Annotated in this window: 49 protein-coding genes and 1 pseudogene (1 of these 50 cut by a window edge); 21 read left to right on the plus strand and 29 right to left on the minus strand. The window is 71.2% G+C overall.

Annotated features, from left to right (window positions below; all coding sequences use genetic code 11):
- Positions 1–722, plus strand: partial view of a hypothetical protein gene (locus H9645_RS10800; RefSeq protein ID WP_191729713.1) — the 3' portion only. Its footprint begins 1,135 nt before the window's first position; only the last 722 of its 1,857 coding nucleotides appear in the window; its start codon lies beyond the left edge, outside the window; it ends in the stop codon at positions 720–722.
- Here H9645_RS10800 and H9645_RS10805 read toward each other — a convergent pair.
- Genes H9645_RS10805 through H9645_RS10815 form a run of 3 tightly spaced genes read right to left on the minus strand, consistent with a single transcriptional unit; the run spans position 679 to position 4,083 of the window.
- Entirely contained in the window at positions 679–1,128 is a 450-nt protein-coding gene (locus tag H9645_RS10805) for a hypothetical protein (RefSeq protein ID WP_191729714.1), read from the minus strand. The genes H9645_RS10800 and H9645_RS10805 overlap by 44 nt on opposite strands.
- Entirely contained in the window at positions 1,125–3,089 is a 1,965-nt protein-coding gene (locus tag H9645_RS10810; RefSeq protein WP_191729715.1) for a hypothetical protein, read from the minus strand. The genes H9645_RS10805 and H9645_RS10810 overlap by 4 nt, the downstream gene beginning before the upstream one ends.
- A gap of 19 nt (positions 3,090–3,108) precedes the next feature.
- Complete coding sequence (locus H9645_RS10815) at positions 3,109–4,083, minus strand: glycosyltransferase family 2 protein (RefSeq protein WP_191729716.1); 975 nt, start codon at positions 4,081–4,083, stop codon at positions 3,109–3,111.
- A gap of 189 nt (positions 4,084–4,272) precedes the next feature.
- On the opposite strand from H9645_RS10815, the gene H9645_RS10820 reads away from it, so the two are divergent.
- From H9645_RS10820 to H9645_RS10830, 3 genes are all read left to right on the plus strand, one after another.
- Positions 4,273–5,001, plus strand: coding sequence for a CoA transferase subunit A (locus H9645_RS10820; protein WP_191729717.1), 729 nt, complete (start codon positions 4,273–4,275; stop codon positions 4,999–5,001).
- Positions 5,001–5,633 (plus strand): CoA transferase subunit B, encoded by a 633-nt coding sequence (locus H9645_RS10825; protein ID WP_191729718.1) that lies wholly within the window; start codon positions 5,001–5,003, stop codon positions 5,631–5,633. Before H9645_RS10820 ends, H9645_RS10825 begins: the two co-directional genes overlap by 1 nt.
- Positions 5,634–5,792: 159 nt before the next feature.
- The gene (locus H9645_RS10830) at positions 5,793–8,132 is read left to right on the plus strand and encodes a reprolysin-like metallopeptidase (protein WP_191729719.1); all 2,340 of its coding nucleotides are present in this window, start codon (positions 5,793–5,795) and stop codon (positions 8,130–8,132) included.
- Between the two features lie 9 nt (positions 8,133–8,141).
- Here the strand turns inward: H9645_RS10830 and H9645_RS10835 are convergent, their stop codons facing one another.
- The 10 genes from H9645_RS10835 to H9645_RS10880 all read right to left on the minus strand — a co-directional run bounded on the left by H9645_RS10835 (position 8,142) and on the right by H9645_RS10880 (position 18,225).
- A complete protein-coding gene (locus H9645_RS10835; RefSeq protein ID WP_191729720.1) occupies positions 8,142–9,119 on the minus strand; it encodes a lysylphosphatidylglycerol synthase domain-containing protein in 978 nt (325 codons plus the stop codon).
- The gene (locus tag H9645_RS10840; RefSeq protein ID WP_191729721.1) at positions 9,116–9,913 is read right to left on the minus strand and encodes a class I SAM-dependent methyltransferase; all 798 of its coding nucleotides are present in this window, start codon (positions 9,911–9,913) and stop codon (positions 9,116–9,118) included. The genes H9645_RS10835 and H9645_RS10840 overlap by 4 nt, the downstream gene beginning before the upstream one ends.
- Positions 9,914–9,949: 36 nt before the next feature.
- A complete protein-coding gene (locus H9645_RS10845) occupies positions 9,950–11,116 on the minus strand; it encodes a glycosyltransferase (protein WP_189497330.1) in 1,167 nt (388 codons plus the stop codon).
- Entirely contained in the window at positions 11,113–12,051 is a 939-nt protein-coding gene (locus H9645_RS10850; RefSeq protein WP_191729722.1) for an electron transfer flavoprotein subunit alpha/FixB family protein, read from the minus strand. The genes H9645_RS10845 and H9645_RS10850 overlap by 4 nt, the downstream gene beginning before the upstream one ends.
- A complete protein-coding gene (locus H9645_RS10855) occupies positions 12,051–12,803 on the minus strand; it encodes an electron transfer flavoprotein subunit beta/FixA family protein (RefSeq protein WP_191729723.1) in 753 nt (250 codons plus the stop codon). The genes H9645_RS10850 and H9645_RS10855 overlap by 1 nt, the downstream gene beginning before the upstream one ends.
- A gap of 119 nt (positions 12,804–12,922) precedes the next feature.
- Entirely contained in the window at positions 12,923–14,584 is a 1,662-nt protein-coding gene (locus H9645_RS10860) for an electron transfer flavoprotein-ubiquinone oxidoreductase (RefSeq protein ID WP_191729724.1), read from the minus strand.
- 165 nt (positions 14,585–14,749) lie between these two features.
- Complete coding sequence (locus H9645_RS10865) at positions 14,750–15,394, minus strand: ABC-type transport auxiliary lipoprotein family protein (RefSeq protein ID WP_191729725.1); 645 nt, start codon at positions 15,392–15,394, stop codon at positions 14,750–14,752.
- Positions 15,391–16,317: an MlaD family protein gene (locus tag H9645_RS10870; protein ID WP_191729726.1), complete on the minus strand. Its 927-nt coding sequence runs from the start codon at positions 16,315–16,317 to the stop codon at positions 15,391–15,393. Before H9645_RS10870 ends, H9645_RS10865 begins: the two co-directional genes overlap by 4 nt.
- Before the next feature lie 4 nt (positions 16,318–16,321).
- The gene (locus tag H9645_RS10875) at positions 16,322–17,119 is read right to left on the minus strand and encodes an ABC transporter ATP-binding protein (protein WP_425490242.1); all 798 of its coding nucleotides are present in this window, start codon (positions 17,117–17,119) and stop codon (positions 16,322–16,324) included.
- Positions 17,116–18,225, minus strand: coding sequence for an MlaE family ABC transporter permease (locus H9645_RS10880; RefSeq protein WP_191729727.1), 1,110 nt, complete (start codon positions 18,223–18,225; stop codon positions 17,116–17,118). Before H9645_RS10880 ends, H9645_RS10875 begins: the two co-directional genes overlap by 4 nt.
- A gap of 50 nt (positions 18,226–18,275) precedes the next feature.
- Here H9645_RS10880 and H9645_RS10885 point away from each other — a divergent pair, with 50 nt between their 5' ends.
- A complete protein-coding gene (locus H9645_RS10885) occupies positions 18,276–19,520 on the plus strand; it encodes a threonine/serine exporter family protein (RefSeq protein ID WP_191729728.1) in 1,245 nt (414 codons plus the stop codon).
- A gap of 1,065 nt (positions 19,521–20,585) precedes the next feature.
- Here the strand turns inward: H9645_RS10885 and H9645_RS10890 are convergent.
- The 4 genes and pseudogenes from H9645_RS10890 to H9645_RS10905 form a co-directional block, all read right to left on the minus strand.
- A pseudogene (locus H9645_RS10890) lies at positions 20,586–20,951 on the minus strand (H-NS histone family protein); the annotation flags it as partial.
- A 123-nt stretch (positions 20,952–21,074) separates the two neighbouring features.
- On the minus strand, positions 21,075–22,799 hold the full coding sequence (locus H9645_RS10895; protein ID WP_191729845.1) for a proline--tRNA ligase: 1,725 nt from the start codon (positions 22,797–22,799) through the stop codon (positions 21,075–21,077).
- A gap of 70 nt (positions 22,800–22,869) precedes the next feature.
- The gene (locus tag H9645_RS10900; RefSeq protein ID WP_191729730.1) at positions 22,870–23,148 is read right to left on the minus strand and encodes a DUF4124 domain-containing protein; all 279 of its coding nucleotides are present in this window, start codon (positions 23,146–23,148) and stop codon (positions 22,870–22,872) included.
- Positions 23,149–23,171: 23 nt separating this feature from the next.
- Positions 23,172–23,558, minus strand: a complete 387-nt coding sequence (locus tag H9645_RS10905; protein ID WP_191729731.1) for a DUF4124 domain-containing protein — start codon at positions 23,556–23,558, stop codon at positions 23,172–23,174.
- A gap of 132 nt (positions 23,559–23,690) precedes the next feature.
- On the opposite strand from H9645_RS10905, the gene pssA reads away from it, so the two are divergent.
- The 3 genes from pssA to rimI are packed head-to-tail and all read left to right on the plus strand — an operon-like array spanning position 23,691 to position 25,212.
- On the plus strand, positions 23,691–24,461 hold the full coding sequence (gene pssA / locus H9645_RS10910) for a CDP-diacylglycerol--serine O-phosphatidyltransferase (protein ID WP_191729732.1): 771 nt from the start codon (positions 23,691–23,693) through the stop codon (positions 24,459–24,461).
- On the plus strand, positions 24,461–24,736 hold the full coding sequence (locus H9645_RS14415) for a hypothetical protein (RefSeq protein ID WP_425490243.1): 276 nt from the start codon (positions 24,461–24,463) through the stop codon (positions 24,734–24,736). Before pssA ends, H9645_RS14415 begins: the two co-directional genes overlap by 1 nt.
- Positions 24,737–24,768: 32 nt before the next feature.
- Positions 24,769–25,212 carry a ribosomal protein S18-alanine N-acetyltransferase gene (gene rimI / locus H9645_RS10920; protein WP_191729846.1) on the plus strand — a complete coding sequence of 148 codons (444 nt, stop codon included), beginning with the start codon at positions 24,769–24,771 and terminating at the stop codon, positions 25,210–25,212.
- Between the two features lie 231 nt (positions 25,213–25,443).
- Here the strand turns inward: rimI and H9645_RS10925 are convergent, their stop codons facing one another.
- The 3 genes from H9645_RS10925 to H9645_RS10935 all read right to left on the minus strand — a co-directional run bounded on the left by H9645_RS10925 (position 25,444) and on the right by H9645_RS10935 (position 30,332).
- The gene (locus H9645_RS10925) at positions 25,444–28,302 is read right to left on the minus strand and encodes a valine--tRNA ligase (protein WP_191729847.1); all 2,859 of its coding nucleotides are present in this window, start codon (positions 28,300–28,302) and stop codon (positions 25,444–25,446) included.
- A gap of 40 nt (positions 28,303–28,342) precedes the next feature.
- Positions 28,343–28,780: a DNA polymerase III subunit chi gene (locus H9645_RS10930; RefSeq protein ID WP_191729733.1), complete on the minus strand. Its 438-nt coding sequence runs from the start codon at positions 28,778–28,780 to the stop codon at positions 28,343–28,345.
- Positions 28,781–28,850: 70 nt separating this feature from the next.
- Entirely contained in the window at positions 28,851–30,332 is a 1,482-nt protein-coding gene (locus tag H9645_RS10935) for a leucyl aminopeptidase (RefSeq protein ID WP_191729734.1), read from the minus strand.
- A gap of 143 nt (positions 30,333–30,475) precedes the next feature.
- On the opposite strand from H9645_RS10935, the gene lptF reads away from it, so the two are divergent.
- The 6 genes from lptF to H9645_RS10965 all read left to right on the plus strand — a co-directional run bounded on the left by lptF (position 30,476) and on the right by H9645_RS10965 (position 37,817).
- Positions 30,476–31,573 carry an LPS export ABC transporter permease LptF gene (gene lptF / locus H9645_RS10940; RefSeq protein WP_191729735.1) on the plus strand — a complete coding sequence of 366 codons (1,098 nt, stop codon included), beginning with the start codon at positions 30,476–30,478 and terminating at the stop codon, positions 31,571–31,573.
- Positions 31,570–32,679 carry an LPS export ABC transporter permease LptG gene (gene lptG / locus H9645_RS10945; RefSeq protein WP_191729736.1) on the plus strand — a complete coding sequence of 370 codons (1,110 nt, stop codon included), beginning with the start codon at positions 31,570–31,572 and terminating at the stop codon, positions 32,677–32,679. Before lptF ends, lptG begins: the two co-directional genes overlap by 4 nt.
- 191 nt (positions 32,680–32,870) lie before the next feature.
- Positions 32,871–33,299 carry a hypothetical protein gene (locus H9645_RS10950; protein ID WP_191729848.1) on the plus strand — a complete coding sequence of 143 codons (429 nt, stop codon included), beginning with the start codon at positions 32,871–32,873 and terminating at the stop codon, positions 33,297–33,299.
- A gap of 651 nt (positions 33,300–33,950) precedes the next feature.
- Entirely contained in the window at positions 33,951–35,126 is a 1,176-nt protein-coding gene (locus H9645_RS10955) for a phosphoglycerate kinase (protein WP_191729737.1), read from the plus strand.
- 87 nt (positions 35,127–35,213) lie between these two features.
- Complete coding sequence (gene pyk / locus H9645_RS10960) at positions 35,214–36,680, plus strand: pyruvate kinase (protein WP_191729738.1); 1,467 nt, start codon at positions 35,214–35,216, stop codon at positions 36,678–36,680.
- 129 nt (positions 36,681–36,809) lie between these two features.
- Complete coding sequence (locus H9645_RS10965) at positions 36,810–37,817, plus strand: class I fructose-bisphosphate aldolase (protein WP_191729739.1); 1,008 nt, start codon at positions 36,810–36,812, stop codon at positions 37,815–37,817.
- A 192-nt stretch (positions 37,818–38,009) separates the two neighbouring features.
- Here H9645_RS10965 and cysK read toward each other — a convergent pair whose 3' ends face one another.
- Positions 38,010–38,966, minus strand: a complete 957-nt coding sequence (cysK, locus tag H9645_RS10970) for a cysteine synthase A (protein WP_191729740.1) — start codon at positions 38,964–38,966, stop codon at positions 38,010–38,012.
- Between the two features lie 172 nt (positions 38,967–39,138).
- Here cysK and H9645_RS10975 point away from each other — a divergent pair, with 172 nt between their 5' ends.
- From H9645_RS10975 to H9645_RS10995, 5 genes are all read left to right on the plus strand, one after another.
- The gene (locus H9645_RS10975) at positions 39,139–40,248 is read left to right on the plus strand and encodes an efflux RND transporter periplasmic adaptor subunit (protein ID WP_191729741.1); all 1,110 of its coding nucleotides are present in this window, start codon (positions 39,139–39,141) and stop codon (positions 40,246–40,248) included.
- A gap of 3 nt (positions 40,249–40,251) precedes the next feature.
- Entirely contained in the window at positions 40,252–43,395 is a 3,144-nt protein-coding gene (locus H9645_RS10980; RefSeq protein ID WP_191729742.1) for an efflux RND transporter permease subunit, read from the plus strand.
- Between the two features lie 121 nt (positions 43,396–43,516).
- Entirely contained in the window at positions 43,517–44,953 is a 1,437-nt protein-coding gene (locus H9645_RS10985) for an alanine/glycine:cation symporter family protein (RefSeq protein ID WP_191729743.1), read from the plus strand.
- Complete coding sequence (locus H9645_RS10990) at positions 44,922–45,695, plus strand: TrmH family RNA methyltransferase (protein WP_191729744.1); 774 nt, start codon at positions 44,922–44,924, stop codon at positions 45,693–45,695. The genes H9645_RS10985 and H9645_RS10990 overlap by 32 nt, the downstream gene beginning before the upstream one ends.
- Entirely contained in the window at positions 45,692–47,350 is a 1,659-nt protein-coding gene (locus tag H9645_RS10995) for a hypothetical protein (protein WP_191729745.1), read from the plus strand. Before H9645_RS10990 ends, H9645_RS10995 begins: the two co-directional genes overlap by 4 nt.
- 16 nt (positions 47,351–47,366) lie before the next feature.
- Here the strand turns inward: H9645_RS10995 and H9645_RS11000 are convergent, their stop codons facing one another.
- The 4 genes from H9645_RS11000 to H9645_RS11015 all read right to left on the minus strand — a co-directional run bounded on the left by H9645_RS11000 (position 47,367) and on the right by H9645_RS11015 (position 50,378).
- Positions 47,367–48,794: a M28 family peptidase gene (locus H9645_RS11000; RefSeq protein ID WP_191729746.1), complete on the minus strand. Its 1,428-nt coding sequence runs from the start codon at positions 48,792–48,794 to the stop codon at positions 47,367–47,369.
- A 100-nt stretch (positions 48,795–48,894) separates the two neighbouring features.
- The gene (mscL, locus tag H9645_RS11005; protein ID WP_191729747.1) at positions 48,895–49,308 is read right to left on the minus strand and encodes a large-conductance mechanosensitive channel protein MscL; all 414 of its coding nucleotides are present in this window, start codon (positions 49,306–49,308) and stop codon (positions 48,895–48,897) included.
- A gap of 30 nt (positions 49,309–49,338) precedes the next feature.
- Positions 49,339–50,055 carry a fumarylacetoacetate hydrolase family protein gene (locus H9645_RS11010; RefSeq protein ID WP_191729748.1) on the minus strand — a complete coding sequence of 239 codons (717 nt, stop codon included), beginning with the start codon at positions 50,053–50,055 and terminating at the stop codon, positions 49,339–49,341.
- A gap of 26 nt (positions 50,056–50,081) precedes the next feature.
- Entirely contained in the window at positions 50,082–50,378 is a 297-nt protein-coding gene (locus H9645_RS11015) for a hypothetical protein (protein WP_191729749.1), read from the minus strand.
- A gap of 49 nt (positions 50,379–50,427) precedes the next feature.
- On the opposite strand from H9645_RS11015, the gene H9645_RS11020 reads away from it, so the two are divergent.
- Positions 50,428–50,799, plus strand: a complete 372-nt coding sequence (locus tag H9645_RS11020; protein WP_191729750.1) for a Rieske (2Fe-2S) protein — start codon at positions 50,428–50,430, stop codon at positions 50,797–50,799.
- On the opposite strand, the gene H9645_RS11025 is transcribed toward H9645_RS11020, so the two are convergent.
- The 4 genes from H9645_RS11025 to thiS are packed head-to-tail and all read right to left on the minus strand — an operon-like array spanning position 50,800 to position 54,466.
- Positions 50,800–52,641: an SLC13 family permease gene (locus H9645_RS11025; RefSeq protein ID WP_191729751.1), complete on the minus strand. Its 1,842-nt coding sequence runs from the start codon at positions 52,639–52,641 to the stop codon at positions 50,800–50,802.
- A 9-nt stretch (positions 52,642–52,650) separates the two neighbouring features.
- Positions 52,651–53,421, minus strand: a complete 771-nt coding sequence (trmB, locus tag H9645_RS11030) for a tRNA (guanosine(46)-N7)-methyltransferase TrmB (RefSeq protein WP_191729752.1) — start codon at positions 53,419–53,421, stop codon at positions 52,651–52,653.
- A 16-nt stretch (positions 53,422–53,437) separates the two neighbouring features.
- A complete protein-coding gene (locus H9645_RS11035; protein ID WP_191729753.1) occupies positions 53,438–54,238 on the minus strand; it encodes a thiazole synthase in 801 nt (266 codons plus the stop codon).
- A gap of 27 nt (positions 54,239–54,265) precedes the next feature.
- Positions 54,266–54,466 (minus strand): sulfur carrier protein ThiS, encoded by a 201-nt coding sequence (gene thiS / locus H9645_RS11040; protein ID WP_189497258.1) that lies wholly within the window; start codon positions 54,464–54,466, stop codon positions 54,266–54,268.
- A gap of 150 nt (positions 54,467–54,616) precedes the next feature.
- Between thiS and H9645_RS11045 the strand changes: the two genes are divergently transcribed.
- A complete protein-coding gene (locus H9645_RS11045) occupies positions 54,617–56,452 on the plus strand; it encodes an autotransporter outer membrane beta-barrel domain-containing protein (RefSeq protein ID WP_191729754.1) in 1,836 nt (611 codons plus the stop codon).
- Positions 56,453–56,462 lie beyond the last annotated feature (10 nt).

Here is a 56,462-nt window from a genome sequence, read left to right on the forward strand (position 1 = left end):
GCTGGATCTACGAGAACGTGCCCGGCATCCGGAATGCGCGCGTACTGGGGCGCTGGCAGGTGCTGGCGAGGCTGGCGCTGGTGGCGGTCATGCTGCTCGCGCTCGCGGCGCTATGGCGGGGAGGGCATCGCTGGCCGGCGGTGGCACTGGCGGCGTTCGCGCTGCTCGAGGCGGTCCCCGACCCGCGCGTCGTGGCGGAAGAAAGCCGGGGCGCCACGGCCCGTGCCGACCTCGTGTACCGGATCCATGGCGGCGAGTTCGCGCGGTCGGTGCGTCCTGGCGAGCGGGTGCTGATGCTGCAGATGCACGACGGTGCCAACGACAACGAGTACGCCGCCGACACGCTGTGCGCGCTGGCGCGTGCGTACTGCTACAACGCGGGGGGCGACAAGGCGTCGGGTGCCGTCGCCTCGGCCTGGCCGCCCGTAATCCGGGCTGCGCGCGCGCGTCGCGACCGAGGTGCCAACGTGCGTGAAGCCTTCTCGCAGGACCTGCTGGACGTCGTGGTCGTTCCGCACTTTGACCTGCGCCTGGTGGTGTATCCATGGTCCACAGAGCGGGTCGACGTCGCCGCGGTTTCCCGTGCGGTCCAGACGACGTTCGGCGGGCCGGACCTGCACATCGAGGAGGGCCCGGGCTTCACCATCATCCGCCCACGCGCACCGCGGCCGCCTGTGGTCAGCCACCGCAGGGGACGTCGGCGAGCTTCACGCGGGCGATGACCAGATCCTTGGCGCCGTCGACCAGGTAGATGACGCTGGAGGTGGTGAGCCATACCCCCGTTTGCTTGGCGCCTTCGCGCTGGCTAGGCGCGACCCAGAGCTTGGGTTCGCCGCCGTTGGCCGAACCCAGCCAGATCTGCGGATGCGAGCCATGCGACGGCTGCAGGGTCCAGCGGACCTCGGCGGCGTAGAGCTCGGATGCGCAATCGCTGCGCGTCACCGCGAGGGCGTTGTCGGAAAGCAGCGTGGGGTCGAGCATCCAGGGAAGGCCTTCGCCTTCCGCGGTGGCATCGCCAACTGCCGCCGGGGCTGCCGCGGACGATGCCGGGTCGCTGCCACCGCACGCGGCGAGCAATCCGAAGCAAGATGCCAGGGTGGTGATCCGGAAGAACTGCGTACGGGTCACGGGTGTAGGTCCTTGAGTTCGAGGGATTTTGCGATGAAGGCCATGGCACGATCATCCTTGGTGAAGCTGCTTTCGACCAGTGTGTCGCTGCTGATGCGGATCGTTACCTCGCGGCCGGGTTCAGGGGCGCAGGCGTCGAGCGGGATGTCGATCACGCGCAGGCCCGACGTCGTTGGCAGCCCCGGCAGCTGGCAGTCATCCACGTGGATCGACAGCGACGGAGGCCGGTCCCGGTCATACGAGGCGGGTGGAAGAACGTAAGCCTCGAGGGCCAGCGTGTCCTCGCCCCGGTACGGCGTGCGAACCGCGATGTCGCCGCTGGCCCAGCGACCATCGCCTTCGGCCTTGTGGAAGCCCAAGGCCTGGGCGTCGTCAAGCGTGCCGAGCGCGACCCGCTGCGAAAGGTCCGCCACCTCCGGCGTTCCGGCGAGCACGCGTGCGTCGAAGCGGTAGATCTGCGGAAGCGTGTTGCCCTCGATCATCGCGATCGACGGGTACATCGTCAGGATGCGCCTGGAGGCGACGGAGTGGCCGCCTTCCTGGTCGACGACCAGGAACGCCGGCGAGGCCGCGGCGAGCGCGTCGTGCGGGATGTCGTTGATGTCGAGCAGGGGCCGGCCGGCCAGCAGGGAGATCTGCGGGGCCGAGCTCCATCCCGCGGCATACACGTGCGCGTCGCGAGGGAGCGCGCGCAGCATCGAGACTGCCCGGTGCACGTGGTCGACCTCCAACGGCCCGAGCGCGCCGTGCACGCGCGTCTGGCCAAGGAATGCCGCGGCGAACGCCGCCGCGGCCAGCATCATCGCGAGGCCCAGCTGCCGGCGCCATGCCGCGACAACCGGGCCGGCCATCAGCGCCCCCGCCACGAGCACCCAGGCGATGTTGAGGAGGATCATCCCGTTGAAGATGCGCCGGTGCCAGGCCTTCGGAGTCGGCGTCAATCCCAGCCACCAGGCGAAATACGCCGCGGCCGCGCCCAGCAGGGCCAGCAGGATCCAGCGTGCGGCCCCCGCCTGGCGGGGAACGAGGACGGCCGCGGCGAACGGCAGCACCAGCCAGGCGCTCGCGAACGGCGCCGACACCTGCAGGAAATTCGCCAGCTTCCCGAAATGCGCGGCGACCTTGGCTGCGAGCGACGCCGCGACGCCGCCCTTGACCCCAGCCTCCCGGCTGATCGACGCCGTCTCCAGGGCCCACCACGCGCGATAGGAGTCGAGGCCGCCCAAGGCAAGCATGCGGTAGGCCTCCCAGGCGACGACGGGGGCGAGGAAGCCGGCCACCAGCAACACGGCACGGAGCCCGCGCGAGGCAAGCGGCAGCGGTCGGCTTACGGCATGCACGAACATCACCAGACTGAACGGGATGACGCAGACCAGCATCACCGTCTTGGTGGTGACCGCTGCGCCAAGCAACGCCGCGCCCAGCAGCGTGCGGAGGCCGATGGCGGGCCCGGTTCCGGCCCACGGATAGGCCGCCAGCCCAGCCAGCCCCAGCGCCAGGCTGGGGATCTCGCCATAGCCGCCGAAGCCGAACTTGACCAGGCCCGGCGTGGACAGGGTCAGGATGACGGCGAGCAAGCCGTCGCACAGCCGGCCGCGCATCGAACGGCCGATCCAGCAGGCGGCGCCCGCCAGCAGGAGAAGGAAGGCGATATTCGCAAGCTGGGACTGCATCACGCCCATACCGAACGCCCGGTAGGCCAGGGCGGCGGTGAGGATGAAGGGTCCGTTGGTCTGCACCTCGCGCGGAAAGACCGGCTGCTCCGCGTAGCTGCGGTGGTAGCCGCTACCCTCGGCGAGGTTCCAGGCCACCTGGAGATTCATCGACCCGTCGAAGATGGGGGGAAGTGCCAGCGCGCGGAAGATGATGATGGCCATCAAGAGGGCGGCGATCATCGCCGCGACGGCCGTGGTCGCCGGCTTCAAGATGCCGGGCCGGACGGGCTCGTGCGTCATCGGCATCTGGAGTTGCGTCCCGTGCTCAGCCGCCGTCCTGGCGTTCCCCGGAGGCGTCCGGCGTGCGCAGGGCCATGGCATGGCTGTTGATGTTGATCTTCTCCAGCAGTTTCCTGTTCGTTGCGATCAGGTCGGCGAGCAGGCCGCACAGCATCGCCAGCGCGGACAGGGTCAGCAGCAGCGAGGCGAGGATGAGCGACTGCACGTGCCCTCCGCCTTCGCCCATGCCGAGCAAGACGAGATAGCGGATGCCGATCAGCACGCCGGGGATGCCCAGCACCGCTGCGATCGTCAGGAAGGTGAAGATCGGCCGGTAGATCACGAACACGCGCAGGATCGTGACCAGCGAACGCCGGACGTAGCTGCTGATGCTGCGCACGAGCCGCGATGGGCGCAGGTCCTCGTTGGTCCGGATCGGCACCGAAAGGATCCGGAGGTTGCTCTGCCCCGCCTGGATGATGGTCTCCAGGGTGTAGGTGTAGGGGTTGAACACGTTGAGCTGCAGCGCCGTGTCGCGGGCGATCGCCCGGAAGCCGCTGGGCGCATCCTGTACGTCGGTCCCGCTGGCCTTGCGCACCGCCCAGCTGCCCAGGCGCTGCAGCTTCTTCTTGATCCAGGAGAAGTGTTCGGTCTCGTCGATCGGCCGTGCCCCGATGACCATATCCGCCTGCCCGTCGAGGATCGGCTTGGTCAGCAGCGGGATGTCGCTGGCTTCGTACTGGTTGTCGGCATCGGTATTGACGATCACGTCGGCACCCAGGCGCAGCGCTCCGTGCAGGCCGGTCATGAACGCCGCAGCCAGTCCCCGGTTCACGGGATGCCGGATCACGTGGTCCACGCCGAGTTCGCGCGCCAGCTCCGCGGTGCCATCCGTGGAACCGTCGTCGACGACCAGCCACTCGACCTTGTCGAAGCCGTCGACCTGGCGTGGAAGCGCAGCCACGGCGATGGCGAGCGTACCGGCTTCGTTGAGGCAAGGGACCTGGATGATGAGCTTCATGGGCGCGCGCGTGTCCTGACCTTGCGGGCGATTCCTGCCGCGTGGCCGCTTGGGGATGGAATTGTGCCATAGCCCCCAGTCCATCCACGGGCGCGGAGTTGCGGTCGCGCGAGGTGTCCGAAAGTCCAAGGCGCGGCCGGCCCGAGGCGACTAGAATGCCGCCATCCTCCAATTGCAGGGCGATGAAGCATGACCCAGGCAAGTTCGACGCACCGCGGGAAATTGCATCCCGACGCCGCCTCCGCCCTCGCCGACCTCGTGGCCGACAACCAGACCCTCGCCGTCGGCGGCTTCGGTCTGTGCGGCATCCCCGAAGCGCTCATCGCCGCGCTGCGCGATTCCGGCGCAAAGGGGCTCACGGTCATCTCCAACAACGCCGGCGTCGACGGCTTCGGCCTCGGCCAGCTGCTGGCTACCCGCCAGATCCGCAAGATGATTTCGTCCTACGTGGGCGAGAACAAGGAGTTCGAGCGCCAGTTCCTCGCCGGCGAGCTGGAGCTCGAGTTCAACCCGCAGGGCACCCTGGCCGAGCGCCTGCGCGCCGGTGGTGCCGGCATCCCGGCGTTCTTCACCGCCACCGGCTACGGCACCGTGGTCGCCGAGGGCAAGGAAACCCGCGAATTCGACGGCAAGCACTACGTCATGGAGACCGCGCTGGTCGCCGACGTGTCGCTGGTCAAGGCCTGGAAGGCCGACCGTGCCGGCAACCTGGTGTTCCGCAAGACCGCGCGCAACTTCAACCCCGCCTGCGCGATGGCCGGCAAGGTCTGCGTGGCCGAAGTCGAGGAGCTGGTGGAGATCGGCGACATCGATCCCGACCAGGTCCATCTGCCCGGCATCTACGTCGACCGCATCGTGGTCAACGCTTCGCCCGAGAAGCGCATCGAACAGCGCACCGTGCGCGAAGGAGGCAAGTGATGGCCTGGACCCGCGACCAGATGGCGCAGCGCGCCGCGCGCGAGCTTGCCGACGGCATGTACGTCAACCTCGGCATCGGCCTGCCGACGCTGGTGGCCAACCACATCCCCGATGGCGTGGACGTGTGGCTGCAGAGCGAGAACGGCCTGCTCGGCATCGGCCCGTTCCCGACCGAGGACGAACTCGACGCCGACCTGATCAACGCCGGCAAGCAGACGGTGACCGCGCGCCAGGGCGCCAGCTACTTCGGCAGCCATGACAGCTTCGCGATGATCCGCGGCGGCCACATCGACCTGGCCATCCTCGGCGCCATGGAGGTGACCGACAAGGGCGACCTGGCCAACTGGATGGTGCCGGGCAAGATGGTCAAGGGCATGGGCGGCGCGATGGACCTCGTGGCCGGCGTGAAGCGCGTGGTGGTGCTGATGGAGCACTGCACGAAGCACGGTGATCCGAAGATCCTGCCCGAGTGCACCCTGCCGCTGACCGGCGTGGGCGTGGTCAGCAGGATCATCACCGAGCTGGCCGTGTTCGACGTCACGCCGGATGGGCTGCTGCTGGTGGAGGCCGCCGAAGGCGTGGACGAAGCGGTGCTGCAGGAACGCACGGGCGTGCCCTTCACGGCCGCCTGAACGGGGGGCGCCGGGCGCCGCGGGCAGCTGCGCCTGCGTTCACGCGGGCCCCCCGGCACAGGCGCGCGGGGAGGCGTAGTCTCTGGGGTCCCCGTCCGCGGAGCATGCGCCATGGCCTCTCGCCCCTCTCCCCCTTTCCTGTTAGCCACCGCGTTTGCCGTGCTCCTCGCGGCATGCGCACCCGTACCGTCCCAGACCGGCACCGATGCGGTCGACCCGGCGCTCGCCGCCGCCGCGGGCGCGCCAGGGCTCCCCGTCGCCATCCACGCGGGCAGTCCCGACCACGGATCACCGGCGGCCGTGCGCGGCGCGGATGCCATCGCCGCCTTTCCCGACCGCGGCGACCTGGTGTCCTATGACAGCGTGCGGACGCCACGTCGCAACGGCGCGCACACGTTCTATCCCACCCGCGTCAGCGAGGCGCACGCGCTGGACGCGATCGCCAGCGGCACGCTGTACCTGACCGCTCCCGACGGAGGCCGCGTGGCGCTGCAGTACGAGCGCCACGTCGAGCATGGCAGCGGCGACTGGAGCTGGATCGGTCGCGACGCGAACGGCGTCGAGGCCATCCTCACCTTCGGCGAGCACGCCGTCTTCGGCGTGGTGCCGGATGGACAGGGCGGCTCCCTGCGCCTGACCACGAACGCCGGCCAGACCTGGGTGGCGACCACCGACCGCGGCATGGCCTCGTCGCTGCAGCAGCGGATCCGCGCCGGTGCCGTGGGCCCCGACTTCCTCGTTGCACCCGAACTGGACGTCGACGACGGCGTGGCCGCGGCTTCACTGGTGTCCGCGGCGCTGGATTCGGCGCCGCAGGTGGGTACTGGCGATCTGCCCGTGCAGGTGGCGGCCGACACCACCGTGGACGTGCTGCTCGGCTATACGCCGGGCTTCGTCAGCATGCTCGGCGGCACCTCTCAGGCACTGACGCGCCTCAACCACATCGTGACCGTCGGCAACCAGACGTTCGCCAACAGCAACGTCGCGGTCACCCTGCGCCTGGCCGGCACTCTGCAGGTCAACTATCCAGAGACCGGCAGCAACAGGACGGCGCTCGAGCAGCTCACCGGCAGCAACGGCCAGACGGAGGTGACGATCCCGGCATCGCTGCGTCCCCTGCGCAATGCGCGCGAAACCCACGGCGCGGACCTGGTGTCGCTGGTGCGCAGCCTTCGCGACCCCGAGCACAACGGCTGCGGCATCGCCTGGCTGATCGGCGGCAACCAGACGCAGATCACCCAGTCGCAGGAGCGGTTCGGCTATTCGGTGATCAGTGATTCCAATGGCATGCAGGCGCCGAGCAACGGGCACTTCTGCGTCGACGAAACCCTGGTCCACGAACTCGGCCACAACATGGGGTCGCAGCACGACAGGGAGTCGGCGACCGACACCGACGGCGTCGACTACGGGCGCTACCCGTACTCCTTCGGCTACAAGACGACACCGACCACTGGCAACTTCCACACCGTGATGGCCTACGGCGACGACGGCCAAACCGCCTATCGGATCTTCTCCAACCCGCAGTCGACCTATTGCGGCGGCCGCCCCTGCGGCGTGGCCAACCAGGCGGACAACGCGCGGAGCCTGCGCGAGACTGCGCCGTTGATCGCGGCGTTCAGGACGGCCGGCGGGGCCGGCGCGCGCAATGATTTCAATGGTGATGGCAGGTCGGACCTGCTGTGGCGCAAGAGCAACGATGGCAGGAACGCGATCTGGCTGGCGGGCAACTCCGCCACCCAGCAGGCGATCACCAGCGTGCCAGGCGACTGGGAAGTGGTGGGCAGCGGCGATTTCGACGGCAACGGAGTCTCCGACATCGTGTGGCGCCACGCCGTCAGCGGCCGCAACACCATCTGGCGCGGAGGCAATGGCGGTTCCACGATCAGCATGGCCACCGTCGCCAAGCTCTCCTGGCGCGTGGTCGGCACCGGCGACTTCAACGGCGACGGGCGCTCGGACGTGCTTTGGCGGGACGGTTCCGATGGCCGCAACGCCATCTGGCTCTCGGGCAACTCCGCCACCCAGCAGAGGATCATCGCGCTGCCCGACCTTGGCTGGCGGGTCGCCGGCGTGGGCGATTTCGATGGCAACGGCGTGGACGACATCGTGTGGAGGCACGCCGGCTCTGGGCGCAACGTGGTGTGGCGTGGCGGCAACGGCAACTCGTCGTACTCGCTGACCACTGTGCCAAGCGCGAGCTGGTGGGTCGCCGGGGTCGGCGACTTCAACGGCGACGGACGCGCCGACGTGTTCTGGCGTCATTCCACCACTGGCCGCAACGCCTTGTGGTTGGCCGGCAACTCCGCGACGCAGCAGTCCGTCCCGACGGTCGCGCTGTCATGGCGGGTCGAAGGCACGGGTGATTTCAACGGTGACGGCTCGGCCGACCTGGTGTGGCGCAAGAACACCGGTGACAACAACATCTGGCGTTCCGCAAACGCCAACAGCACGAGCTGGTTGGCGAAGGTGCCCGACCAGGCCTGGGACATCGTGCCCTGAGGGCCGTGGTCAGCCGCCCGCCTCCAATCCATGGCACCGGGACGGAGGCAGGCGGCCACGCAGGCGGCGCAGCAGTGCGCCGCCCGCGACGAAGTGGACGAGATCGCCGACGGTCGTCGCCGCGCGCAGCAGCGCGATCATCACCACCGCGTCGGCCGACGGCATGACGTCACCGAGCAGGGCCAGCAGCACGCCTTCGCGGATCCCCAGGCCGGCCGGCGCGCCGGGCACGAGCAGGCCGATCACCCAGGCCGCCGCGAACGCGCCGCTGAGTTCGAGGTAGGGAAACCCGGCGCCGGGCGAGACCAGGGGCGCCATGGCGGTGAATCCCAATCCAACGACGAGGAAGCTGGCCACGGCGATGCCGTAGCAGGTGAGCAGGACCCGGGGCCCCGGCGTGACGAGCGCTCCGGTGGAGTCGGCCGGGCTCCGTCGCAGTCGCAACACCCATGCCACCAGATGCCGGAGCAGAAGGAATCCCGCCGCGGCGCCCAGCGTCGCCGCGGTCAGCAGCCAGGGCCGCCAGGCGGTGGGCAGCCACTGCTCGAGCGCCGGGACGGGCCGCATCACCATGAGGATGGCCGTCAAATGTGCGGCGGCCAGCGCGGTCAGCAGGTTCTCGTAGACCAGCGATAGGGACAGGCGCGTCAGGTCGCCCCCGACGGGACGGGCGACGACCACCCGACCCACGTGGTGCGCGACGTTGCCGGGGAGGTATTTCCCGAACTGGGTGAATGCGACGATCGCGTATGACCAGGCCCGGGAGAACGCCACGTCCATCGCGCGCAGCAGCCGCCGCCAACTCATGGCGGCGAGCGGAACCGCGACCAGGTAGGCCGGAAGCATCACCGCGAACGCACCGAACAGGCGCATCGGCGACAGCTCTGCCGTGCGCACGTCCCCGAAAGCCGCCGCCGCATGGCGGAGAAAATAGATCCCGGCTGCGATCGCCAGCGCCAGCCCGAGCCAGTGGAGCACGCGCTTCATCGCGCCTCGGCCAGCACCAGGTAGCCGTTGCCGAGTTCAGTGGACAGGAACGGGCGCTGCGCAAGCTCCGCCATGCCGATCGCGGCCTTGCCCAGCGGATTGTTGATCAGCGGGAACCACTTCATCACGTGGCCGCGATCGATGCCGCTGCGGTGCGAATTGGCCTGCTTGCCCTCGACGGTGGCGTCGTCGCCGGGCTTGCTGGCGCGGGCGTAGCGTCCGGCGGTGAGCTTCTCGGAGACCGTGGCCAGCGGGAAGCCGTAGCACTCGATGGCTTCCGGCTCGAAGCCGGACTCGCGCAGCAGGGCCGCAAGCTGCGCGCGTTCATAGCGTCGGAAGTGGCCGGCCCAGACGTCGGACGGGTTCCACTTCGACATGTGCGCCGGCACCGACAGCAGCAGGGTGCCGCCGGCCGGCATCCAGGACCGCCATGCCAGCAGCGCCTCGCGGTCGTGCTCGATGTGCTCGAGCACCTCGAAGGCCATCAGCAGCGGGAAGCGCCCGGTCCAGTCGGCCCCGGGGGCCTCGGTGAAGCGGATGTCGATGCCCGCGTCGGCGGCCAGCTGCCCCGCCAGGCGGCGTGCGTCGGGGGAACTCTCGAGCGCGGTGCAGCGGAAGCCCCGGGCGGTCAGTTCGTGCAGGAGGACGCCGGCGCCGCAGCCGATCTCGAGTGCTTCCGTGGGCGCGAGCCCTTCGAGCCGGCGCAGGATCCTTGCCCGGCGCAGCAGGTAGCGGGGCGCCGGCACCCAGCCTGCTTCGGGTGCCGCGGGGCCGAGGATTCCATACGTCTTCATCGATCGCATCCAGTGATGGGCCGCCAGCGCGCCAGTCTACTTGCTTGCCCGGCGCGAACCGAGGAGGTCGATGAGGCGTGCGCCGACGGCGGCGGGCCGGATTGACGCGATGATCGCGGCGCGGCGCGGGTCGGGTCGGGGCGGGCCGGCGCTCCATGCCAGGATCGCGCGTGCGAGCGCCGCGGCGTCGCCGGCCGGCACCAGCGCGACGTCGTCGAGCCCGTCGCCCAGCAGGTCGCGCATGGCCGGCGAGTCGCGCGTCACCAGGGGTTTGCCGGCGGCCAGCACCTGGTAGACCTTGTTGGGAACCACGCTGGCGGCCTTGTCAGAGGTGCCGAAGATGCCCAGGCAGATGTCGGCCGCCGAGATCGCGTCGACCAGCCCGGCATAGGGCACCCAGTCGTCCCAGCGCAGGCGTGGCAGGGGTTGCTCGTCGACCATCGCGCGGATGCGCGGTGCCTCCTGGCCGCGGCCGACGATGTGCCAGTCCACCTTGGCGTCGCGCAGCAGGCGGGCCGCCCCGATGATCGTCCCGCTGCCATGCAGGGGGATGAACTGGCCGTAGAACAGCACGCGCGTGGGCGCATCGGCCTGGCGTCCGGGACCGGGGCGGGCGGCGCGTGGATCGAACGCGGCGCTCTCGACGCCGACCGGCACGTCGCCGCAGCGCCCGTGGGCGAGCCCGAACACCGATTCCATGCGCCGCGCATGCGCGGCGGTGTCCATGAAGGGCGCATCGGCAAGGCGCACCGCCAGCCATTCCGCCGCGTACACGAGCCAGGCCAGCGGATGGCGTCTCGGGACCAGGCACCGATCCAGCACGATCGTGTCGTAGGCGGACAGGAACCAGTCCATGGCGATGCGCGAGCCGCGCAGCCACGCCAGCAGGCGGATGACGAAGATGTCCGGGATCGCCGGATAGCCGAGCAGGACCCAGTCGTGCGCGGGGGCACGCAGGTAGGCCCATGCCAGCCTGGGATAGGCGATGGCGACCCTGGCGAGGAGGCCGAGCCAGCGTCCGATGCCCCGGACCTGGCTCTTGTCCTCGATCCCGCGCCAGGGGTCGGCGCGGATTTCCATGACCTCGACGCCCTGCGCGCGCAGGCCCTCGAGGAGGATGCGCACGCGTGGCTTGCCGGTATCGCAGGTGCCCCACAGCACGACCCGGCCGATGCCGGGCACGGCGTGCGGGGCTTCGCTCAAAGCGCCGCTTCCAGCTCCGGCAGCACCTGGAACAGGTCGCCCACCAGGCCGATGTCGGCGATCTCGAAGATCGGCGCGTCGGCGTCCTTGTTGATGGCGACGATGGTGCCGGCGTCCTTGATGCCGGTGAGGTGCTGGATGGCACCGCTGATGCCGATGGCGACATACAGCTCCGGCGCGATGATCTTGCCTGTCTGGCCCACCTGCATCTCGTTCGGGCAGTAGCCGGCGTCGACGGCGGCGCGCGAGGCGCCCACGGCGGCGCCCAGCCTGTCGGCGAACTTGTAGATCACCTCGAAGTTCTCGGCCGAGCCCACGCCGCGGCCGCCGGACACGACGCGCTTCGCGCCCTGCAGGTCGGGGCGGTCGGAGCTGCCGGCGGCCAGGCCGACGAAGCGGGTGTGCGTGGGCAGGGCGGCGTCGACGCTGGCGGCCTCGATGCTGGCGCTGCCGCCGGTCCCGGCTTCCTTCCACGACGCGGTGCGCACGGTGGCGACCACGGTCTGGCCGGCCGGCGCCTCGACGGTGACGATGGCGTTGCCGGCGTAGATCGGGCGCTTGAAGGTGTACTCGCCTTCCACGCTCATCAGGTCCGACACCTGCGGCACGCCGAGCAGCGCCGCCACGCAGGGCATCAGGTCCTTGCCGAAGGTCGAGCTGGGGCCGAAGACGTGGCTGTAGCCCGCGGCCAGCTTCGCGACCTGCGGCGCCAGCACCTGGGCGATGGCGTTGGCGTTGGCGTCGTTGGCGACGGTGAGCACGCGCGCGACGCCGGCGATCTGCGCGGCTTCGGCGGCCACGGCGGCCGGGTCGGCGGCCAACACCACCACGTCGATGGCCTCGGGCGACAGCGCCTGCGCGGCGGTGACGCACTTGGCGGTGGAGCCGTTGAGCTTGCCGTCCAGGTGTTCGGCGACGATCAGTACCTTGGCCATCAGAGCAGCCCCTTGTCCTTGAGTGCGGCCACGAGCTCGGCCGCGTCCTTCACCATCACGCCCTTGCTGCGCTTGGCCGGCGCGGCGTGGTGCGTGGTCTTGAGCCCGGCCCCGGCCTCGACGCCCAGGTCGGCCCAGGCGATGGACTCCATCGGCTTGGACTTGGCCTTCATGATGTCGGGCAGCTTGATGAAGCGCGGCTCGTTAAGGCGCAGGTCGGTGGTGACCACGGCGGGCAGGTCGACCTCGAGGGTCTCGAGGCCGGCATCGACCTCGCGGGTCACCGTGGCCTTGCCGTCGGCGACGTCCAGCTTCGAGGCGAAGGTCGCCTGCGGGCGGCCCCAGAGCGTGGCCAGCATCTGGCCGGTCTGGTTGGCGTCGTCGTCGATGGCCTGCTTGCCGAGGATCACCAGGTCCGGCGATTCCTTCTCGACCAGCTTCAGCAGCGCGCGCGCGGCGGCCAGCGGCTGAACCTCCTGGCCCGCGTCGGTGACGACGTGGATGGCGCGGTTGGCGCCCATGGCCAGGCCGTTGCGCAGGTGCGCCTGGGCGTCGGCCGGCGCGATCGTGGCGACCACGACCTCGGTGGCGATGCCCTTGTCGCGCAGGCGCAGGGCCTCTTCCAGCGCGATTTCGTCGAAGGGGTTGGCCGAGAGCTTCACGCCCTCGGTGACCACGCCGGAGCCGTCCGGCTTGACCTGGATGCGGACGTTGTAGTCCACCACTCGCTTGTAGCCGACGAGGATCTTCATCGTTGCGGTGCGTCCTTGGGGGAGATCGGAAACCCGCGATTTTAGCCGGGTGGGTGGCGGGGCGCGAATCGGGCGGCCCCGCGCCCCGGCCCCGGGCACCGCGCCCCCGGCCAGGGCGGCTACATGTTCTGGTAGTTCGGCCCTGCGCCGCCCTCCGGCGTCACCCAGGTGATGATCTCGTACGGATCCTTGATGTCGCAGGTCTTGCAGTGCACGCAGTTGGCCGAGTTGATCTGCAGCCGCTTGCCGGTGCCGGCGGGGCCGTCGGGGTCGTCCACGATCTCGTAGACGCCGGCCGGGCAGAAGCGCGTGCAGGGGTTGCCGTACTCCTCGGCGCAGCGGGTCACGCAGACCTCGGTGTCATGGACCAGCAGGTGCACGGGCTGGTCCTCGTCGTGCTCGGTGGCGGCGAAGTAGACGCCGGCCAGGCGGTCGCGCGGGGCCAGTTCGCGGCTGCCCCAGCCGCGGTCGGGCGAGTGGTATTCGCCCAGCTTTTCCAGCGAGGACCAGTCCGGCGTGACCTTCAGCGTCCATGGCGTGCGGCCGCCGAGCGCGGTTTCGAGCGCGGCGTTGGCGAGTCCGAACCACAGCCCCTTCTTGAAGCCCGGCTTGACGTTGCGCACCGCGCGCAGCTCGCGCGCCGCGTCCGAGTCGCGCAGCTTCGCGTCGAAGCCGGCGGGTGACAGCGCACTGCCCGCCAGGTGTTCGGCGGCGAGCATGCCGCTGCGGATCGCCTGGTGGGTGCCCTTGATCTTGGGCACGTTGAGCAGGCCCGCGGTGTCGCCGATCAGCAGCGCGCCGGGCATCTCCACCTTGGGCAGCGACTGCCAGCCGCCGGTGACGATGGCGCGGGCGCCGGCCGACAGGATGCTGCCGCCCTCGAGCAGCGGCTTCACCGTGGGATGGTTCTTCCACTGCTGGAAGGCTTCCCAGGGCCGGAACTCCGGATCCTTGTAATCCAGGCCGCTGACGTAGCCCAGCGCCACCTGGTCGTTCTCCAGGTGGTAGAGGAAGCTGCCGCCATAGGTGGATGGGTCGGCCGGCCAGCCCAGCGAGTGCACGATCTTCCCCGGCGTCGCGCGGCCGGAGGGCAGTTGCCAGAGCTCCTTGATGCCGATCGAGTACGCCTGCGGGTCGCTGTCGGCGTCGAGGCCGAAACGCTTCACCAGGCGCTTGGTCAGGTGGCCGCGCGCGCCTTCGGCCAGCACGGTCACCTTCGCGTGGATGTCGATGCCGGCGGTGTAGCCGGGCTTCTCCGAGCCGTCGCGGGCGATGCCCATGTCGCCGATGCGCACGCCGATGACGGTGCCGTCGTCGGCATGCAGGGTCTGCGCGGCGGCGAAGCCGGGATAGATCTCGACGCCCAGCGCTTCCGCCTGCGGCGCCAGCCAGGCGCACATCGCACCCAGGCTGACGATGAGGTTGCCGTGGTTGCGCATGCCCGGCGGCACGACCGGGAATTTCCGGCCGCCGTCCTTCGTCAGGTACCAGAGTTCGTCTTCGGTGGCGGGCACGCAGACCGGGGGCGGGTTGTCGCGCCAGCCGGGCAGCAGGGCGTCGAGCGGGCCGGGTTCGATCACCGCGCCGGACAGGATATGGGCGCCGATGGTGCTCGACTTCTCGATCACGCAGACCGAGATGTCGGGGTTGACCTGCTTCAGCCGGATGGCGAAGGCGAGGCCCGCGGGGCCGGCGCCGACGGTGACGACGTCGTATTCCATGACGTCGCGCTCGGGCTCGGGGATCTCGACGGTGGCGGTGGGGTCGGCTTGCGGATTCATGCGGGCGGGCCCATTCGGCAAACCACGGATTGTCGCGGGTGGAGCCGCGTGCGGCAAACCGCCCCGGCCGCATCCCTGTAGGAGCAGCTATAGCTGCGACCCACGCCCGCCGGAGCGGTCGCAGCGATGGCTGCTCCTGCACCGGTGGTCCCCGCGGTGGGGGTGTCAGGGCCCCTGGCGGCGGGCGTGGGCGCTGCCGGCGTCCAGGGTCCAGCCGGCGACGTCGTGGCCGAGCGTCTCCAGCGCGCGCGTGTAGGCGTCGGCCACGCTGCCGACGTCGGTGGCGGACGCGGGTTCGGTGATGGTGAAGGTGCGCGCGGCGGCGATGCCCTGTTCGCGCGCATGCAGCAGCTTGGCGTGCAGTTCGATCGTGGCCACCGGCGCGCCGGTGCCGGTGTAGTCGGCCTCGAAGCGGCGCAGGTCCAGCAGCAGCCGGTAGTCGGGCGCGATGCCGCTGCCGCGCCGGGCCACGCCCGGCACGCGACCGGAATCCTCCAGCGTGCGCAGGATCACGTCCTCGACCATGTCCGACGGCGCGCGCGCCCAGCTGGCACCGCTGTAGACCTGCAGTTCCCCCGGGACCGGACGCACCGCGATGCGGAAGGTGTCGACGGTGCGCGCGGCGGTGGGTGGGTTGATCGACAGCTGCCAGTCCACGCCCGGCCAGGCCGGGTCGGCCTGGATCCGCGGCGCGGGCGCGTACACGGTGCCGGGCTCGCGGTCGCCGGCGGCGCCGAGGATGGAGCAGGCGCCCAGCAGCAGCGGGAGCGCGAGCGTGGCGGACCGGGCGAGGGCGGTGGTCGGCTTCATTCGGGTTCGAACTCCTTCGGGGCCTCGCGGCCGAGCAGGTAGCGCGCGGGGTTGGAATCGAAGCGGTCGCTGATCCGGCGCAGGTCGCGCACCAGCGAGCGCAGTTCGGCCAGCGTCGGGCCGAGCTGGGCCAGACCGTCGTTGGCGAAGCTGTTGATGGCGTTGCGGTTCTCGCCGAGGATCGCGTCGGCGTTGCCCGCCGCCGAATCGATACGTGCCAGCGTGGATTCCAGGCGCGCCACCATGCCGGGCAGCTTCTGCACCAGCTCGCGGTCGATGCCTTCCATCGCGCGGTTGGAGGTGTCGGCCGCCTGCACGAGCTTCTCGCTGGCCGCGCGCGCATTGACGATCAGCGCCGCCAGGTCCTCGCGCTGGCCGGCCACGGCGCCGGTCATGCCTTCGATGTTCTCCAGCGTGGCCGCGATGCGCGCCACGTTCTCGTCGCTGAGCACCTCGTCCAGGCGCGCCACCAGGCGGTTGGCGGTGTCGGCGATGTTCTGCAGCGCCGAGGCCTCGGTCAGGATCACCGGGATGTCCTCGTCGCCGCGCACCGTCAGCCGCGGTGCCTCCGGGCTGCCGCCGGTGAGCTGGATGAAGGTGCTGCCGGTCAGCCCGGTCATCGACAGCTTGGCGCGGGTGTCGACCTTCACCGGCACGTCGGCGCTGACGCGGATGCGCGCCACCACGCGCCGCGGGTCCTGTGGCGCCAGCGACAGCGAGTCCACGGTGCCGACGGCGATGCCGTTGTACTGCACGGTGCCGCCTTCGGTGAGGCCGGTGACTGGCTCGTTGAAGACCACGTGGTAAGCCTGCCAGCTGCGGTCGCTCGAGTACTTCGCCATCCACAGCCCGAACAGCAGCATGGCCACCGCCACCACGAGGGTGAAGGCGCCGATGAGGACGTAGTTGGCCTTGGTTTCCATTCGATCAGGGCTCCACGGCGGCGCGTTCGCCCGCCTCTCGTGCCGCGCGGCCGCGCGGGCCGTTGAAGTACTCCTGCACCCAGGGATGGTCGAGGCGTTCGATTTCGTCGAGGGGGCCGGTCGCCACGATCCTGCGGTCGGCGATCACCGCGACCCGGTCGCAGATAGCGTACAGGGTGTCCAGGTCGTGGGTGATGATGAAGACCGTGAGCCCCAGCGCCTGGCGCAGGGTGAGGATGAGGGTGTCGAAGGCCGCGGCGCCGATCGGGTCCAGGCCCGCGGTGGGCTCGTCGAGGAACAGCAGCGGCGGGTCCAGCGCCAGCGCGCGCGCCAGGCCCGCGCGCTTGCGCATGCCGCCCGACAGCTGCGAGGGCAGCTTGTCGATCGCGTCCGCCGGCAGGCCGGCGAGCTTGACCTTGAGCAGGGCGAGCTCGCGGCGCAGGCCGTCGGGCAGGCCGGGGTGGTGCTCCTTCAGCGGCACCTCGACGTTCTCGCCCACGGTCAGCGACGAGAACAGCGCGCCGTCCTGGAACAGCACGCCGGTATTGCGCTCGATGTGCAGGCGGCTGGCGTCGTCGCGCGCGAGGCCGTCCACGCCCAGCACCTCGATCGTGCCTTCGTCGGGCGTGCGCAGGCCGAGGATCGAGCGCATCAGCACCGACTTGCCGCTGCCCGAGCCGCCGACGACGCCGAGGATCTCGCCCTGGCGCACGTCGAGGTCGAGCCCTTCGTGCACCACCTGGGCGCCGAAGCGGTTGGCCAGGCCGCGGACGCGGACCGCCGTCTTCGCGTCCGCGCTCACCAGCCCACCTGCATGAACCAGATCGCCGCGAAGGCGTCGAGCAGGATCACCAGCGAGATCGTCTGCACCACGCTGGAGGTGGTGCGCTCGCCCAGCGACTGCGCCGTGCCCTGGACCTGCAGGCCTTCCAGGCAGCCGATCAGCCCGATCACCAGCGCGAACACCGGCGCCTTGGACATGCCGACGAAGAAATGGCGCAGCTCCATGGTGTCGTGCAGCCGCGTGACGAAGGCCTGCGGCGGAACGTCCAGCTCGAACGCCGCCACCGCCATGCCGCCCAGCAGTCCGGCGATCATCGCGATGAAGGTCAGCAGCGGCAGCATCACCAGCAGCGCCAGCAGCCGTGGCAGCACCAGCAGCTCGATCGGGTCGAGGCCCAGGGTGCGCACCGCGTCCACCTCTTCGCGGGTGACCATGATCCCGATCTGCGCGGTGAACGCGCTGGCGGTGCGGCCTGCCAGCAGGATCGCGGTCAGCAGCACGCCGAACTCGCGCAGGAAGGCGATGCCCACCAGTTCGACCACGAAGATCGTGGCGCCGAAGTCGGCGAGGATGGTCGAGCCGAGGAAGGCGATCACCGCGCCGACCATGAAGGAGAGCAGGGCGACCAGCGGCATCGCGTCCAGGCCCACCTGCTCCATGTGGTGCACGGTGGAGGTGACCCGCAGCCGCCCCGGCGCGCGCGCGATGCGGCCGAGCTTGACCAGGTTCTCGCCGAGGAAGCTCACCAGGGCCACGATCTCGCGGCCGTTGTGGTGCATGGTCTCGCCAAGGCGCGCCAGCGCCGCGGCGACGCCGTATTCGCGGCGCTTCTTCGGGCGGTCGTCGGCCACGTCCTCGATCGCCGCCACCAGTGCCATGTGCTCGTCGCGGTAGCGGATCGCGTCGTCGGGCAGATCGTGGCGATGCGCGTAGCGCAGCAGCTGCAGCACGCCCATGGTGTCGAGGCGCGCGATGCCGGTCGCGTCCACCGCGGTCACGCCGCCGGGCGCGGTGGCGAGCGCCGACGAGACCTCGCCGGCCTGGTCCAGCGTCCAGTGGCCCGCGAGGCGCAGCGTGCCGTCGTCGAGTGCGAGCGTCGGAGTGCTGGCGGCGGCGGCGGGCATGTGCCGAGGATACCGAACACAGGGTCGATCGCGCGTGCCATCCTTTGCGCATGTCGCGACCGTTCCCCCAGGAAGCCTACGCCGCCCGCATCGCCTTCATGGTCGAGCTGGCCGAGCACCTGCATGCCTACGGCACCACGTCGCCGCGCCTGGAAGGCGCGCTGGAAGCGGTGGCCGAACGCCTGGGGCTGGAATGCGAGCCCTGGACCAACCCGACCGGCATGGTGCTGTCCTTCAGTGATCCGATGCGTCCGCCGGGCGACGGCGACGCCACGCGCGTGATCCGCATGCCGCCGGGCGAGAACGACCTCGGTCGCCTGTGCGACGTCGACCGCATCGCCGAGGACGTGCTCGCGGGGCGCATGGGGCTGGCCGAAGGGCATGCCGCGCTGCGTGCGCTGGACCGGCCGTTGACCCGGCGCCAGAACGTGATGCAGGTGCTGGGCTTCGGCCTCGCCGCCACCGGCATCGGCGGCCTGCTGCGGCTGCCGTGGCTCGACATCGGCACCGCGGCGGTGGTCGGCCTGGTCATCGGCCTGCTGCAGGTCGCGGCGCGGACGCGACCGCGGCTGCGCGAGGCGAACGATGCGGTCAGCGCGATGGTGGCGGCCGCGATCACGATCATGGTGGCGGCCTGGGTGGCGCCGCTGAACCTCAACACGGTGATCATCTCGGCGCTGGTCGTGCTGATGCCCGGCCTGGCGCTTACCAACGCGGTGAACGAACTCACCAGCCAGCACCTGATGTCGGGCACCGCGCGCTTCGCCGGCGCGGTGGCGACGATGATCATGCTGACGGTGGGCACGATGGTGGCGATGGTCGGCATGGGGATGCTGGGCATCGAGCCGCAGGTGCGGGCCTGGCGGCCACAGCCGGACTGGGTCGAATGGTGCGCGCTGGCGGTGGCGTCGATCGCCTTCGCGGTGCTGTTCCGGGCGAAGGGCCGCGACTGGCCGCTGGTGGCGCTGGCCGCGGCCACGGGCTACCTGGTGTCGCGCAAGGCCGGCCTGGCCTGGGGCGCGGAGTTCGGCATCTTCCTGGCGGCGCTGGTGGTGACGGCCGCCGGCAACGGCTACGCGCGCTGGGCCTGGCGCCCGGGCGCGGTGGTGCGCGTGCCGGGCATCATCCTGATGGTGCCCGGCAGCGCGAGCGTACGCACGCTGATCACCTCGGTGCAGCAGCAGGACGTGGCCGTGGGCCAGAGCGCGGCGATGGCGGTGATCAACATCCTGCTGTCGATCGTGGCGGGACTCATCTTCGGCAACCTGTTGCTGCCGGCGCGGCGGAATCTCTGACGTAGGGCCCGGGCCCGGGTCGGAGGGCGCTGGCGGCGATTCAGACGCAGCGGTTGGAATGGGGAGTACGGTGCCCGCCGCGGATGCAGGGGGGATGACCAGCCGGAATCTGCGCTGTCCTGCTCCCACTTCCGGCCGCCGGCCATCCATGGCCGGCTCTGGTCATCCCCCCTGCATCCACGGCGGGTCCGACCGGTTTCGCGATCCTGCGGGAGCAAACGCCAGGCAATACGCTGAGCGGTACAACGGATCGCCGGAAACTTGCTTGCTTCGGCGCGTGGCCTGCTGACGGGAAGTCAAGGAGGAGGTCGCGGCCCATCGGGCCGTGACCGGGGGACATGAGCGGCAGCAGGCCATGCGGCGAAGCGCTGCGGCGCCCACCCGCGCTCTTTTCCCCAGTCGGGAGAAAACCCGAAAAAAGTTCTTCGCCCAATTGGGGGGGGATGTTCGCGTTGGTGTTTTCGGGCTGCGGCGGCCCGGCGCGGACGCAGGGGGGGATGCCCAGCCGGAATCTGCGCTGTCCTGCTTCCACTTCCGGCCGCCGGCCATCCATGGCCGGCTCTGGGCATCCCCCCCTGCGCCCGCACCGGGCACTACCTTTCCCGCGGTCTGGAAAGACGTTGAACCCTGACTGCGCGATTCCTTCCCGACCCGGTCTCGCTACTCACTGTCGCGGCTGCCGCCGCGATCGCTGTCGCCCTGGCGCTGGGGGTGCGGTTTGCTGCTGGTGCTGCTGTCGTTGTTGTTGCCCTCGATCTTTCCCGAGGCCGGATCTCGTCACAGCCCGTCGCGCGCACAGGGGGTGTGCGGACAGCCGGCCATGGATGGCCGGCGGCCGGCAGTGGGAGCAGGACGCGGAGATGCCGGGGGAGCACACCCCCTGTGTGCGCGACGGGCCGCGTACACCACCACGAAGCCGACTTGCATCTCGACCCAGCCCGCAAGCATCCCGGGTCGTAGCAGACGCCGATCCAACATCACCACAGCCAGCTCGACCGCGAGCCTCTTCCCCTCACTTGGAAGAAGAATCAAAAAAAACCCCCGCCGGAGCGGGGGCATGGATCAGGCGATCAGGAAGTCTTCGGGCTTCTTGCCCTTGGAGACTTCCTCGGCCATCCAGCGCGGCTGCTTGCCGCGGCCGGTCCAGGTCTGCTCGGGATTGGCCGGGTTGCGGTACTTCGGCGGCACCTTGATGCCGGTGGTCTTGCGCGGGGCGCGGGGCGCCTTCGTGGCGCGCGCATCGCCCGCCGTCGCGGACGCGCCGCCGAACAGTTCGGCGATGGTGTAGCCCTCCGCCGCGGCGGCCGCCTTCAGGCGTGCGCGCACCGTGGTGATCGGCTTGCGCTTCTTGAGCACGGTCTTGCGCTTCTTCGCCTGGGTGATCAGGGTTTCGAGTTCCCTGGCCGACATCGTGTTGAGGTCGATGGACATGCGGTCTCCGGTGGTTTGCATATGGTGGCGCCGATTATCGGCGACGACACGATGTTAATCGCCCGCGCGGCGCACGGCAAAATAACCGGGCGCTGCGTCCGATAATCGCGCGGGTATTCCCGATCAGCCCGGCAGGCGCTCGAGCAGCGAGGCGCGGTCGAGGTGCTCGGCCTCGGTCGCGGTGCGGGCGCGGTATTCGAAGGTCCCGGCCTCGAGGCCGCGGCCGGACACCACCACGCGGTGCGGGATGCCGATCAGCTCCATGTCCGCGAACATCGGGCCGGGGCGCAGGCCGCGGTCGTCGAGCACCACGTCGAGGCCGCGCGCGGCGAGTTCGTCGTGCAGCGCGGTGGCGGCTTCGGCCACGGCCGGGTCGTTCTTCGGGTTGATGACGCAGACGGCCACCGTCCACGGCGCCATCGCCTCCGGCCAGACGATGCCGGCGTCGTCGTGGTTCTGCTCGATCGCGGCGGCGACGATGCGCGAGACGCCGATGCCGTAGCAGCCCATCATCGGCACCGCGGCCTTGCCGGCGGCGTCGAGCACGGTGCAGCCCATGGCCTCGGCGTACTTGCGGCCGAGCTGGAAGATGTGCCCGACCTCGATCCCGCGAATCAGGCGCAGCGTGCCGCCGTCCTCGGCGCGGTCGCCTTCGACCACGTTGCGGATGTCGGCGACGGTGTCGGGTTCGGGCAGGTCGCGGCCCCAGTTGACGCCGGCGATGTGCGCGCCGGCTCGGTTGGCGCCGACCACGAAGTCGGCCATCGCGGCGACCTCCAGGTCGGCGACCACGCGCACCGGCTTCGCCGGGGCGACCGGGCCGAGGAAGCCGGGCTCGCTGCCGAGGTGCTCGAGGATCTCGGCCTCGGTGGCCATGCGGTAGTCGGCCAGGCCCGGCACCTTGCCCAGCTTGATCTCGTTGACCTCGTGGTCGCCGCGCACCATCGCGAGCACGAGCTGCGGCTGGCCTTCGGCATCCCGGCCGACCACGGCCACCGACTTCACGGTGCGCGCCAGCGGGATGCCCATCAGTTCCGCAACCGCCTCGCAGGTCTTCTGCGTGGGCGTGTCGACGTCGCGCATGGCTTCGCTGGCCGCGGGGCGCGGCCCCGGTGCCGCGGCGCGCGCGGTCTCGACGTTGGCGGCATAGCCGTCGGCGTCGTCGCGGCCGGTGTCCGACCAGGCGATGGCGTCCTCGCCGGAGTCGGCCAGCACGTGGAACTCCTGCGAGGCGTCGCCGCCGATCGCGCCGGTGTCGGCCAGCACCGCGCGGAAGCGCAGGCCCAGCCGGCTGAAGATGCGGGTGTAGGCGGCGTGCATCTTTGCGTAGGACGCCGCCATGCCCTCGGCGTCCACGTCGAAGGAATAGGCGTCCTTCATCAGGAACTCGCGCGCACGCATCACGCCGAAGCGCGGGCGGATCTCGTCGCGGAACTTGGCCTGCACCTGGTAGAAGGTCACCGGCAACTGGCGGTAGCTCGACAGCTCCTGGCGCGCGAAATCGGTGATGACCTCTTCGTGCGTCGGACCGTAGGCATATTCGGCGTCCTTGCGGTCGCGGATCTTCAGCAGCTGGCCGCCGAACTTCTCCCAGCGCCCGGTCTCCTCCCACAGCTCGCGCGGCTGGATCGACGGCATCAGCAGTTCGACCGCGCCGGCGGCATTCATCTCCTCGCGCACCACGGCCTCGACCTTGCGCAGCACGCGCAGGCCCAGCGGCGACCAGGTGTAGATGCCGGCGGCGAGCTTGCGGATCATTCCCGCCCTGAGCATCAGCCGGTGGCTGGCGAGCTCGGCTTCGGCGGGGGTTTCCTTTTCGGTGTGGAGGTGGAACTGCGACAGGCGCATCGGCGGCATCATCGTCATGGCACGGCCGCTGATTGTGCCATGCAGCACGCGCCGTGCCGGGGCCGCGGCGCTATTCGCGGCGGCCGTCCACCTCGATGCCGTCGCGGGGCTGGATGTCGACCTTCTCGTAGCGGGTGCCGCGCGGTGGCGGGTCCTGGGTCACCTGGAGCACGCCGGCGGCGTCGGTCCAGCGATAGAGCACGGGGCGTGCGTCCTCGTAATCGGCCGCGGCGGCCTGCCCGGCGCGTTCGCGCTTCGCGGCGGCGGCTTCCGGCGTGTCGCGCGCGAACCACCAGGCCACCGCGATCCCGGCGGCGAGTCCGGCGACGATGGCCCAGCGGGTCTGCATGGCGGCGCCCCGGGTTGCCCCGGTCAGGGCGTGCAGTAGGCCTTGGCCGCGGCCTGGGCCAGTTCGAGCTGGTTGGCGCGCTGCTCGGCGTTGAGCACCTGGTCGGGCTTGCCGTCGCCGTCGCTGTCCTGCATCACGTCGCCTTCGGCCTGCAGCGCCGTGAGGTTGGCGCGCGCGGCCGTGCACTGCGGGTTGGCGGGCGCTTCGGCCGCATCCTCCACCGCCGTCGGTGCCGTGGCCCCCGACGACGTGATCAGCCGGTGCTCGAACTTGCCGCTGGCCGGCGGCGTCTGCGAGTAGTGGGTGACCCCGTTGGCGTCGGTCCACTTGTAGACCTCGCCGGCGGTCTGCTGGGCGAGGGCCGGGGCGGCGGCGAACGCCAGGACGGTGCCAAGGACGAAGCGGTGCATGGATGACTCCTGCCTGGGGGGCGATGGGCGCTGATTGCAGCACCGGGGGCGGGCGGGCGCAAGCGCCGCGGCGCCCGTCCGTGACCGCGCCCACGGACGGGCGGGCGCCACGGCGCCGGGTACACTTGCGACATGGACGAGTTGCCCCCCAAGCCACGGCGCGGCCGCGGCATCTACCTGCTGCCCAACCTGTTCACCACCGGCGGGCTGTTCGCGGGCTTCTTCGCGATCATCGCCGCCTCGCAGGGGCGCACCGAGGCCGCCTGCATCGCGATCTTCGTCGCCGCCGTGCTCGACGGCCTCGATGGGCGGGTGGCGCGGCTGACCAACACCCAGAGCGAATTCGGTGTGCAGTACGACTCGCTGGCCGACCTGGTGAGCTTCGGCATGGCGCCGGCGCTGGTGATGTACCACTGGTCGCTGGTGTCGATGAAGCTCGACGGCGCCACCCTGGGCAAGATCGGCTGGTTGGCCGCCTTCCTGTACGCCGCCTGCGCGGCGCTGCGCCTGGCGCGCTTCAACAGCCAGGTGGGCAAGGTCGACAAGCGCTGGTTCATCGGCCTGGCCAGCCCCGCGGCGGCCGGCATCATGGCCAGTTCGGTGTGGACCTTCCACAGCCTGGACCTCAGCGGCGAGGCGCTGCGCTACGCGGCGCTGGCGATCACGGTCGTGAGCGGCCTGCTGATGGTCAGCCAGTTCCGCTACACCAGCTTCAAGGGCAGCGGCAGCGGGCCGGGCTCGGACCGCGTTCCGTTCTTCGCGCTGCTGCTGGTGGTGGCGGCCCTGATCGCGCTGTGGATCGATCCGCCCAAGACGCTGCTCGCGGTACTCGGCGCGTATGCGCTGTCGGGTCCAACGCTGTGGCTGTGGCGCCTGCGCGGTCGCCGCGCGGCGGGTGCGTGATGGCCGCGCTGGCCTGGGATCCGTGGCAGCGCGAGGTGCTGGAGGCCCTGGGCCACCGCGTCTACGCGCGCGCGCCCCGGGCCGACGACGTCGTGCCCGACGATCCGCTGGCGCACGCGCTGCTGCGTGCGGCCGGGCGCGGACCGGAGTCCGCCGACGCCGCGGAGCTGCTGCGCGGCCTGCCGCCGCTGGCGACGCTGCGCGCGGACCCCGCCGCCAAGCGCGCGCTGTGGCCGCGCCTGCGCGCCCTGCGCCGCGGAGCCGCGCCGGCGTGAGCGCGGCGGTGGCCGACGCGGTGCGTCCGGTCATGCGGCCGATGCGCGTCGAGGACCTCGACGCGGTGATGGTGGTCGAGCGCCGTGCCTATCCGTACCCGTGGTCGATCGGCATCTTCCGCGACTGCCTGTTCGCAGGCTATCCGGCCTGGGTGCTGCTCGAGGGCGGCGCCTTCATTGGCCACGGCGTGCTGAGCGTGGCGGCCGACGAGGCCCACGTGCTCAACGTTTGCGTCGACCCGGCCCGCCAGGGTCGCGGCCACGGTCGCACCCTGCTGCGTGCGATGGTGCAGGCCGCCCGCGGTCGCGGCGCCTGCCGCGTGTTCCTCGAAGTGCGGCCGTCCAACCCGGCGGCGATCGCGCTGTACGAGGACGAAGGCTTCAACGAGATCGGCCGCCGCCCGCGCTACTACCCGGCCGACAACAACGGCCGCGAGGATGCGATCGTGATGGCGATGGAGCTGTTGGGGGATTAAGAGCTTTTTGCCACGGATGAACGCGGATCACGCGGATTTACGCGGATCTGTTCGAGGCACGGCCCGCGCCGACCAGTCACGGTCGAGCGGCACCTTTCGGGTCAGCCCGCCCAACCGTTGGAGTTCATTGTTCCATCCGCGTAAATCCGCGTGATCCGCGTTCATCCGTGGCAAGAGCTTTTTTCCGCCGTGGCGCCCGCAGCGCGGACCCTCCACGGACCCGCGCTTCGGTCAGAGCCGGGCGCGCTGGGCGGCGAGGGCCTCGTGCTGGGCGGTCCAGTCGGCCAGGCGGGTGCGCTCCTGTTCAACCACGGCTGCCGGCGCGTTGGCGACGAAGGTTTCGCTGGCGAGCTTGCCCTTCGACTTGGCCAGCTCGCCGGCGACGCGCTTGAGCTCCTTGTCCAGGCGCGTGCGTTCGGCGTCGAGGTCGACCAGGCCTTCCAGCGGCACGAACAGCTTCAGCTCGCCGACCAGGGCGGCGGCCGCCGGGGGCGGGTCGCCGGCGATGGCCTCGATGCCTTCGACCTTGGCCAGGAAGCCCAGCTGCGAGCGGAAGCGTTCGATGCGCGCGGCGTCCTGCGCGCCACCGCCCGACACCAGCAGGCGCACGGCCCTGGCCGGCGATACGCCGAGTTCGCTGCGGATGCGGCGCAGGGCGGAGATCATCGCCTTGAGCCACTCGACGTCGGCGGCGGCGGCGCTGAAGTCCTGTCCGGCGAAGTCCCCGCTGCGCGGATAGGCGCGCGCCATGATGCTGCCGCCCGCGATGCCCAGCCGCGGCGCGACCTGCTGCCACAGCTCCTCGGTGACGAAGGGCGTGAGCGGATGCAGCAGGCAGAGCAGGCGTTCGAGCACGAACAGCAGGGTGTGGCGGGTGCTGGCGGCGGCTTCGGCGTCGCTGCCGTTGAGCGCGGGCTTGGCCAGTTCGACGAACCAGTCGCAGAACTCGTTCCAGGCGAACTCGTACAGGCACTGCGACAGCAGGTCGAAGCGGTAGCTGGCGAAGTGCGCCTCGGCCTCGGCGGTGACGGCGGCGAGGCGGGCGAGGATCCACTGCTCCGGGGCGGTGCGCGCCGCGGGCGCGCCGACCATCGCTGCGGCGCCCTCCGTGTTCATCAGCACGAAGCGCGTGGCGTTCCACAGCTTGTTGCAGAAATTCTTGTAGCCCTCGGCGCGCGCCAGGTCGAACTTGATGTCGCGTCCCGGGCCGGCCAGCGCGGCCATGGTGAAGCGCAGCGCATCGGCGCCGAAGGCGGGGATGCCCTCCGGGAACTCCTTGCGCGTGGCTTTCGCGATCTTCTCCGCCATCTTCGGCTGCATCAGGCCGGCGGTGCGCTTGGCGACCAGGTCGTCCAGCGCGATGCCGTCGATGATGTCGAGCGGGTCGAGGATGTTGCCCTTCGACTTGGACATCTTCTGGCCGTCCTTGTCGCGGACCAGGCCGGTGACGTAGACGTCCCTGAAGGGCAGTTCGCCGGTGAAGTGGTCGCCCAGCATGATCATCCGCGCGACCCAGAAGAAGATGATGTCGAAGCCGGTGACCAGCACGCTGGAGGGCAGGAATTCCTTGTAGCCGCGTTCGGCCATGGACGCCGCGTCGGGCCAGCCCAGGGTGCTGAAGGGCCATAGCGCCGATGAGAACCAGGTCTCCAGCACGTCGGAATCCTGCGAGAGCGCGCCGGTGTAGCCGGCGGCGTCGGCCTTCGCGCGCGCCTCGGCCTCGTCGCGGCCGACGAAGATCTCGCCGCTTTCGCCGTACCAGGCCGGGATGCGGTGGCCCCACCAGAGCTGGCGGCTGATGCACCAGTCCTGGATGTTGCCCAGCCAGTGGCGGTAGGTGTTGATCCAGTTGCCGGGGACGAAGCGCACCTGGTCGTCGCCGGCATCGCTGCCGCCGGCGAGCTCCAGGCCGCGCTGGCCCAGTCCGTCCATGCGCACGAACCACTGGTCGGTGAGCCAGGGTTCGATCACCTGGCCGGTGCGGTCGCCGCGAGGCACCTGCAGCTTGTGCGGTTTCGCCTCCAGCAGCAGGCCCTGCGCGGTGAGGTCGGCCAGCACCGCCTCGCGCGCCTCGTAGCGGTCCATGCCGCGGTAATGCGCGGGAATCGTCTCGTCGCCGGACACGATCCTCGCGTCGGCGGTCAGCACGTTGATCATCGGCAGGTCGTGGCGCTGGCCCACCGCGTAGTCGTTGAAGTCGTGCGCGGGCGTGACCTTGACCACGCCGGTGCCGAAGTCGCGGTCGACGTAGTCGTCGGTGATCACCGGGATGCGGCGGCCGGTCAACGGCAGTTCGACGAAGGCGCCCGCGAGCGCAGCGTAGCGCGGGTCTTCCGGATGCACCATCGCCGCGGTGTCGCCGAGCATGGTCTCCGGGCGGGTGGTGGCGACGACGAGGTAGTCGCGGGTCTCGCGCAGGGTCTCGTTGCCCTCGGCGTCGCGCTCGACGTGCTCGTAGCTGCGGCCGTCGGCCAGCGGGTAGCGGATCGACCACAGGTGGCCGTCCTCCTCCTCGCTCACCACTTCCAGGTCGGAGATCGCGGTCTGCAGCACCGGGTCCCAGTTGACCAGGCGCTGGCCGCGGTAGACCAGGCCCTCCTCGTGCATGCGCACGAAGGCCTCGACCACCGCCTTCGAGGCGCCGGGATCCATGGTGAAGACGCTGCGCGACCAGTCGCCCGACGCACCCATGCGCCGCATCTGGCGCTCGATGGTGTCGCCCGACTGGCCCTTCCACTCCCACACCTTCTCGATGAAGCCTTCGCGACCCAGCGAGTCGCGGGTCTCGCCGAGGCCCTCGCGCTCGAGATTGCGCGCCACCACCATCTCGGTGGCGATGCCGGCGTGGTCGCTGCCGACCTGCCACAGGGTGCGGAAGCCGCGCATGCGGTGGTAGCGGATGAGCGCGTCCTGCAGCGTGTGCTGGAAGGCGTGGCCCATGTGCAGGGTGCCGGTGACGTTGGGCGGCGGAAGCAGGATCGAATAGGCCGGACCGTCGCCCGCCGGCGCGAAGGCGCCGCTGGATTCCCACTGGGCGTAGAGGCGGGATTCGAAGGACCTGGGGTCGTAGCCGGTGGCGAGGGTCATCAGGGGGACTCGGGATCTGGGCGGGGCGGGGACGGGCCCCGCGTCACATGTCGTACTTGTTGAGCGCGAAGCCGCGCGCCTTGTACTGCGTCCAGCGCGCACGCAGCGGCTCGCGCGCCGAAGGGTCCGCGGGGACGACCTCGAGCACGCGCGCGAAGTCGCCCTCGACCGGCGCGTCGCGCAGGTTCAGCACCAGCGGGCGCAGCGGCACGTCGGCCTCGGGCGGGGCGATCAGCACGTCGGCCTCGTCCTCCTCGCCGCCGCCGTCCTCGAGGTCGAGGCCGGCGATCTGGTGCGGGACATAGGCATCGGGCTCGAACTCCCAGAGCAGGTCGTCCAGGCGCTCGGCCTGCGCGGTGTCGCGCGCCAGCACCAGCATCGGCTGGCCGGCGGCCAGCGCCTTCTTCGCGAGCTCGCAGACCAGCAGCAGCGGCTCGTCGCGGAAGCGGGGTTTTGCGATCAGGTAGAAATCGGCGCGCATGCAGGAATCCCGGGTCGACGCCGGGGACCGGCCGGCCTTCGCGGACGAAGGCGGGCCGGCCCCGCGCGGTTTACTGTGCGGCCTGGTCCAGCAGCCACTGCGACAGCAGGCCGACCGGGCGGCCGGTGGCCAGTCCGTTCTTGCCGCTGTGGCTGGCACTGCCGGCGATGTCGAGGTGCGCCCAGCGCTGGCCCTCGGTGAAGCGCGCCAGGAAGCAGCCCGCGGTCACCGCGCCGGCCCAGCGGCCGCCGATGTTGTAGACGTCGGCGAAGGTGGAATCGAGCATGGTCTGGTACTCGTCCCACAGCGGCAGGCGCCAGGCGCGGTCGAAGACCTCTTCGCCGGCGGCCAGCAGTTCCTGGCCGAGGTCGTCGTGCTTGGTCATCAGGCCGGTGGCGAAGCTGCCGAGGGCGACCATGCAGGCGCCGGTGAGCGTGGCCACGTCGACCAGTGCCTTCGGCTTGAACTGCTGCGCGTAGGTCAGCGCGTCGCACAGGATCAGGCGGCCCTCGGCGTCGGTGTTGCCGACCTCGATGGTCTTGCCGGACATGCTGGTGATGATGTCGGAGGGACGGTAGGCGTTGCCGTCGATCGCGTTCTCGACCGCGGGCACCACGACCACGAGGTTGACCGGCAGGTCGAGCCCTGCGGCCGCGACGAAGGTGCCCATCACCGAACCGGCGCCGAGCATGTCGTACTTCATCTCCTCGATGCCGCCCTGGGTCTTCAGGTTGACGCCGCCGGTGTCGAAGGTGATGCCCTTGCCGACCAGCACGTAGGGCTGCGCGTCGCCGCCGTTGTTCCACTTCAGGACGATCAGGCGCGGGGTGTTGGCCGAGCCGCGGGCGACTGCCAGCAGCGAGCCCATGCCGAGTTTCTCCATGTCCTCGCGCTCGAGCACCTCGCAGGAGGCCTTGTCGAACTTCGCGGCGAATTCCTGCGCCTGCTGCGCCAGGTAGGCCGGGTTGCAGATGTTCGGCGGCAGGTGGCCGAGCTCGCGCGTGAAGGCGACGCCGGCGGCGATGGCCTGGCCCTGCGCCAGCGCGGTGGCGTCGTCGCCGGCGATCTCGAGGCGCTCCAGGCCCTTCTCCCCGCGCTTGCGGTTCTTCTCGCCCAGGGTGGCGGTGTAGCGGTAGGCGGCGTGGTCGGCGGCGATCGCGGCCTGGCGGATGGCCCAGGCGGCGTCGCGGCCGGGGACTTCCAGCCCGGACAGGGTCAGCAGGGCCGAGCGCACCGGTCCGGTCTTCAGGGCGCGCACGGCGTCGGCGACGGCCTTCAGGTACTGCGGCACCGAGAACTTGCCCGGCTCGCCCAGGCCGACCACGAGCACGCGCGGCGCCTCGACGCCGGGGACGTCGTGCAGCATCGCGACCTTGCCGGTGGCGCCGTCGACGTCGCCGCGTGCCGCCAGGGCCGTCAGGCGTCCATCGCTGGCCTCGTCGAGGGCGCGGGCGGCGGGCGTGAGGGTCTTGTCGGCCCAGGCACCGACCACCACGCAATCGACGGGGGCGGTGGCGGGGGCGGCGTTGTTCAGGGCGAATTCGAGGGTCATGGGGTCCTGTACTGGGGTTTGGCGTGAAGTGTTCCTTACAATCCGCGGTCCAGAATGCGGCATTGCGCCGCAGCGCCCGTGTCCCGGCGCGGCCCTGGCGGTGTATGGACGAACCCCCGATTCTAATGCAAGGCCGCCCCAGGATGCCGAAGCTCGACCGCTACCTCTTCCGCGAATTCGCCCAGTCCACCTTCGCGGCGCTGGTGGTCCTGATGATCGTGAGCCTCGGCGGCGTGTTCGCCGACGTCCTCGGCGACATCGCGCGGGGGCGGGTCCCGGCCGGCCTGATGCTGTCCCAGCTCGGCCTGATGGTGCTGAACTACCTGCCGCTGATCCTGCCGCTGGGCCTGATGCTGGGCCTGCTGCTGGCGGTGGGCCGGCTGTACCGCGACTCCGAGATGCCGGTGCTGGTGGCCACGGGCGTGGGTCCGCGGCGGCTGCTGCGCCCGGTGATGATGCTGGTGCTGCCGGTGGTGGGCTTCATCGCGGCCTGCTCGCTGTGGCTGGGGCCCTGGGCGAACGACTATTCGCAGCGGATGGTGGCCGAGGGCAACCGCAACCTGCTGCTGGCCGGCCTGGAGGCCGGGCGGTTCGTCGAGCTGCCGGGCGGTGGCGGGGTGGTCTACGTGGGCGCGATGTCCGGCGAGGGCTCGGCCCTGGGCCGGGTCTTCGTCTATCGCCACGACGAGGACCGCATGGACGTGACCACGGCGCGGACCGGCCTGCTGAGCGTGGACGGCGCCGAGCGCTACCTGGACCTCGGCGAGGGCTTCCGCGTCGAAGGTCCGCTGGGCGAAGGGCTCGACTTCCGGATGATGCGCTACCAGCGCAATGAACTGCGCCTGCCCGATGCCGAGACCCGGGCCGCCGAGGACAACCCGGAGTACGCGACCACGCTCGCCCTGCTGTCCGACCCGCGGGTGGAAGCCCGCGCCCAGCTGCATGCGCGCATCGCGCCGCCCCTGCTGGCGCTGGCCTTCGCCCTGCTCGCGGTGCCGCTGGCCCGCAGCCCGCCGCGCCAGGCGCGCTACGGCCGGATCGCCCTGGGCTTCCTGGGCTACGTGGTGGCGATGAACTTCATGTCCCTGGGCACCCGCTGGCTCGAGGACGGCAAGCTGCCGTCGGCGCTGGGGCTGTGGTGGCTGGTGCTGCCGCTGCTGGCCTTCGGGGCCTGGATGTACTTCCGCGACGGCCGGGTCGGCGTGACGCGTCGCCGCCGCGCAACGGAGGCGGCGCGATGATGCCGTTTCCGAAGATCCACGACCTCCATGTCGCGCGCGTGGTGGTGGCCACCGTGCTCCTGGTCTGGACGGTGCTGGTGGGCCTCGATGCCGTGCTCGCGGCGGCCGACGAGGTCAAGAACATGGGCCAGGGCAACTACGGCTTCGTCAGCGGCCTGACCTACGTGGCCTACACGCTGCCGCGCCGCGCCTACACCATGTTTCCGACCGCGGCCGTGATCGGCGCGCTGATGGGCCTGGGCCAGCTGGCGGCCACCTCCGAGCTGACCGCGCTGCGCGCGCTGGGCATCTCGCGGCGCCGGCTGAGCGTCTCGGTCGCGGCGCCACTGGCGCTGCTGACCGCCCTGATGATGCTCAGCGGCGAGACCCTGGGCCCGGGCGCGCAGCGCAGCGCCGATGCCATGCGCGCGGCCGCGCGCTCCAACGACGTGATCGTCGCCCAGTACTCGGGCCTCTGGGCACGCGAGGGCAACACCTTCCTCAACGCCCGCGACGGCCAGGAGCGCGCCGAAGGCGGCGAGGCCTGGCTCGAACTCAACGACGTGCGCATGTTCGAGTTCGATGCCGACGGGCGCCTGGAATCGATCGCCAACGTCGGCCTGGCCGAGCACCGCAGTGGCGGCTGGCTGCTGCGCGACGTGCGCCGGGTGAGCTTCGAGGAACGGGCGGTGACCGAGGTGCGGGTGGACGAGGAGCGCTGGGAATCGCGCCTGGACGCCGCGGCGCTGGCCGCGAGCGCCGGCGGCGCGTTCCGCCCGCGCTACATGTCGGCGCGTGACCTGGCCCAGGGCATCGAGTACCGCAAGCGCAACGCGCTCGACGCCAGCGAGTACGAGGAACACTACTGGGCGCGCTGGTTCTATCCGGTCAACGTGCTGGCGCTGTGCCTGGCGGCGATCCCGTTCGCGTTCGGCTCCCTGCGCAGCGGCGGCCTCGGACGGCGGCTCTTCATCGGCGTGGTGTTCGCGCTGGGCTTCTGGATGCTGCAGAACCAGGTGGCCAAGCTCGCCGCGGTGTACGGATTCGACTACCGGCTCGCCTACGCGCTGCCGCCGCTGCTGATGCTCACCATCTCCTGGCTGCTGTTCCGCCGCCGCAGCGGCTGAGCGCGCCGCGGTTGCGCCATCCGTCCGTGGCGTTGGAGAATCCGGCACGTCGCGGGGTGGCAGCTCCAGGGTCCGCGGCAGGGGAGATCCGCGGCGATGCCGCGGGCGCTGGGGCGAAACCACAGGGAGAAACTGCAATGCACAGCACCATGCGAGTGGTCGCCGCCGCGGCGGTGATCGTCGGCGCCGGCCTGTTCGTGGCCGGGGATGCCGATGCGCGCCGCGGGGCGCAGGCCAAGGACGCGCCGGCCTGGATGAACGCCGAGGGCGAAGTGACCGATTCGGCCGCGGTCGAGGCGGGCTACGGGGAGACGGTGAAGGGCCTCAACGACTGGGAGGGCGAGATCACCGGCAAGCCGGCGCCCGGGAGCAAGTTCACGCAGCTGCAGATCGGCATGCCGATGAAGCAGGTGACCGACATCATCGGCGAGCCCACCGACCAGGGCGTCTACGTCACCGGCAAGGCCTTCATCCCGTTCTACTTCGGCTCCGACCGCCACCGCTACGAAATGGCCTACAAGGGCCAGGGCCGGCTGGTCTTCGCCGGCAAGGGCTGGGACAGCGGCGGCAACCTCATCTGGATCATCCACAACAAGGACGATTCCGGGTATCGCGAATAAGCGAGCTTGAGCCGTGACACTCGGGGCCCCGCTTGATGCGGGGCCTTTTTCCTGTCCGGCCGATTTCCTGGCGAATGCATGCGTGACGCGAAGCCTTTCTTCGGTCGGGCGCGCGCCGCGGGAGGTGGCTGGCGAGGGGAGTGCTCCGCGCCGCCGCCAGCCATCCATGGCTGGAAGCGGGGGCGTGGGCCATCCCTGGCCCACTCTCCGCACTCCCCTCGCCAGCCACCTCCCGCACGACCGATATCGGCGTCGGCATGAGTCGCACCCCCAGCGTCGTCGGTACCCGTCGCGCAGGCCGGGCGGATAGCGGACACGTCAGGCGTTCAGCGCGCGGCCGCGCCGCCCGTCGAAGCCGCGATCTCCAGGCTTGCGAAGCGGGGCGCTGCAAGGGGGATATGGACAGCGCACAAGGACGTGCGCGGTAGGCGCTTCAGCCATGGATGGCTGATGCGCCGGTCCATATCCCCCTTGCAGCGACACGCCTCTTTCCCGAAGCCGAACGGCATCCCCCGAAGCCCAACCCCGAACAGCCGCGCACCCTTGCCAGAGCCACGCATGGACCCGCCGCGGCAGGCGCGTCGCGCACGTTTGAATCCAACCCCGCCCGCGCCGACAATGGCGCCCCCTGACTCCCGGCGGCCTGAACCCATGTCCATCCTCCGCATGACCGACCTCGACCTCGCCGGCAAGCGCGTGCTGGTCCGCCAGGACCTCAACGTCCCGGTGGCCGACGGTCGCGTGACCTCGGACCAGCGCATCCTGGCCTCGCTGCCCACGCTCCGGACGCTGCTCGAGGCCGGCGCGGCGGTGATGGTGATGTCGCACCTGGGTCGCCCCAAGGAGGGCGAGTGGAGCGAAGCCGACTCGCTGGCACCCGTGGCGGCGCGGCTCTCGGAACTGCTCGGTCGCGACGTGCCGCTGGTGCGCGACTACCTCGACGGCGTGGACGTGTCCCCGGGCCAGCTGGTGCTGCTCGAGAACTGCCGCATGAACCCCGGCGAGAAGGCCGACGACGAGACGCTGTCTAAGCGCTACGCCGCGCTGTGCGACGTCTTCGTCATGGACGCTTTCGGCACCGCGCACCGCGCCCAGGCCTCGACCCACGGCGTGATCCGCCACGCCGCCCGGACCGCCGGCGGGCCGCTGCTGATGGCCGAGCTGGACGCGCTGGGCAAGGCGCTGCAGGACCCGGCGCGCCCGATGCTGGCGATCGTCGCCGGCTCCAAGGTCTCGACCAAGCTCGAGCTGCTGTCCTCGCTGGTGGGCAAGGTCGACCAGCTGATCGTCGGCGGCGGCATTGCCAACACCTTCATCGCCGCCGCCGGCCACGGCGTCGGCAAGTCGCTGTACGAGGCCGACCTGGTCGAGACCGCGAAGAAGATCATGGCCGAGGCCCGCGCCCGCGGCGCCGACATCCCGGTGCCCACCGACGTGGTCGTGGCCACCGCCTTCGCCGCCGACGCGCCGGCCACGGTCAAGCCGGTCGATGCCATCGGCGACGACGACCTGGTGCTCGACATCGGCCCCGACACCGCGAAGCGCTACGCGGCGATGATCGCCGACGCCGGCACCGTGGTCTGGAACGGGCCGGTGGGCGTGTTCGAGTTCGACGCCTTCGGCCACGGCACCGAGGTGCTGGCGCGCGCGATCGCGGCGTCGAAGGCGTTCTCGATCGCCGGCGGCGGCGACACCCTGGCCGCGGTCGACAAGTACGGCATCGCCGACGGCGTGTCCTATATCTCCACCGGCGGCGGCGCCTTCCTCGAGTTCCTCGAGGGCAAGGAGCTGCCGGCGGTCGTGGCGCTGGAACAGCGCGCGGGCTGAGTGCGCGAAGCGTGCCGCGGCGCCTGCCGCGGCGCGGCGCGCTCGGCTAGCATGGGCCATTCCCAGCCCCCGAGCGTGAGCCTTCCGATGTCCGAATACCGCCGCGGTACCCGCATCCTCGCCACCCTCGGACCGGCGACGGACGCGCCCGGCGTGCTCGACGAGCTGGTGCGCGCGGGCGTCAACGCGGTGCGCCTGAACCTGTCCCACGGCGTCCCGGACGACCACGCCCGCCGCGCGCGCGAGGTTCGCGAGGCCGCGGCGCGCGCCGGCGCCGAGGTCGGCATCCTGGCCGACCTGCCCGGCCCCAAGATCCGCATCGAGCGCTTCGCCGACGGCCGCGTGCAGCTGCGCGCCGGCGCGCGCTTCGACCTGCACGCGCGCACCGGCGCCGCGCCGGGCGACGCCACCGGCGTCGGCGTGAGCTACCTCGGGCTGCCCGGCGACGTGGCCCCCGGCGACGTGCTGCTGCTCGACGACGGGATGGTGCAGCTGCGGGTGCAGGCCGTGGACGGTGCGACCATCCGGACCACCGTGCTCAACGACGGCGTGCTGTCCGACCGCAAGGGCCTCAACAAGCAGGGCGGCGGCCTGTCGCTGGGCGCGATCACCGACCACGACCGCGACCTGATCAGGGTCGCCGCGGACATCGGCGTCGACTTCATTGCGGTCTCGTTCTGCCGCAACGCGGCCGACATGGAGGAGGCGCGGCGCGTGGCGCGCGCGCACGGCAGCGATGCGGCGCTGGTCTCGAAGATCGAGCGCGCCGAGGCCATCGCCAACCTCGGCGAGATCATCGACGCCAGCGACGTGGTCATGGTCGCCCGCGGCGACCTCGGCGTGGAGATCGGCGACGCCGAGCTGCCGGGCCTGCAGAAGAAGATCATCCGCGAGGCCCTGGCGCGCAACCGCGTGGTCATCACCGCCACGCAGATGCTGCAGTCGATGGTCGAAAGCCCGATGCCCACGCGCGCCGAGGTGCTGGACGTGGCCAACGCGGTGATCGACGGCACCGACGCGGTCATGCTGTCGGCCGAGACCGCGGCCGGGGCGTACCCGGTGGCCGCGGTGCAGGCGATGAGCCGGATCTGCGTCGGCGCCGAGCGCCAGTTCGAGCACGACACCGACTTCGAACGGGCGCAGCGCGGCCTGCAGCGCGCCGACCAGGCGATCGCGATGGCGGCGATGTTCCTCAGCGAGCACATCGGCGTGGCCGCGATCGTGGCCATGACCGAATCCGGCGGCACCGCGCGCTTCCTGTCGCGCTTCCGCTCCAGCGCGCCGATCTATGCGTTCTCGCGCCATGCCGGCGCGCGGCGCAGGATGAGCCTGATGCGCGACGTGTTCCCGATGGCGCACGACAGCCGCGGCCAGGGCGCGCGCGAGGCCGCGCGCGACGCCGTGGGCCTGCTGGTGGCCGCCGGCCTGCTGTCGTCCGGCGACCGCGTGGTGTTCACCAGCGGCGAGACCATGGAGACCCACGGCGCCACCAATACCCTGCGCCTGCTGCAGGTCGGCGAAGATGGCGCCGCCCAGGGCCTCGGTACCCTCTGACCGCCGCTTCCCCTGTAGCTGTTCCTGCAGGCAGGCCGGGAGGGCGGGGCGGGCGGGCCAGGGCCCGGCAAGCGCCCGGCAAGCGCGGCTATAATGAGCGGCCCTGCCGCCTGCCCGAGAATCAGACGAATGAGCATCGAACAGCTTGCCGAAACCGCCCTCGCCATGGTCGCCCCGGGCAAGGGCATCATCGCGATCGACGAGTCCACCGGCACCATCGCCAAGCGCTTTGCCGGCGTCGGCATCGAGAACACCGAGGAGAACCGCCGCGCCTACCGCGAGCTGCTCCTGTCCACGCCGAAGCTCAACGAGTACATCAGCGGCGCGATCCTGTTCGACGAGACCATCCGCCAGTCGACGAAGGACGGCGTGCCCTTCGCGAAGTTCATGTCCGACAACGGCATGATCCCGGGCATCAAGGTCGACAAGGGCACCCACGCCCTGGCCGGCTTCCCCGGCGAGGTGGTGACCGAGGGCCTGGACGGCCTGCGCGCGCGCCTGGAGGAGTACTACAAGCTCGGCGCCCGCTTCGCCAAGTGGCGCGCGGTGATCAACATTGGCGACGATGTGCCCTCGGGCACCTGCATCGAGGCCAATGCCCACGCGCTGGCGCGCTACGCCGCGCTCTGCCAGGAGCAGGGCCTGGTGCCGATGGTCGAGCCGGAAGTGATCATGGACGGCAACCACGACATCGAGACCTGCTACGAGGTCAGCGAGGTCACCCTGCGCGCGCTGTTCGATGCCCTGTACAACCAGAACGTCGCCCTCGAGGGCACGATCCTGAAGGCCTCGATGGTGCTGCCGGGCAAGGACTGCGACGAGCAGGCCAGCGTCGACGAAGTGGCCGAAGCCACCCTGATGTGCCTGAAGTCGGCGGTGCCGGCGATCCTGCCGGGCATCGTGTTCCTGTCCGGCGGCCAGTCCGACGACGACGCCACCGCGCACCTGGACGCGATGAACCGCATGGGCCCGAATCCGTGGCCGCTGTCGTTCTCCTACGGCCGTGCGATGCAGTCGGCGGCGCTGAAGCTGTGGTCGCAGGACCTCACCGGCAACTACGCCTCGGCCCAGGCCACGGTGTACGAGCGCGCCAAGGCCAACGGCCTGGCGGCGCTGGGGCAGTGGACCCGCGGCTGACCGCGTCCCCGCAGGACACAGGAAGGGGCGGCCTCGGCCGCCCCTTTTCTGTTCCGGCCGGCCCCGCGATGACCGGCGCCCCTGTAGGAGCAGCTACAGCTGCGACCCGCACCGCGGCAATCGCTGCACTCCGTGGTCGCAGCTGTAGCTGCTCCTACAGGAGGCCCCCGGAAGGCAAGCCGTCCGCGGTGGTCAGGGCAGCCCGGCCAGCCAGTCGTCGTCACTGCCTTCGGCCACGCCCTCGAACAGCGGCGTCGAGAAGTAGCGCTCGCCGGTGTCGGGCAGCATCGCCAGGATGACCGCGCCCTCGGCGGCGCCCTTTGCCACCTGCAGCGCCGCGGCCACGGTGGCGCCTGCCGAAATGCCGGTGAAGATGCCTTCTTCGGCCGCCAGGCGGCGCGCGGTCGCGATGGCCTCGTCGTCGCTGACCGACAGCACGCGGTTGGCCACCTCGCGGTTGAGCACCTCGGGCACGAAGTCCGGGGTCCAGCCCTGGATCTTGTGGGGGGTGAAGTCCCCGCCCTGGAGCAGGGCCGCCACCGCCGGCTCGGCGGCCACGACCTCGACCTCGGGGCGCGCCAGCTTCAGCATCTCGCCCACGCCGGTCAGGGTGCCGCCGGTGCCCCAGCCGCTGACGAAGTGGTCCAGGCGGCGGCCGGCGAAGTCCTGCAGGATCTCGGCGGCGGTGGTGTTGCGGTGCCAGGCCGGGTTGGCCGGATTGGCGAACTGGCTGGCCAGGAACCAGCCGTGCTCGTCGGCCAGTTCCTTCGCGCGCTTCACCATGCCGGTGCCGCGCTCGGCGGCCGGGGTCAGGATCACGCGGGCGCCGTAGGCGCGCATCAGCTTGCGGCGCTCGACCGAGAAGCTCTCGGCCATGGTGGCCACGAAGGGATAGCCGCGCGCGGCGCAGACCATCGCCAGCGCCACGCCGGTGTTGCCCGAGGTGGCCTCGACGACGGTGTCGCCGGGCTTGAGCAGGCCGCGCTGCTCGGCGTCGAGGATGATGGCCAGGGCCAGGCGGTCCTTGACCGATCCGCCGGGATTGAAGGATTCGACCTTCGCGTAGACGGACACGCCGTCGGGCGCGATGCGGTTCAGGCGCACCACCGGGGTCCGGCCGATGGTGTCGAGGATGCTGTCGTGGATCATGGGCGTCGTCCTGGTGTGGGGAGGGACGCATTCCAGAGTGCGCCGTAACGCACGGGCGCGCCAGCGGTTGACCGGAACGCGGCATCCCGCGTCCGGGCCTCATGGCACACGAGGCCGACACGGGCGGCCGATAGAATCACCGGCTTCACTTGCCGACTCCGCCGACTCCCAGATGCCCCACGCCGTGCCCACCCCCCGGTTCGCCCGCAAGGCCTGCTGCGCCGTCCTGCTCACCCTGGCCCTCGCCGCCTGCTCGGCCGGGGAGGGCGGCCCGGGCGGCGGCGGGGCGCCGGCGGCGGTGGTGACGACCACGACGGTCGCCATGCGCCCGTTCAACGACCGCATCCGCGCCCTGGGCACGGTGCAGGCCCGCGAGTCGGTCGAGGTCACGGCCAAGGTCAGCGAGGTCGTCGAGCGCGTGCACTTCGAGAGCGGCGACGTGGTCGCGGCCGGGGCGCCGCTGGTCACGCTCAGCGGGCAGCAGCAGCAGGCGGCGCTCGCCGCCGCGCGCGCGACCGCCGACGAGGCCGACCGCATGCTCAAGCGCCAGCAGGAGCTCGCCGCGCAGCAGCTGATCGCCAGCGCCACGCTCGACACCCAGCGCGCCACCCGCGACAGCGCGCTGGCCCAGGTGCGCCAGATCCAGGCCAACCTGGCCGACCGCACCATCCGCGCGCCGTTCGGCGGCGTGCTCGGCGTACGCCAGGTCAGCCCGGGCGCGCTGATCACGCCCGGCACCGTCATCGCCACCCTCGACGACCTGTCGTCGGTGTACGTCGACTTCCCGGTGCCCGAGGCGCAGCTGGCCAACGTCGCGGTGGGCCAGCGCATCACCGGCACCAGCACGGCGTGGCGGGGGCGCGGCTTCGAGGGCGTGGTCAGCAACGTTGGCTCGCGCGTCGATCCGGCCAGCCGCGCCTTCAGCGTGCGCGCCGACTTCGCCAATCCCGAGCGCCTGCTGCGCCCGGGGATGCTGCTGGAGGTCGAGCTCGAGCGCGCCGAGCGCCAGGCGCTGCTGGTGCCCGAGATCGCCGTGGTCCAGGTCGGCCGCGACACCTTCGTCTACCGCGTCCGCCCCGACGACACCGTGGAGCAGGTGACGGTGGCGATCGGGTCGCGCGTGGCCGGCCAGGCCGAAGTCACCGCGGGCCTGGCGGAGGGCGACCGCATCGTGGTCGACGGCACCGGCAAGCTGCGCCCCGGCGGCAGCATCGTCGAGGCCGGCAGCAGCGGCGCCGACGACGACAGCGGCGAGACCACCGACGAAGCATCCGGAGGCTGAGCCATGGTGCTGTCGGACCTCTCGATCAAGCGCCCCGTCTTCGCGACGGTGATGAGCCTGCTGCTGATGGTGATCGGCGTGATGGCGTTCTCCCGCCTGACCCTGCGCGAGCTGCCGGCCATCGATCCGCCGATCGTGTCGGTGGACGTGAACTACCCGGGCGCCTCGGCCGCGGTGGTCGAGACCCGCATCACCCAGGTGCTCGAGGACGCGCTGTCGGGCATCGAGGGCATCGAGACCATCCAGTCGCGCAGCCGCAACGGCAACGGCTCGGTCACGCTCGAGTTCACGCTCCAGCGCGACATCGAGGCCGCGGCCAACGACGTCCGCGACGCGATCAGCGGCGTCGCCGACCGCCTGCCCGACGAGGCCGATGCGCCCGAGGTCGAGAAGGCCGACAGCGACTCGGACACCATCATCTGGCTCAACATGAGTTCGACGGCGATGGACACGCTGCAGCTGTCGGACTACGCCGACCGCTACATCGTCGACCGCCTGTCGAGCCTGGACGGCGTGGCGCAGGTGCGCATCGGCGGCCGCCAGCGCTACGCCATGCGCGTGTGGCTCGACAGCGCGGCGATGGCCGCGCGCGGCATCACCGCCAACGACATCGAATCCGCGCTGCGCGCCGAGAACGTCGAGCTGCCGGCGGGCCGCCTGGAATCGGGCAGCCGCGACTTCACCCTGCGGGTGGAGCGCAGCTACGTCGAGCCGCAGGATTTCGCCGCGATGCCGCTGCGCAAGGGCGACGACGGCTACGTGGTGCGCCTGGGCGACGTCGCGGAGATCGAGCTGGCCTCGGCCGAGCGCCGCGCGTACTACCACAGCAACGGCCAGCCCAACATCGGCCTGGGCATCGTCAAGACCTCGACCGCGAACGCGCTGGACGTGACCCGTGCGGCGCGCGCCGCCGCCGACGAGATCCAGAAGTCGCTGCCGGAAGGCACCGACATCTTCGTGGCCTTCGACGACACCGTGTTCATCGAGGCCTCGATCAACCGCGTGTACTGGACGCTGGGCGAGGCGGTGGCCCTGGTGCTGGTGGTGATCTGGCTGTTCCTGGGCAGCTTCCGCGCCGCGCTGATCCCGGCGGTGACGGTCCCGGTCTGCCTGCTGGCGGCCTTCATCCCGCTGCTGCTGTTCGGCTATTCGATCAACCTGCTGACGCTGCTGGCGCTGGTGCTGGCCATCGGCCTGGTGGTGGACGATGCGATCGTGGTGCTGGAGAACATCCAGCGCCGCGTCGACCTGGGCGAGCCGCGGCTGGTGGCGTCGGTGCGCGGCACGCGCCAGGTGGCGTTCGCGGTGATCGCGACCACCACGGTGCTGGTGGCGGTGTTCCTGCCGGTGGGCTTCATGGAGGGCAACACCGGGCGCCTGTTCCGCGAGCTGTCGGTGGCGCTGGCCGGCGCGGTCGCGCTGTCGGCCTTCGTCGCGCTGACGCTGACGCCGATGATGGCTTCGAAGATGGTGCGCCCCCACAGCGAGGAGAAGTCGAACCCGGTCAACCGCTGGTTCAACGCGCGCCTGGAATCGGTGACCGCGGCCTATGGCCGCCGCCTCGAGGCGATGTCGGGCGCGCGCCCGGGCAAGGTGGCCGGCGGCGTGCTGCTGGTGATGCTCGCCTGCCTTGCGGCCGCGTGGGGGCTGATGCGCTTCGTGCCGTCGGAGCTCGCGCCGGCCGAGGACCGCGGCTCGTTCTTCGTGTCGATCATCGGGCCCGAGGGCGCCGGCTTCGACTACACCGTGCAGCAGGTGCAGGAGGTCGAGAAGGTCTTCGCCCGCCGCGTGGCCGAGGAGGGCAGCGCGATCCGCCGCTACAACACCCGCGCCCCCGGCGGCTGGGGCGCGAGCGAGGAGATGCACTCGGGCAACGTCATCGTCTTCCTGGAGGACTGGGACAAGCGCGAACAGAGCACGGCCGAGGTGGCGGACTCGCTGCGCTCGGAGCTGGGCACGCTCAGCGGCGTGCAGGCGCAGCCGCGCGTCGGCGGTGGCCTGGTCGGCAGTCGCGGCCAGCCGATCCAGATGGTGCTGGGCGGGCCCGAGTACGCCGAGATCGCGCAGTGGCGCGACGTCGTCATGCAGCGCATGGAGGAGCACCCCGGCTTCTTCTCGGTCGACTCCGACTACAAGGAGACCCGCCCGCAGATGCGCGTGAACATCGACCGCGCGCGCGCCTCCGACCTCGGCGTCAGTGTCACCGACATCGGCCGCGCGCTGGAGACGATGATGGGCGGCCGCCGCGTCACCACCTTCGTCCAGGAAGGCGAGGAGTACGACGTGGTGGTGCAGGCCGGCCGCGACGGCCGCGCCGAGCCAGCCGACCTGGCCGCGATCGAGGTGCGTTCGCGCAGCGGCGAGCTGGTGCCGCTGTCGAACCTGGTCACCCTGTCCGAACTGGCCGAGGCCGGCAGCCTCAACCGCTTCGACCGCATGCGCGCGATCACCATCAGCGCCGGCCTCGCGCCGGGCTACCCGATGGGCGAGGCGCTGGCCTTCCTCGACGAGGTGGTGCGGACCGAGCTGCCTGACTATGCGCAGGTCGCGTGGAAGGGCGAGAGCCGCGAGTTCACCAAGGCCGGCGGCGCGGTGCTGCTGACCTTCGCGATGGCGCTGCTGGTGGTCTACCTGGTGATGGCCGCGCAGTTCGAGAGCTTCGTGCATCCCTTCGTGATCATGCTGACGGTGCCACTGGCGGTGCTGGGCGCGCTGATCGGCCTGGCGCTGACCGGCGGCACGCTCAACCTCTTCAGCCAGATCGGCGTGGTGATGCTGATCGGGCTGGCGGCGAAGAACGGCATCCTGATCGTCGAGTTCGCCAACCAGCTGCGCGACGAAGGGCGCAGCGTGGCGCAGGCCATCGTCGAGTCGTCGACGGTGCGCCTGCGCCCGATCCTGATGACCTCGATTGCGACCGCGGCGGGCGCGCTGCCGCTGGTGCTCGCCGGCGGACCCGGCTCGGCCAGCCGCGCGACCATCGGCGTGGTGATCATCGCCGGCGTCGCCTTCTCGACCCTGCTGTCGCTGTTCGTGGTGCCCGCGTTCTACACCCTGTTCGCGCCGTTCACGCGCTCGCCGCAGGCGGTCGCGCAGGAACTGGAGCGGCAGGAGCGGGACGTGCCGCCGGTGGGCGGGCACGCCTGACCGGAAGGGCCGCCGCGGGCGGCCGGTTCTCTGCAAGGCCCCGATCGTGGAGAATCGGGCGGGTTCCGGTCGGGGGAGGTCCTGGTGCCGGTGCACTGAAACCCATCACCGGAGCCAGCCTTTGGACGCGTTCCTCGCAACCCTCAACGGCCTCATCTGGAGCAAGGCGCTGATCGCGCTCTGCCTCGGCGCGGGCCTCTATTTCTCGATCCGCACCCGCTTCATGCAGCTGCGCCACGTGCCGGAAATGATCCGGCTGCTGCTGTCGGGCAAGTCCTCGCAGGCCGGCGTATCGTCCTTCCAGGCGCTGGCTATTTCGCTGTCGGGCCGGGTGGGCATCGGCAACATCGCAGGCGTCGCCACCGCCATCGCGTTCGGCGGCCCGGGCGCCGTGTTCTGGATGTGGGTGATGGCCTTCCTCGGCGCGTCCACGTCCTACATCGAGTCGACCCTGGCGCAGATCTACAAGGAGAAGGACGACGACGGCCGCTACCGCGGCGGCCCGGCGTACTTCATCGACAAGGCGATGGGCCAGAAGTGGTACGCATGGCTGTTCGCGGTCGTCACCATCGTCGCCACCGGCTTCTTCCTGCCCGGCGTGCAGGCCAACGGCATCGCCGCGGGCCTGGACAACGCCTGGAGCGTACCGCCCACCGTCACCGCCGCCGGCGTCGTGCTGGCGCTGGGCTTCATCATCTTCGGCGGCGTCAAGCGCATCGCCCGCTTCGCCGAGTTCGTGGTGCCGTTCATGGCACTGGCCTACATGCTGGTCGCCTTCGTCATCATGGTGCTCAATGCCGAACAGGTGCCGGCGATGGTCTCGCTGATCTTCAGCAGCGCCTTCGGCATGGAGGCCGGCTTCGGCGCGATGCTGGGCCTCGCGGTGGAATGGGGCGTCAAGCGCGGCATCTATTCCAACGAGGCCGGACAGGGCACCGGTCCGCATGCCGCCGCCGCCGCCGAGGTCTCGCACCCGGCCAAGCAGGGCTACGTGCAGGCGTTCTCGATCTACGTCGACACGCTGCTGGTGTGCTCGGCGACGGCGTTCATGATCCTGTCCACGGGCATGTACAACGTGGCCTCGCCCGAGGGCGCCATGCTGGTCGAGGCGCTGCCCGGCATCGAAGCGGGGCCGGGCTTCGCCCAGGCCGCGGTGGAATCGGTCATGCCCGGATACGGAGCGGGCTTCGTGGCGCTGGCCCTGCTGTTCTTCGCCTTCACCACGATCATCGCCTACTACTACATGGCGGAAACCAACATCGCCTACATCAACCGCAAGGTGCATCGTCCCTGGATGACGCTGGCGCTGCGCGTGTTCATCCTGCTCGCCGTGGTCCTGGGCTCGGTGCGCTCGGCCGGCGCGGCGTGGACGCTGGGCGACATCGGCGTTGGGCTGATGGCCTGGCTCAACATCGTCGCCATCCTGATCCTGCAGAAGCCGGCCCTGCTGGCCCTGCGTGATTACGAGCGACAGAAGAAGGAAGGCAAGGATCCGGAGTTCGATCCCGTAGCGCTCGGGATCCGCAATGCGGCCTTCTGGGAACGCAGGAAGGACTGACATGGCGAAGGCCGGCTCCACCGACGAGATCCGCTTGCACGGCTTCAATGCCGTGCAGGCCGTGTTCGCGCGCCGCCCGGAGACGATCCGCAAGGTCTACCTCGCCGAGGCGCTGATCCCGCGGCTGCAGCCGCTGCTGAAGTGGTGCGTGGCCAACCGCGTCGGTTATCGGGTGGTGGAGGAGGACGACCTGCGCCGCCTCGCGGCCAGCAGCCACCACGAGGGCGTGGTCGCCGACGTGCTGCGCGAGGCGCCTCTTCCGCTCACCGCCTGGCTGCGCGACCTGGCCGAAGGCCCGGCCTGCGCGCTGTGGCTCGACGGCGTGGGCAATCCGCACAACCTCGGCGCGATCCTGCGCTCGGCGGCGAACTTCGGCGCCGCCGTGCTGCTGCCCAAGCATTCGCCGCTGCAGCTCTCCGGCGCCGCGGCCCGCGTGGCCGAGGGCGGCGCCGAGGCGGTGCCGATGGTGCGCCTGGGGCGCGAGGACAACGCCATCGCGCAGCTGCGCGGGGCCGGCTTCGGCCTGGCGGCCACGGTGGTGGACGGGGGCGACGACGCCTTTGCCGCCGCGCTGCCGTCGCGGCTGGTCTACATCCTGGGCAACGAGGGCGAGGGCATGTCGCCGGCGCTGGCCGAGGCCTGCGACCTTCGTCTTTCCATCCCCGGCACCGGCGCGGTGGAGAGCCTCAACGTCGCGGCGGCGACGGCGGTGCTGCTGGCGCAGTGGTACCGCGCGCAGTGACCGCGCCCGCCTGGCCGGGACCGGCTGGCCGACTGCTGCCCACGACGACCTGGATCCTGGCCGCGCTGTATGCGGCCACGGGCGTCCTCGCCATGTGGCTGCTGTCGCCGCGCGTTCCCTATGCGGACGGATGGCGCCACCTCGCGCGCTACCTGGAGCTGTCGTTCCCGGCCGACGTCCTCACCCCCGACAACGGCCACCACGAACTCCTTCCCAACCTGGTGCGCGTGCTCGACCTGCGCCTGTTCGACGCCGGCCAGGGGTTCCAGGTGCTGGTCGGCATCGCGCTGGCACTGGCCACGCTGCTGGTCTACTGGCGTGGAATCCGCGGACAGCCGGACGCGGCGCGGCGCGCGGGCGGGCTGCTCGCGATCGCGCTGGGGCTGTTCTGGCTGGGCAACATCCGCGCGCTGGCCCATGGCAACGAGTCGGTGCATGCGTACTGCGTGACCCTGTTCCTGGCGATCGGGCTGCACGCGCTGGTACGCGCGCGGGGAGCGGCCGAAGGCGCGGTGGCCGCGGCCGCCTGCGGCCTGGCGGCGAGCTTCTCGTTCGGCAGCGGGTTCGCGTGCTTCGCCGCCTTCGCCCTGGTGCTGCTGCTGCGGCGTTCGGGGGCGCGTGCGTGGATCGCGCTCGCCGCCGGAGCGGTGCTCTCGCTGTTGCTGCTGCACTTCGCCGGTGGCACCGGCGGTGGCGCGCGCCTCGCGCCGCTGCAGCAGTTGCCGATGCTGCTGGCCTGGCTGTCCGGCCCGTCGCTGTACGCGGCCTGGCCGCTGCTCGATCCGCAGCTGGCTTCGGCCCTGCCGCTGGCGGCGGTGGGCGTGCCTGCGCAGGCGGTGGCGACGGAGTACGAGGCGGCCTTCGGACCGGCGATCGCCGGGCCCTGGCCGCAGCAGCTCGTCGGCCTCCTGGGCCTGGCATGGATGGCATGGCTGGCCTGGCGTGCCTGGTCCACGCGCAGCGCGGCGATGCTGGCGGGGCTTGGCACCGCGGGCTTCGCCGTCGCGGTGGGAATGATGATCGTGCTGGTCCGGCTGGACTACTTCCATGCCCACCCCGACCAGCTGCTGGCGCCGCGCTACGTGGTCTGGTCGAGCCTGTTCTGGGCCGGCCTGCTGCTGGCGGCCGTCGCCGGAAACACGCGGCGGACGCGTGCTCCGATGGCGACCGCGCTGGTGGCCCTGCTGCTGCTGCCCAGCCATGTGTGGATGGGCATGCTCGGCCAGCGCATGGGCGATGTCGCGGCCGAGGCCGCACTGGCGGCGACAGTGGGCGTGGTCGAGCCCGGATTCGACCTCGGCGAAACGCCGATCGGCGAGCTGGCGGCGGCGCTGCCGGTGGTCCGTGCAGCGGGCGTGGCCGTCTTCGCGTGGCCCGAGTCGGCCTGGCTGGAGCGGGAGTGGCCGGCCGGAGAGCCCAGGCTGTCGGCGATGGAGGGGGTGGAGGTCGAGCCGGTGGACAACCTCCTCGGCGATGAAGGCCGGCGCCTGCGCTTCGCGACGGAGGCTCCGTGCGGACGTCTCCTGCTGCTGGACGCCGGCAATCGGGTGGCCGGCCTGGCCACCCGCAGGCGCGATGGATCCTGGATCGGCTGGATGACCGGCCGCGGGCCGCTGCCCGCGGAGGTCGCCGCCTGCGCGCCCCCGCTGCGCTGAGCGGCGACGCCAGGGACTATTCCGCGGCGGGCGCAGCCGGCGTACTGCCGAAATCTCCTTCCGCGTCCGCGGCGAGATAGGCGAACACCGCGTACGCCGCGGCGTTCTGGGCCAGCGCTTCCGGGTCGATCTTGTCGAGCGTGTCGTCCGGCGTGTGGTGCAGGTCGAAGTAGTCGGTGCCGTCCTGGCCCAGCCAGGCCCAGGTGGCGCCGGCGCGGGAGATGCCGATCACGTCCGGGCCGGGGCCGCCTTCGTCGGAGCGTTCGATGCCCAGCGGCGCCAGCGCCTCTGCGATGCGTGCCTCGGCGGCCTCGGCATGGGCCGGGGCCCCGGTGTTGAAGGCATAGATGCGGCCGGCGCCGAAGTCGCTTTCGGCCACCAGCTGGTGGCGCGCCACGTCGGCGCCGTGCTGCTTCGCGTAGGCGGATCCGCCGTGCAGGCCCTGCTCCTCGTTGGCAAAGGCCACCACGCGGATGCTGCGCGCCGGGCGCTGCGGGAGCCGCGCGATGTGCACGGCGGCGGCCATGGTGATGCCGATGCCGGCGGCATCGTCGACGGCACCGGTGCCGAGATCCCAGGAGTCGAGGTGGCCGCCGATCAGCACGACCTCGTCGGGGCGGCTGGCGCCGGTCATCTCGCCGATCACGTTCTGCGAGGTGTATTCGCCGTCCCAGCCGCAGTCGAGCGCCAGGCGCAGGCGCACCGTGCCGCGCGCGAGCAGGCGGGCCAGCTGGTCGGCGTCGGGCACCGAGAGCGCCGCGGACGGCACCGGTTCCAGGCCCTCGTCGAAGCGGGTGATGCCGGTGTGCGGATTGCGATGCGAATCGGTGCCCGCCGAGCGCATCACGAAGCCGATGGCACCGGCGCGGATCGCCGCCGACGGGCCGCGGCTGCGCACGCGCGAGCCGGGGCCGTAGCCGCTGCCGTCGCGGGCGCGCTCCATGCGGTAGTCGACGAAGGCGATCCTGCCGGCCAGCGAGCCCGCGGGTGCGGCCTCGAGCGCGGCGAGGTCGGCGAAGCGCACCACCTCGGCCTCGATCGTGCCGGCGGGGCTGCCGCCCAGCGCGGTCAGCGCCAGCGGCTGCGCGTTCGCGCCCAGCACCTCGGCGCGCTCGCCGCGGCGGATCCACTTCGGGAAGGTGACCGGCTCGGTCCAGACGCGGTCGAAGCCGAGTTCGGCGAACTTCGCCTTCGCCCACTCGACCGCGCGTGCGTCGGCCTCGCTGCCGGCCAGGCGCGGGCCGACCTCGGTGGTCAGGGATTCGGTGATGTCCCAGGCCAGGCGGCTGGCCAGCGCGGTCTCGCGCAGCTGCGCCGCCACCGCCATCGAGGTATCGGTGATGCGGGTCTGCGCGTTGCCGTGGACGGTCGCGCCGTGCGCGATGGCGGCGGACGGAAGGGCCGCGGCGATCGCGGTGGCGAGCAGGATCGGGACCAGGCGCATGGATTCAGCCGCAGGAAAGCAAAGGGGCCGCGAGCTTAGCAAGCCGCGGCCCCGTGCCGATGTGCAACAGGTCCTGCCCCGCGGGGCAGGACCGCATGCCTCAGCGCTTCAGCGAATCCCGGATCTCGCGCAGCAGCAGCACGTCCTCGCTGGGCTCGGCGGGTGCTTCCGGCGCGGCTTCTTCCTTGCGGTTGAGGCGGTTGATCGCCTTGACCACCATGAAGATCGCGAACGCCACGATGATGAACTGGATCAACGCGTTGAGGAACGTGCCGTAGCCGATCTGCACCGCGGGCACCACCTCGCCGGCGGCGTCGACGCTCGCCTGCTTCAGCGTGATCGCCAGGTCGGAGAAATCCACCCCGCCGATGAGCAGGCCGATCGGCGGCATGATCACGTTGTCGACCAGCGCGGTGACGATCTTGCCGAAGGCCGCGCCGATGACCACGCCCACGGCGAGGTCGATGACGTTGCCGCGCATCGCGAACTCCTTGAACTCACCCATCATGCCCATCGCGGTCTCCTTGTCGTGGAAGTGGCGCGGCTAGCCTACACGCGCCGGGGCGATCCGGCATCGCAGCACGATGGCGTCGTCCAGGCGCGCCTCGCAGGCGTCGCCCGGCGACAGCGCGGCGACGCCGGCGGGCGTGCCCATGAAGACCAGGTCGCCGGCGCGCAGCGCGTAGAGCTTCGAAAGCTCGTGCAGGATGTCCGGCACGTCCCAGATGAGGTCGGACAGCGGGGCGGCCTGGCGCTCGGCACCGTTGACGCGGAGCGACAGCCGCCGCGGGGCCAGCTCGCCGATGTCCGCGGCCGGGACCAGCTCGCTCACCGGCGCCGATTCGTCGAAGCCCTTGCCGGTGTCCCAGGGCAGGCCGGCCTTCTTGGCCGCCGCCTGCAGGTCGCGGCGGGTCAGGTCGAGGCCCACGCCATAGCCGAACACCAGGGCCTGTGCGTCGGCCGGGTCGAGCACGCCGTCGGGCGCGTCGCGGCCCAGCGCCACCACCATTTCGACCTCGTGGTGCAGGTCGGCGGTGGCCGGCGGATAGCGCACCTCGCCGCCGGTCACGATGGCGTCGGCGGGCTTGGTGAAGAACACGGGGCTGCCGCGCTCGGCCTTCGATGCCGGCGCCTGCGCGCCCATCTCGCGGGCGTGGTCGGCAAAGTTGCGGCCCACGCAGTACACGCGGCGCACGGGAAAGTGGCCGCCACCGCGCACGGGCACGCGGATCGGCTCCGGCGCGGGGATCACGTCGGTCATCGGGGTCTCCGGAAGGCGCGGGGCGCTCAGTAGGGCAGGGTGTGCGCCGGCTTGTCGACCACGCGGTACTCGGCGTCGACGATGCGGCCCGGGCGGGCCTGCGCTGCGGGACGGCGGCTCAGCAGGCGGCGCGCGAGGCCAAGCGCGAGCATCGCCGTGCCGACCACGACGCCGACCACGAGCAGCACGGCCAGCAGGGCCAGGCCGAGCAGGCCCACGGCCAGGCGCGCCAGCGGATGCCGGGGCTTGCGCGGCGCGAACAGGGCGCCGAACTGGCTGGCATCGAAGCGGGCGTGGGCGCTGCGGAAGGTGCGGTTGATCATGCGGTAGTGCCAGAATGTGAAGCAATGGTGATGAGCGAGTATCGGGCCGATGCCAGCGAAAGATGTAAGTGAAGCGTTAACCGGCGACCCCGCGGCGCCGCTGCTGGCGCTCGACGCACTGCCTGCCGGCGGCTTCGCCGAGGCCGAGGGGCCGGTCGACGGCGTCATGGAATCGCTGGTGCTGCACCGCGATGCCGGCGGTGCCGTTCGCGCCTGGCTCAACGTCTGTCCGCACGCGGGCCGCCGCCTGGACTGGGCGCCGGGGAAGTTCCTGGTGTCGAAGGAGGGGCTGCTGGTGTGCGCGGTGCACGGCGCCAGCTTCGAGACCACCGGCGGCGTGTGCGAGGCGGGGCCCTGCCGCGGCGAGTCGCTGCGCGCGGTGGCCGTCGACGTGCGCGACGGCGCGGTCTGGCTGGCCTGATCAGAAGATCAGGTTGACCATCGACACCACGACGACCAGGTAGGTGATCGACAGCGCGCTGCCCACGCGCCACAGGTCGCGCGCCGAGTAGTCGGCGGGGCCGGTCACCATCGACACCACCGGGTTCGACGCGGTCACGAGGTTGTTCGAGGCGGCCAGCGCCACGACCAGCGCGAAGGCGGTCGGGTCGCCGCCGGCAGCCAGCGCCAGGTTGATCGCCAGCGGCACCATCACGATGGTCGCGCCGACGTGGCTGATCACCAGCGAGAACGCCGAGGTGAGCGCCGCCACGGTGAACTGGATCACCCAGACCGGCAGTCCATCCGGCAGCTCCTCGATCGTGTGCCCCGCGATCCAGGCCGCGGCGCCGCTGGTGTCCATGGCCCAGCCCAGCGGGATCAGGCAGGCCATCAGGAACACCGTCTTCCAGCTGATCGCCGAATAGGCCTCGTCCATCTTCAGCACGCCGCAGACCAGCATGCCGGCCACGCCGGTCATCAGCGCGATCGAGGTCGGCAGGTCCGAACCCAGCGCCACCAGGATGGTGACGGCGAAGATCGCCATCGCCACCTTGAACTTGTGCGGACGCTGCTCGCCCTTGGGAAAGTCGGTGACCACGACGAAGTCGCGGTTCGCGGCGGTCTGCGCCAGGTCCTGCCAGATGCTGTGCAGCACCAGCATGTCGCCGGCGCGCAGCGGCAGGTTGCGGACGTCGTCGCGCAGCACTTCCTTGTCGCGGTTCACCGCCAGCAGGCTGATGCCGTAGTTCTTGCGCATCGCGAGCTCGGCGGCGCTCTTGCCGATGAACTTCGACGTCGGCGGCACCACGGCTTCGGAGATGCCGGCGCGGCTGGGGTTGAACAGGTCGCCGAACTCGCGCAGGCGCGTGGACATGCGCAGCATGTTGTTCTGCGCGAAGTCGGCCACCTGCTGCCGCGGGCCCATCGCGCCGATCACGCTGCCGACCCAGATCCGGGCGTCACCGGGGGGCGCCAGGCGGGAGTCGTTGCCGGTCTTCAGCGCCAGCAGCAGCGGGGCGCCATGCAGGGTTTCCGCCTCGCCCAGGGCCATGCCCACCAGCGGGCTGTCGGCGCTGACGGTGAGTTCGAACACGTCACCCTCGATGCCGTAGGCGCGCGCGAAGTAGCTCTGGGTGCGCGCGGGCGTGACGCTGCCGTCGCTTTCGCCGCCGCCGCCCAGCAGGCGGTCGCCGAAGAAGTGGAAGTAGGCCAGTGCGATCACCAGCAGGGTCAGGCCGATCGGCAGCGGCGCGAACATCGGCAGCGGCTCGAGCGTGGCCACGCCGGAGGGCAGGTTGGCGTTGGCCGCCACCATCAGGTCGTTGAGCAGGATCAGCGGCGAGTTGCCGACCATGGTCAGCGAGCCGCCCATGATGATCGCGGCGCAGATCGGCAGCAGGAAGCGCGACAGCCGCAGGCCGGTGCGCGAGGCCAGGCGCGAGGCCACCGGCAGGTACAGTGCCATCACCGCCGGGTTCTGCATGAACGAGGAGTTGAGGCCGGCGATCGCCGAGGTGTAGAGCAGCAGCCGCTTCTCCGCGCCCTTCGAGCGCCGCAGCAGCCAGGCCGCCAGCCGGTTCAGTGCGCCGGTGCGGTCCAGGCCGGTGCCCAGGATCATGGTCGCGATGATGCTGATCACCGCGTTGGACGAGAAGCCGCTGAAGATGTCCTCGGCCGCGACCAGGCCGGTCAGGCCCAGCACCACCAGCACCACCAGGGCCACGAGGTCGGCGCGCACGCGCTCGAACAGGAACAGCACCATCACCAGCGCGACCAGCCCGAGCACGAGCTTCATGTCGGTGGTGAGGGCCAGCGTCTCCATGTCCTGCGTCTAGTCCCCGGTGTTGGCGTCGGGCCTGCCGTCGTCGGGCACCCTGTCGTAGAGCAGGTCCCACACCCCGTGGCCGAGGCGCTGGCCGCGGCTTTCGAAGTGCGTCTGCGGACGCCATCCGGGCCTCGGCACGTGCCCGCGCGGGCCGGCGCGGTTGGCGAGCCCCGGCGTGGCCTCGAGCACGTCCCACATCTGCTCCGCATAGTCCTGCCAATCGGTGGCGAGGTGCAAGCGGCCATCGGGTGCGAGCTTGCGCACCAGCAGCGCGGCGAACGCGGGGTTCACCAGGCGCCGCTTGTTGTGGCGCTTCTTGTGCCAGGGATCGGGGAAGTAGATGCGGACTTCGTCCAGGCTGCCGTCGGCGACTTCGTTCTCCAGCACTTCGACGGCGTCATGGTGGTAGAGGCGGACGTGGTCGCTGCCGTCCTCGGCCAGTGCGTTGAGCAGGCGGCCGACGCCGGGCGCGTGCACTTCGATGCCGATGTGGTCGCGGCCGGGATCGTTCGCCGCCGAGAAACGCAGCGCCTCGCCGTTGCCGAAGCCGATCTCAAGGATGCGCGGCGCGGCGCGCCCGAAGGCGGCGTCGAAGTCGCGCGGGGTGCCGGCATAGTCGAGGCCGAAGCGCGGCCACAGCGCGTCGAAAGCGCGCTGCTGCGCCGGCGTGAACCGCCCCTGGCGCAGCACGAAGCTGCGCACCCGGCGCACGCCGTCCTCGACGGTGAAGGGCTTCGGCGGTGCCTTCGAGCCCGGGCTGGAGAACGGATCGGTCATCCGGCGGCCGTGGCCATCAGCCGACCAGGCCGTCGATCGGCGAGGAGGCGCTGGCGAAGCGCTTGCGCGGGATGCGGCCGGCGCGGAAGGCGGCACGGCCGGCCTCGACCGCGAGCTTCATCGCGTGGGCCATCAGCACCGGCTCGCGCGCGCCGGCGATGGCGGTGTTCATCAGCACGCCGTCGCAGCCCAGCTCCATCGCGACCGCGGCGTCGGACGCCGTGCCCACGCCGGCATCGACGATGATCGGCACCTTCGCGTTGTCGACGATCTCCAGCAGGCTCCACTTGTTCTGGATGCCGAGGCCCGAGCCGATCGGCGCGGCCAGCGGCATCACCGCCACGCAGCCGATCTCCTCCAGCTGCTTCGCCAGGATCGGGTCGTCGGAGGTGTAGACCATGACGTCGAAGCCGTCGGCGACCAGCAGCTCGGCGGCCTTCAGGGTCTGCACCACGTCGGGGTAAAGCGTTTTCTGGTCGCCCAGCACTTCCAGCTTCACCAGCTTGCGGCCGTCGAGCAGCTCGCGGGCCAGGCGCAGGGTGCGCACGGCCTCGTCGGCGGTGTAGCAGCCGGCGGTGTTGGGCAGGATGGTGTAGCGGTCTGGCGGCAGCACGTCGAGCAGGTTGGGCTCGCCCGGGTCCTGGCCGATGTTGGTGCGGCGGATCGCGACGGTCACGATCTCCGCCGCCGCGGCCTCGGTGGCGCGGCGGGTCTCGTCGAGGTCTTTGAACTTGCCCGTGCCCGTGAGCAGGCGGGACCGGTAGCGCGTGCCGGCGATGACAAGGGTGTCGTCGCCGAAGATGTCTTGGCTGGTCATTGCGCCATTATTGCGCAAGTTCGGCGTTCAGCCGCCCCCGAGCGCGTGCACGATCTCGATGCGGTCGCCGTCCTTCAGCGCGTGTTCGGCGTGCAGGCTGCGCGGCACGATGGCGCCGTTCACCTCCACCGCGACCTTGCGCCCGCCCAGGCCGCTGGATTCAAGCAGTGCGAGCACGGTGCAGGGGCCGGGCAGGGCCTGCGGCTCGCCGTTGAGGATGATGTCCATGGCGGACATTGTCGCCCGCCCCCGCCGGGAATGCATGTCCGCGCGCGGGCATGCCGCAGTGCACATTGAGCGCGGCGGCCGCGGCGTGGAACGATGTCCGGTCGCTGTCCGGCGCCCCGCGCCCGGATGGTCCATCGCAGAGGAGCCTCCATGTCGAAGTCCCGCACCGTCCGCACCGCGCTCGCCGCCGCCCTGGCGCTCGCGGTCCTGCCCGCCGCCGCCCACGACCAGCCGTTCTCCGGCACGGTGTTCTTCGGCGACAGCCTGACCGACGCCGGCTACTTCCGGCCCCTGCTGCCGCCGAACGTGCAGGCGGTCACCGGCCAGTTCACCACCAACCCGGGCCTGGTCTGGTCGCAGTGGCTGGCCGAGCACTACGGCACCCAGGCGCGCCCCAACGGCAACGGCCAGACCGGCGACAACCATGCAGCGGGCGGCGCCCGCAACGGCGTCGACGTCACCGGCGCGCTGGGCTTCACGCCCTCGCTGGCCACCCAGGCCGCGGGCTATCTCGCCGCCAACGGCGGCCGGGCCGATCCCGATGCGCTGTACACGGTCTGGGGCGGCAACAACGACCTGTTCGCGGTCGTCGCCGATCCCGGCAACGCCCAGGCGATCATCGGCGGCGCGGTGGGCGCGCAGGTCGGGATCATCGGCGGCCTGCAGGCGGCCGGCGCGCGCTACGTGCTGGTGCCGAACATCCCGGACCTTGGCCTGACGCCGTCGTTCCGCGCCCAGGGTCCGGCCGCCGCCGCCCAGGGCACCGCGCTGGCCACCGGCTACAACCAGGCCCTGTTCTCCACGCTGGCCAGCAACGGCCTGGCCGTGATCCCGGTCGACACCTTCGCCTTCCTGCGCGAGGTGGCCGCCGATCCGGCGCAGTTCGGGATCGCCAACGTCACCGGCACCGCCTGCATGCCGCAGATCACCGCGCAGTCGCTCACCTGCAATCCCACCAGTCTGGTCAGCCCGGACGCGCCGCAGACCTATCTGTTCGCCGACGGCGTGCACCCGGCCAGCGGCGCGCACGTGGCGCTGGCCGACCTGGCCATCGCCGCCATCGAGGGCCCGCGCCAGATGGCGGTGCTGCCGCATTCCGCGGCGGCCACGGGACGCAATCGCGCCCAGCGCGTCGGCGCCCACGTCTCGAACCGCGGCGACGCGGAGGGATCGCGCTGGTGGGCCGACCTGCGTGGCGACTTCCAGCGCTACGCCCACGGCGACCACTACGACGGCACCGGCCCGGCGCTGCTGGTCGGCATGGACTGGGGCGGCGACGGCCTGGCCTATGGCGGTTTCATCGGCTATGGCGTGCAGGGCAACGACTGGGGCAGCCGCCGCGGCAACTGGGACCAGTCCGAGGCCTCGATCGGCGGCTACATCGGCTGGTCCGCGGAGTCGGGCGGCTGGATCAACGCCCAGCTCAGCTATACCAGCCTCGACTTCGACATCGAGCGCCAGGTGCCGCTGGGCCCGGCGCTGCGCACGCACGGCGGCTCCACCGACGGCAGCAGCGTGGCGCTGGCGGTGCAGGGCGGGTGGCAGTTCGGCGACGGCGCGCTGCGCCACGGGCCGGTGCTGGGCGTGGTCGCGCAGCGGGTCGAGGTCGACGGCTTCGCCGAAAGCGATCCCGGCCTGTCGACGTCGCTGGCCTATCTCGACCAGGAGTTCGATTCGACGGTCGGCAGCGCCGGCTGGCAGCTGTCCTACGCCATCCACGACACCCTGGCGCCGTACGCGCGCGTGACCATCGACCGCGAATTCGAGGACGAGGCCGCGCAGGCCTTCGCGCGCTCGCAGTCGATCGCCGGCTCGCTGCCGTACGCGGTGCCCGGGGTGGAGTACGACCAGTCCTGGACCACGCTGACCTTCGGCGCGCGCACGAAGCTGTTCGGCCTGGACGCCGACATCGGCGCCAGCGTCAACAGCGGGCAGAAGGGCGGCAAGCATTCCATGGTGTTCGCCAGCGTCGGCGCCGGCTTCTGAGCCATGGCCG

Source organism: Luteimonas colneyensis (assembly GCF_014836665.1).
In the GTDB taxonomy this organism is placed as follows: domain Bacteria; phylum Pseudomonadota; class Gammaproteobacteria; order Xanthomonadales; family Xanthomonadaceae; genus Luteimonas; species Luteimonas colneyensis.

What these genes read in the sequence shown, in the direction of transcription:
- H9645_RS10810 (WP_191729715.1), bottom strand. Translation starts at nt 3,089, where the DNA reads ATGCCGATGACGCACGAGCCCGTCCGGCCCGGCATCTTGAAGCCGGCG.
- H9645_RS10815 (WP_191729716.1), bottom strand. Translation starts at nt 4,083, where the DNA reads ATGAAGCTCATCATCCAGGTCCCTTGCCTCAACGAAGCCGGTACGCTC.
- H9645_RS10820 (WP_191729717.1), top strand. Translation starts at nt 4,273, where the DNA reads ATGACCCAGGCAAGTTCGACGCACCGCGGGAAATTGCATCCCGACGCC.
- H9645_RS10825 (WP_191729718.1), top strand. Translation starts at nt 5,001, where the DNA reads ATGGCCTGGACCCGCGACCAGATGGCGCAGCGCGCCGCGCGCGAGCTT.
- H9645_RS10835 (WP_191729720.1), bottom strand. Translation starts at nt 9,119, where the DNA reads ATGAAGCGCGTGCTCCACTGGCTCGGGCTGGCGCTGGCGATCGCAGCC.
- H9645_RS10840 (WP_191729721.1), bottom strand. Translation starts at nt 9,913, where the DNA reads ATGAAGACGTATGGAATCCTCGGCCCCGCGGCACCCGAAGCAGGCTGG.
- H9645_RS10850 (WP_191729722.1), bottom strand. Translation starts at nt 12,051, where the DNA reads ATGGCCAAGGTACTGATCGTCGCCGAACACCTGGACGGCAAGCTCAAC.
- H9645_RS10855 (WP_191729723.1), bottom strand. Translation starts at nt 12,803, where the DNA reads ATGAAGATCCTCGTCGGCTACAAGCGAGTGGTGGACTACAACGTCCGC.
- H9645_RS10860 (WP_191729724.1), bottom strand. Translation starts at nt 14,584, where the DNA reads ATGAATCCGCAAGCCGACCCCACCGCCACCGTCGAGATCCCCGAGCCC.
- H9645_RS10865 (WP_191729725.1), bottom strand. Translation starts at nt 15,394, where the DNA reads ATGAAGCCGACCACCGCCCTCGCCCGGTCCGCCACGCTCGCGCTCCCG.
- H9645_RS10870 (WP_191729726.1), bottom strand. Translation starts at nt 16,317, where the DNA reads ATGGAAACCAAGGCCAACTACGTCCTCATCGGCGCCTTCACCCTCGTG.
- H9645_RS10880 (WP_191729727.1), bottom strand. Translation starts at nt 18,225, where the DNA reads ATGCCCGCCGCCGCCGCCAGCACTCCGACGCTCGCACTCGACGACGGC.
- H9645_RS10885 (WP_191729728.1), top strand. Translation starts at nt 18,276, where the DNA reads ATGTCGCGACCGTTCCCCCAGGAAGCCTACGCCGCCCGCATCGCCTTC.
- H9645_RS10895 (WP_191729845.1), bottom strand. Translation starts at nt 22,799, where the DNA reads ATGCGCCTGTCGCAGTTCCACCTCCACACCGAAAAGGAAACCCCCGCC.
- H9645_RS10900 (WP_191729730.1), bottom strand. Translation starts at nt 23,148, where the DNA reads ATGCAGACCCGCTGGGCCATCGTCGCCGGACTCGCCGCCGGGATCGCG.
- H9645_RS10905 (WP_191729731.1), bottom strand. Translation starts at nt 23,558, where the DNA reads ATGCACCGCTTCGTCCTTGGCACCGTCCTGGCGTTCGCCGCCGCCCCG.
- pssA (WP_191729732.1), top strand. Translation starts at nt 23,691, where the DNA reads ATGGACGAGTTGCCCCCCAAGCCACGGCGCGGCCGCGGCATCTACCTG.
- H9645_RS14415 (WP_425490243.1), top strand. Translation starts at nt 24,461, where the DNA reads ATGGCCGCGCTGGCCTGGGATCCGTGGCAGCGCGAGGTGCTGGAGGCC.
- rimI (WP_191729846.1), top strand. Translation starts at nt 24,769, where the DNA reads ATGCGGCCGATGCGCGTCGAGGACCTCGACGCGGTGATGGTGGTCGAG.
- H9645_RS10930 (WP_191729733.1), bottom strand. Translation starts at nt 28,780, where the DNA reads ATGCGCGCCGATTTCTACCTGATCGCAAAACCCCGCTTCCGCGACGAG.
- H9645_RS10935 (WP_191729734.1), bottom strand. Translation starts at nt 30,332, where the DNA reads ATGACCCTCGAATTCGCCCTGAACAACGCCGCCCCCGCCACCGCCCCC.
- lptF (WP_191729735.1), top strand. Translation starts at nt 30,476, where the DNA reads ATGCCGAAGCTCGACCGCTACCTCTTCCGCGAATTCGCCCAGTCCACC.
- lptG (WP_191729736.1), top strand. Translation starts at nt 31,570, where the DNA reads ATGATGCCGTTTCCGAAGATCCACGACCTCCATGTCGCGCGCGTGGTG.
- H9645_RS10955 (WP_191729737.1), top strand. Translation starts at nt 33,951, where the DNA reads ATGTCCATCCTCCGCATGACCGACCTCGACCTCGCCGGCAAGCGCGTG.
- pyk (WP_191729738.1), top strand. Translation starts at nt 35,214, where the DNA reads ATGTCCGAATACCGCCGCGGTACCCGCATCCTCGCCACCCTCGGACCG.
- H9645_RS10965 (WP_191729739.1), top strand. Translation starts at nt 36,810, where the DNA reads ATGAGCATCGAACAGCTTGCCGAAACCGCCCTCGCCATGGTCGCCCCG.
- cysK (WP_191729740.1), bottom strand. Translation starts at nt 38,966, where the DNA reads ATGATCCACGACAGCATCCTCGACACCATCGGCCGGACCCCGGTGGTG.
- H9645_RS10975 (WP_191729741.1), top strand. Translation starts at nt 39,139, where the DNA reads ATGCCCCACGCCGTGCCCACCCCCCGGTTCGCCCGCAAGGCCTGCTGC.
- H9645_RS10980 (WP_191729742.1), top strand. Translation starts at nt 40,252, where the DNA reads ATGGTGCTGTCGGACCTCTCGATCAAGCGCCCCGTCTTCGCGACGGTG.
- H9645_RS10990 (WP_191729744.1), top strand. Translation starts at nt 44,922, where the DNA reads ATGCGGCCTTCTGGGAACGCAGGAAGGACTGACATGGCGAAGGCCGGC.
- H9645_RS11000 (WP_191729746.1), bottom strand. Translation starts at nt 48,794, where the DNA reads ATGCGCCTGGTCCCGATCCTGCTCGCCACCGCGATCGCCGCGGCCCTT.
- mscL (WP_191729747.1), bottom strand. Translation starts at nt 49,308, where the DNA reads ATGGGCATGATGGGTGAGTTCAAGGAGTTCGCGATGCGCGGCAACGTC.
- H9645_RS11010 (WP_191729748.1), bottom strand. Translation starts at nt 50,055, where the DNA reads ATGACCGACGTGATCCCCGCGCCGGAGCCGATCCGCGTGCCCGTGCGC.
- H9645_RS11015 (WP_191729749.1), bottom strand. Translation starts at nt 50,378, where the DNA reads ATGATCAACCGCACCTTCCGCAGCGCCCACGCCCGCTTCGATGCCAGC.
- H9645_RS11020 (WP_191729750.1), top strand. Translation starts at nt 50,428, where the DNA reads ATGCCAGCGAAAGATGTAAGTGAAGCGTTAACCGGCGACCCCGCGGCG.
- H9645_RS11025 (WP_191729751.1), bottom strand. Translation starts at nt 52,641, where the DNA reads ATGGAGACGCTGGCCCTCACCACCGACATGAAGCTCGTGCTCGGGCTG.
- trmB (WP_191729752.1), bottom strand. Translation starts at nt 53,421, where the DNA reads ATGACCGATCCGTTCTCCAGCCCGGGCTCGAAGGCACCGCCGAAGCCC.
- H9645_RS11035 (WP_191729753.1), bottom strand. Translation starts at nt 54,238, where the DNA reads ATGACCAGCCAAGACATCTTCGGCGACGACACCCTTGTCATCGCCGGC.
- thiS (WP_189497258.1), bottom strand. Translation starts at nt 54,466, where the DNA reads ATGGACATCATCCTCAACGGCGAGCCGCAGGCCCTGCCCGGCCCCTGC.
- H9645_RS11045 (WP_191729754.1), top strand. Translation starts at nt 54,617, where the DNA reads ATGTCGAAGTCCCGCACCGTCCGCACCGCGCTCGCCGCCGCCCTGGCG.